At 68.0% G+C, this 57,671-nt stretch carries 52 protein-coding genes (2 of these 52 running past the window's edge); 16 read left to right on the top strand and 36 right to left on the bottom strand.

What is annotated here, in order from left to right; all coding sequences use genetic code 11:
* From RS83_RS09820 to RS83_RS09810, 3 genes are all read right to left on the bottom strand, one after another.
* A protein-coding gene (locus RS83_RS09820; protein ID WP_045279311.1) for an ExeM/NucH family extracellular endonuclease crosses the window boundary here: on the bottom strand, positions 1-4,105 show its 5' portion. The gene continues 521 nt to the left of window position 1, outside the view; 4,105 of the gene's 4,626 nt are visible here — the first part of the coding sequence; its start codon is at positions 4,103-4,105; its stop codon lies beyond the left edge, outside the window.
* 196 nt (positions 4,106-4,301) lie between these two features.
* On the bottom strand, positions 4,302-5,057 hold the full coding sequence (locus tag RS83_RS09815; protein ID WP_197072107.1) for an SURF1 family protein: 756 nt from the start codon (positions 5,055-5,057) through the stop codon (positions 4,302-4,304).
* A 59-nt stretch (positions 5,058-5,116) separates the two neighbouring features.
* Positions 5,117-6,232, bottom strand: a complete 1,116-nt coding sequence (locus tag RS83_RS09810) for a GuaB3 family IMP dehydrogenase-related protein (protein WP_045279309.1) — start codon at positions 6,230-6,232, stop codon at positions 5,117-5,119.
* A gap of 73 nt (positions 6,233-6,305) precedes the next feature.
* On the opposite strand from RS83_RS09810, the gene RS83_RS09805 reads away from it, so the two are divergent.
* Complete coding sequence (locus RS83_RS09805; RefSeq protein WP_045279308.1) at positions 6,306-7,394, top strand: FAD-dependent oxidoreductase; 1,089 nt, start codon at positions 6,306-6,308, stop codon at positions 7,392-7,394.
* Positions 7,395-7,460: 66 nt separating this feature from the next.
* On the opposite strand, the gene RS83_RS09800 is transcribed toward RS83_RS09805, so the two are convergent.
* From RS83_RS09800 to guaB, 10 genes are all read right to left on the bottom strand, one after another.
* Entirely contained in the window at positions 7,461-9,149 is a 1,689-nt protein-coding gene (locus tag RS83_RS09800; protein ID WP_045279307.1) for an ABC-F family ATP-binding cassette domain-containing protein, read from the bottom strand.
* Positions 9,150-9,228: 79 nt separating this feature from the next.
* The gene (locus RS83_RS09795) at positions 9,229-11,022 is read right to left on the bottom strand and encodes an ATP-binding protein (RefSeq protein ID WP_045279306.1); all 1,794 of its coding nucleotides are present in this window, start codon (positions 11,020-11,022) and stop codon (positions 9,229-9,231) included.
* Positions 11,019-11,363: a response regulator transcription factor gene (locus tag RS83_RS09790; protein ID WP_045279305.1), complete on the bottom strand. Its 345-nt coding sequence runs from the start codon at positions 11,361-11,363 to the stop codon at positions 11,019-11,021. The genes RS83_RS09795 and RS83_RS09790 overlap by 4 nt, the downstream gene beginning before the upstream one ends.
* The gene (locus RS83_RS18980) at positions 11,360-11,506 is read right to left on the bottom strand and encodes a hypothetical protein (RefSeq protein ID WP_197072100.1); all 147 of its coding nucleotides are present in this window, start codon (positions 11,504-11,506) and stop codon (positions 11,360-11,362) included. The genes RS83_RS09790 and RS83_RS18980 overlap by 4 nt, the downstream gene beginning before the upstream one ends.
* Positions 11,503-12,990 carry a glycosyltransferase family 2 protein gene (locus RS83_RS09785; RefSeq protein WP_045279304.1) on the bottom strand — a complete coding sequence of 496 codons (1,488 nt, stop codon included), beginning with the start codon at positions 12,988-12,990 and terminating at the stop codon, positions 11,503-11,505. The genes RS83_RS18980 and RS83_RS09785 overlap by 4 nt, the downstream gene beginning before the upstream one ends.
* Positions 12,990-13,703, bottom strand: coding sequence for a PHP domain-containing protein (locus RS83_RS09780; protein WP_045279303.1), 714 nt, complete (start codon positions 13,701-13,703; stop codon positions 12,990-12,992). Before RS83_RS09780 ends, RS83_RS09785 begins: the two co-directional genes overlap by 1 nt.
* Positions 13,700-14,689, bottom strand: coding sequence for an ATP-grasp domain-containing protein (locus RS83_RS09775; RefSeq protein ID WP_045279302.1), 990 nt, complete (start codon positions 14,687-14,689; stop codon positions 13,700-13,702). The genes RS83_RS09780 and RS83_RS09775 overlap by 4 nt, the downstream gene beginning before the upstream one ends.
* Positions 14,689-15,732: a response regulator gene (locus RS83_RS09770; protein WP_045279301.1), complete on the bottom strand. Its 1,044-nt coding sequence runs from the start codon at positions 15,730-15,732 to the stop codon at positions 14,689-14,691. Before RS83_RS09770 ends, RS83_RS09775 begins: the two co-directional genes overlap by 1 nt.
* A 216-nt stretch (positions 15,733-15,948) precedes the next feature.
* Positions 15,949-16,263: a DUF2277 domain-containing protein gene (locus tag RS83_RS09765; protein WP_045279300.1), complete on the bottom strand. Its 315-nt coding sequence runs from the start codon at positions 16,261-16,263 to the stop codon at positions 15,949-15,951.
* A 55-nt stretch (positions 16,264-16,318) separates the two neighbouring features.
* The gene (guaB, locus tag RS83_RS09760; RefSeq protein WP_045279299.1) at positions 16,319-17,821 is read right to left on the bottom strand and encodes an IMP dehydrogenase; all 1,503 of its coding nucleotides are present in this window, start codon (positions 17,819-17,821) and stop codon (positions 16,319-16,321) included.
* A 298-nt stretch (positions 17,822-18,119) separates the two neighbouring features.
* Between guaB and RS83_RS09755 the strand changes: the two genes are divergently transcribed.
* From RS83_RS09755 to RS83_RS09740, 4 genes are read left to right on the top strand one after another with little or no spacing between them, the layout of a single operon-like run.
* Complete coding sequence (locus tag RS83_RS09755) at positions 18,120-19,427, top strand: branched-chain amino acid ABC transporter permease (RefSeq protein WP_045279298.1); 1,308 nt, start codon at positions 18,120-18,122, stop codon at positions 19,425-19,427.
* Positions 19,428-19,432: 5 nt separating this feature from the next.
* Positions 19,433-20,410, top strand: a complete 978-nt coding sequence (locus RS83_RS09750) for a branched-chain amino acid ABC transporter permease (RefSeq protein ID WP_045279297.1) — start codon at positions 19,433-19,435, stop codon at positions 20,408-20,410.
* Between the two features lie 40 nt (positions 20,411-20,450).
* Positions 20,451-21,416, top strand: a complete 966-nt coding sequence (locus tag RS83_RS09745; protein WP_045279443.1) for an ABC transporter ATP-binding protein — start codon at positions 20,451-20,453, stop codon at positions 21,414-21,416.
* The gene (locus RS83_RS09740; protein ID WP_045279296.1) at positions 21,413-22,192 is read left to right on the top strand and encodes an ABC transporter ATP-binding protein; all 780 of its coding nucleotides are present in this window, start codon (positions 21,413-21,415) and stop codon (positions 22,190-22,192) included. Before RS83_RS09745 ends, RS83_RS09740 begins: the two co-directional genes overlap by 4 nt.
* A gap of 180 nt (positions 22,193-22,372) precedes the next feature.
* Here the strand turns inward: RS83_RS09740 and RS83_RS09735 are convergent, their stop codons facing one another.
* The 3 genes from RS83_RS09735 to groES form a co-directional block, all read right to left on the bottom strand.
* Positions 22,373-23,647 (bottom strand): ABC transporter substrate-binding protein, encoded by a 1,275-nt coding sequence (locus RS83_RS09735; protein ID WP_045279295.1) that lies wholly within the window; start codon positions 23,645-23,647, stop codon positions 22,373-22,375.
* Between the two features lie 145 nt (positions 23,648-23,792).
* The gene (rarD, locus tag RS83_RS09730; RefSeq protein WP_045279294.1) at positions 23,793-24,725 is read right to left on the bottom strand and encodes an EamA family transporter RarD; all 933 of its coding nucleotides are present in this window, start codon (positions 24,723-24,725) and stop codon (positions 23,793-23,795) included.
* 191 nt (positions 24,726-24,916) lie between these two features.
* Positions 24,917-25,213, bottom strand: a complete 297-nt coding sequence (gene groES, locus RS83_RS09725; RefSeq protein ID WP_045279293.1) for a co-chaperone GroES — start codon at positions 25,211-25,213, stop codon at positions 24,917-24,919.
* Between the two features lie 142 nt (positions 25,214-25,355).
* Between groES and RS83_RS09720 the strand changes: the two genes are divergently transcribed.
* Positions 25,356-26,573 carry a class I SAM-dependent methyltransferase gene (locus RS83_RS09720; RefSeq protein WP_045279292.1) on the top strand — a complete coding sequence of 406 codons (1,218 nt, stop codon included), beginning with the start codon at positions 25,356-25,358 and terminating at the stop codon, positions 26,571-26,573.
* A 9-nt stretch (positions 26,574-26,582) separates the two neighbouring features.
* Here the strand turns inward: RS83_RS09720 and RS83_RS18320 are convergent, their stop codons facing one another.
* The 11 genes from RS83_RS18320 to coaA all read right to left on the bottom strand — a co-directional run bounded on the left by RS83_RS18320 (position 26,583) and on the right by coaA (position 36,520).
* Positions 26,583-27,740, bottom strand: a complete 1,158-nt coding sequence (locus tag RS83_RS18320; protein ID WP_052679052.1) for a hypothetical protein — start codon at positions 27,738-27,740, stop codon at positions 26,583-26,585.
* Positions 27,724-28,773: a hypothetical protein gene (locus tag RS83_RS09710; RefSeq protein WP_045279291.1), complete on the bottom strand. Its 1,050-nt coding sequence runs from the start codon at positions 28,771-28,773 to the stop codon at positions 27,724-27,726. Before RS83_RS09710 ends, RS83_RS18320 begins: the two co-directional genes overlap by 17 nt.
* 4 nt (positions 28,774-28,777) lie before the next feature.
* A complete protein-coding gene (locus RS83_RS09705; RefSeq protein ID WP_230115037.1) occupies positions 28,778-29,299 on the bottom strand; it encodes a hypothetical protein in 522 nt (173 codons plus the stop codon).
* Entirely contained in the window at positions 29,296-30,363 is a 1,068-nt protein-coding gene (gene tsaD / locus RS83_RS09700) for a tRNA (adenosine(37)-N6)-threonylcarbamoyltransferase complex transferase subunit TsaD (protein WP_045279290.1), read from the bottom strand. The genes RS83_RS09705 and tsaD overlap by 4 nt, the downstream gene beginning before the upstream one ends.
* A complete protein-coding gene (gene rimI, locus RS83_RS09695) occupies positions 30,360-30,866 on the bottom strand; it encodes a ribosomal protein S18-alanine N-acetyltransferase (RefSeq protein WP_045279289.1) in 507 nt (168 codons plus the stop codon). Before rimI ends, tsaD begins: the two co-directional genes overlap by 4 nt.
* Positions 30,863-31,486: a tRNA (adenosine(37)-N6)-threonylcarbamoyltransferase complex dimerization subunit type 1 TsaB gene (tsaB, locus tag RS83_RS09690; protein ID WP_045279440.1), complete on the bottom strand. Its 624-nt coding sequence runs from the start codon at positions 31,484-31,486 to the stop codon at positions 30,863-30,865. The genes rimI and tsaB overlap by 4 nt, the downstream gene beginning before the upstream one ends.
* A 40-nt stretch (positions 31,487-31,526) precedes the next feature.
* Positions 31,527-32,012: a tRNA (adenosine(37)-N6)-threonylcarbamoyltransferase complex ATPase subunit type 1 TsaE gene (gene tsaE, locus RS83_RS09685; RefSeq protein WP_045279288.1), complete on the bottom strand. Its 486-nt coding sequence runs from the start codon at positions 32,010-32,012 to the stop codon at positions 31,527-31,529.
* Complete coding sequence (gene alr, locus RS83_RS09680) at positions 32,009-33,115, bottom strand: alanine racemase (RefSeq protein ID WP_045279287.1); 1,107 nt, start codon at positions 33,113-33,115, stop codon at positions 32,009-32,011. Before alr ends, tsaE begins: the two co-directional genes overlap by 4 nt.
* Entirely contained in the window at positions 33,112-33,471 is a 360-nt protein-coding gene (locus RS83_RS09675; protein ID WP_045279286.1) for a holo-ACP synthase, read from the bottom strand. The genes alr and RS83_RS09675 overlap by 4 nt, the downstream gene beginning before the upstream one ends.
* 136 nt (positions 33,472-33,607) lie before the next feature.
* Complete coding sequence (gene glmS / locus RS83_RS09670) at positions 33,608-35,455, bottom strand: glutamine--fructose-6-phosphate transaminase (isomerizing) (RefSeq protein ID WP_045279285.1); 1,848 nt, start codon at positions 35,453-35,455, stop codon at positions 33,608-33,610.
* 87 nt (positions 35,456-35,542) lie between these two features.
* Positions 35,543-36,520, bottom strand: a complete 978-nt coding sequence (coaA, locus tag RS83_RS09665; RefSeq protein ID WP_230114837.1) for a type I pantothenate kinase — start codon at positions 36,518-36,520, stop codon at positions 35,543-35,545.
* A gap of 3 nt (positions 36,521-36,523) precedes the next feature.
* On the opposite strand from coaA, the gene RS83_RS09660 reads away from it, so the two are divergent.
* The 4 genes from RS83_RS09660 (at position 36,524) to RS83_RS09645 (ending at position 40,287) form a co-directional block, all read left to right on the top strand.
* Positions 36,524-37,468 (top strand): Ppx/GppA phosphatase family protein, encoded by a 945-nt coding sequence (locus RS83_RS09660; RefSeq protein ID WP_045279283.1) that lies wholly within the window; start codon positions 36,524-36,526, stop codon positions 37,466-37,468.
* A gap of 56 nt (positions 37,469-37,524) precedes the next feature.
* Entirely contained in the window at positions 37,525-37,989 is a 465-nt protein-coding gene (locus RS83_RS09655; protein WP_052679051.1) for a VanZ family protein, read from the top strand.
* Complete coding sequence (locus RS83_RS09650) at positions 37,986-38,720, top strand: hypothetical protein (protein WP_082071617.1); 735 nt, start codon at positions 37,986-37,988, stop codon at positions 38,718-38,720. Before RS83_RS09655 ends, RS83_RS09650 begins: the two co-directional genes overlap by 4 nt.
* Positions 38,721-38,826: 106 nt before the next feature.
* Positions 38,827-40,287 carry a polysaccharide biosynthesis tyrosine autokinase gene (locus RS83_RS09645; RefSeq protein ID WP_045279282.1) on the top strand — a complete coding sequence of 487 codons (1,461 nt, stop codon included), beginning with the start codon at positions 38,827-38,829 and terminating at the stop codon, positions 40,285-40,287.
* Here the strand turns inward: RS83_RS09645 and RS83_RS18315 are convergent.
* Entirely contained in the window at positions 40,278-41,405 is a 1,128-nt protein-coding gene (locus RS83_RS18315; protein ID WP_052679049.1) for an ATP-binding protein, read from the bottom strand. The genes RS83_RS09645 and RS83_RS18315 overlap by 10 nt on opposite strands.
* 545 nt (positions 41,406-41,950) lie before the next feature.
* Here RS83_RS18315 and RS83_RS09635 point away from each other — a divergent pair.
* The 3 genes from RS83_RS09635 to RS83_RS09625 all read left to right on the top strand — a co-directional run bounded on the left by RS83_RS09635 (position 41,951) and on the right by RS83_RS09625 (position 44,626).
* Positions 41,951-42,847, top strand: coding sequence for a helix-turn-helix domain-containing protein (locus RS83_RS09635; RefSeq protein ID WP_197072099.1), 897 nt, complete (start codon positions 41,951-41,953; stop codon positions 42,845-42,847).
* Positions 42,848-43,041: 194 nt separating this feature from the next.
* Positions 43,042-43,548 (top strand): hypothetical protein, encoded by a 507-nt coding sequence (locus tag RS83_RS18975; protein ID WP_052679048.1) that lies wholly within the window; start codon positions 43,042-43,044, stop codon positions 43,546-43,548.
* Between the two features lie 88 nt (positions 43,549-43,636).
* Positions 43,637-44,626 (top strand): MauE/DoxX family redox-associated membrane protein, encoded by a 990-nt coding sequence (locus tag RS83_RS09625; protein ID WP_045279280.1) that lies wholly within the window; start codon positions 43,637-43,639, stop codon positions 44,624-44,626.
* Positions 44,627-44,636: 10 nt separating this feature from the next.
* Here the strand turns inward: RS83_RS09625 and RS83_RS09620 are convergent, their stop codons facing one another.
* On the bottom strand, positions 44,637-45,689 hold the full coding sequence (locus tag RS83_RS09620) for an acyltransferase family protein (protein WP_045279279.1): 1,053 nt from the start codon (positions 45,687-45,689) through the stop codon (positions 44,637-44,639).
* Between the two features lie 86 nt (positions 45,690-45,775).
* On the opposite strand from RS83_RS09620, the gene lepB reads away from it, so the two are divergent.
* Positions 45,776-46,477: a signal peptidase I gene (gene lepB, locus RS83_RS09615; protein ID WP_045279278.1), complete on the top strand. Its 702-nt coding sequence runs from the start codon at positions 45,776-45,778 to the stop codon at positions 46,475-46,477.
* A 3-nt stretch (positions 46,478-46,480) separates the two neighbouring features.
* Here lepB and RS83_RS09610 read toward each other — a convergent pair whose 3' ends face one another.
* The gene (locus RS83_RS09610) at positions 46,481-48,334 is read right to left on the bottom strand and encodes a DUF4012 domain-containing protein (protein WP_045279277.1); all 1,854 of its coding nucleotides are present in this window, start codon (positions 48,332-48,334) and stop codon (positions 46,481-46,483) included.
* Positions 48,335-48,438: 104 nt separating this feature from the next.
* Here RS83_RS09610 and RS83_RS18305 point away from each other — a divergent pair, with 104 nt between their 5' ends.
* Positions 48,439-49,572: a hypothetical protein gene (locus tag RS83_RS18305; RefSeq protein WP_156153170.1), complete on the top strand. Its 1,134-nt coding sequence runs from the start codon at positions 48,439-48,441 to the stop codon at positions 49,570-49,572.
* A gap of 22 nt (positions 49,573-49,594) precedes the next feature.
* On the opposite strand, the gene RS83_RS09600 is transcribed toward RS83_RS18305, so the two are convergent.
* The gene (locus tag RS83_RS09600; protein ID WP_045279276.1) at positions 49,595-50,908 is read right to left on the bottom strand and encodes a UDP-glucose dehydrogenase family protein; all 1,314 of its coding nucleotides are present in this window, start codon (positions 50,906-50,908) and stop codon (positions 49,595-49,597) included.
* A 243-nt stretch (positions 50,909-51,151) separates the two neighbouring features.
* Here RS83_RS09600 and RS83_RS09595 point away from each other — a divergent pair, with 243 nt between their 5' ends.
* Positions 51,152-52,360 (top strand): O-antigen ligase family protein, encoded by a 1,209-nt coding sequence (locus tag RS83_RS09595; protein WP_045279275.1) that lies wholly within the window; start codon positions 51,152-51,154, stop codon positions 52,358-52,360.
* 9 nt (positions 52,361-52,369) lie between these two features.
* Here the strand turns inward: RS83_RS09595 and RS83_RS09590 are convergent, their stop codons facing one another.
* The 5 genes from RS83_RS09590 to RS83_RS09570 all read right to left on the bottom strand — a co-directional run.
* Positions 52,370-53,575, bottom strand: coding sequence for a lipopolysaccharide biosynthesis protein (locus RS83_RS09590; protein WP_045279274.1), 1,206 nt, complete (start codon positions 53,573-53,575; stop codon positions 52,370-52,372).
* Between the two features lie 31 nt (positions 53,576-53,606).
* Complete coding sequence (locus RS83_RS18300) at positions 53,607-54,695, bottom strand: hypothetical protein (RefSeq protein WP_052679044.1); 1,089 nt, start codon at positions 54,693-54,695, stop codon at positions 53,607-53,609.
* Positions 54,692-55,807 carry a glycosyltransferase family 4 protein gene (locus RS83_RS09580; RefSeq protein WP_082071615.1) on the bottom strand — a complete coding sequence of 372 codons (1,116 nt, stop codon included), beginning with the start codon at positions 55,805-55,807 and terminating at the stop codon, positions 54,692-54,694. Before RS83_RS09580 ends, RS83_RS18300 begins: the two co-directional genes overlap by 4 nt.
* Positions 55,808-55,876: 69 nt before the next feature.
* Positions 55,877-57,007, bottom strand: coding sequence for a non-hydrolyzing UDP-N-acetylglucosamine 2-epimerase (gene wecB, locus RS83_RS09575; protein WP_045279272.1), 1,131 nt, complete (start codon positions 57,005-57,007; stop codon positions 55,877-55,879).
* A 2-nt stretch (positions 57,008-57,009) separates the two neighbouring features.
* Positions 57,010-57,671 carry the 3' portion of an NAD-dependent epimerase/dehydratase family protein gene (locus RS83_RS09570; protein ID WP_045279271.1) on the bottom strand. Its footprint extends 433 nt past the window's final position, so 662 of the gene's 1,095 nt are visible here — the last part of the coding sequence; its start codon lies off the right edge, out of view; its stop codon occupies positions 57,010-57,012.

Raw genomic sequence — 57,671 nt, 5'->3', positions numbered from 1 at the left:
CAAGCGAAAGCGTCACCTCACCCGGTGCCGGCTCCCCCGCGCTGAACGCGAGCGAGGAGAGCGAGACGGTGACCTGGTCGCCGGCGGTGTAGCCGTCGGCATCCGCTGCGCTGACCGAGACGCCGACCGCACGCTGCGCCTGATCGGGCGTCGCCGTCTTGTTGGCGTCGAACCAGTCGACCATCGACTGCAGGTCGATCTTGCCGGTGTCGCGCTTGCCGGTGCCCTCCTTGAAGGTGAAGAAGTTGTCTCCACCCGCTGCGAGGAACGAGTTGGCTGCGACCGTGTAGCTCGCCGCCGGATCGATCGGCGTGCCGTTCAACGTGATCGAGGTGACCCGCGAACCCTGCGCCGCGGCGGGGTCGTAGGTGTAGACCAGACCCTCCGAGACGCCGAGCTTCAGGAACGGTCGAGCCGAACCGGCCGGCTGCCACTGCTCCTCCAACACACCCTTCAGCTGCGCACCCGTGAGGGAGAGCGTGACGAGGGTGTTGGCGAACGGCTGCACCGTCGCCGCCTCGCGGTACGTGACGTTGCCGTCCGGATCCGAGGCGTTGGACGAGGCATAGGTCAGGTTGGCGCGGATGCCGCCCGGGTTCATCAGTGCGATGTCGGCATCCGTCGACCACTTCTGCACGTCGGCGACGAAGTTGCCGATCGTCGACTCGCCACCGCGGTTCTCCGAGCCGTTCGTCTGGCGAGCGCGGTTGAAGTCGGCGGTGATGTCGCCCACCTTGATCGCACCGAGCACGTCGGCCTCGGCCTTCGCCTTCGCGACGATGTCGGCGACCTCTGGCACGGCTGGGTACTGGGCGACGCCGCCGACGACGAGTGGCTTGATCTGGTTGGTGATCGAGAGCAGCTCCTTCGTCTTCGGGTCGACCTGGAGGTTCATCAGCCCCAGGTTCTCGCCGTACTGACCCGCCGAGACGACCGGTCGTCCGTCGATCACGTGGTTGTACGCCAGGTGCGTGTGCGCCGAGACGATCGCGTCGACGTCCTGGTCGACGCCGTAGACGATCTCGCCCAGCGGCGACTCGGGCGTGATGCTCGAGAGCGCAGTGCTGGACGCACCCTCGTGCACGAGCAGGATGATCACGTCGGCCTCGCCGTTGGAGGCGTCGCCATCACGCAGATCGTCGGCCACCGCGTTCACGGAGTCGACGATGCTGCGGACCTCGAGGTCTGCGATGCCTTCCGGCGACACGAGCGAGTCGAGGTCTTCCGTGACGGCTCCGATGAAGCCGACCTTCACACCGTCGAGCTCCTTGACCCAGGCAGGTGCGAGCGCAGGCTCGCCGGTCTCGGTCAGGAACACGTTCGACGAGATGTACTCCCAGTCTGCTCGGTCCTGCACGCGGTCGCGCAGATCCTCCCAGCCCTGGTCGAACTCGTGGTTGCCGGCGGCGCTCACATCGAGACCGGCCGCGTTCAACGCGTCGATCGTCGGGTTGTCGTCGTTGATGAACGACGTGAACGTCGATGCACCGATCAGGTCACCGGCTCCGGCGAAGATCGTGTTGGGGTTCGCCTCGCGGAACTGCTTGACGGCGCCGGCGACGACCGCGGCTCCGGCGGCAGCACCATCGGCTTCGATGCGTCCGTGGAAGTCGTTGATCGTCACGACGTCGATGCTCACCGGCGGGATCTCCGAGGAGACGCCGACGATGATCGGGTCGTGGTCGCTGGACCGGTACGGCGTTCCTGCCTCGGTGGCACCGAACGCGTAGCCGCGGTCGCTCCACTCCGGCGAGTTGATCGTCCAGACGCCGGCGCCCGTGATCGAGGCGCTCAGCGAGGGCGAGGCGATCACGTGGTCCAGCGAGCCGAGCTCGCCGTCGAACGAGTAGGTGTACTGCCCGTCGGTCTTGTCGGCGACCAGGTCGCTCCAGCCCTTCGAGGTGAAGACGTCGATCGGGTCTTCCTTGCCGTACGCGTTGAAGTCGCCGATCAGCAGCATGTCGCTGCTGCCGGTGGTGTCTTCGAGCGTCTGGGTGAAGGCCAGGATCGCGTTCGCCTGTCCGACGCGGTCGGCGTTGAAGAAGCCCTGGCCGTCGGCCGGCTCCGCACCTGCGCCGGTGGGCGGCGACTTGGACTTCAGGTGGTTCGCGACCACCGTGACCACGCGGCCGTCGATGTCGAACGCCTGCGCGATCGGCTCGCGGGCGTTGCCCCAGACGGTCTCGTCGGTGACCGTCGCGCTGTCGCCGACGGTCGTGACGGCATCCTTCTTGTAGATGATCGCGTTCGTGATGAAGTCGGTCGTCGCGGCGTTGTTCAGCGCGTCAGGCGTCGGCACGTAGTCCCACACCTCACTGCCGGCGTCCTCGTTCAGACCGGCGACCAGATCCTTGAGCGCCGTGTCGATCGGCTTGCCCAGCTTGACCGAGTTCTCGATCTCCATGAGCGAGACGATCTCGGCGTCGAGTCCGTTGATGGCCGCGACGATCTTCGACTTCTGGATCGCGAACTGGGCGGCGTTCGCCGCTCCGCGCGCGTCGGCGTTCTCGGACTTCAGCGTCGTGAAGTAGTTGTAGACGTTGAACGACGCGACCTGCACATCGCCGCCGACCTCAGGCGGCGTCGTGGTGCGCGCGTGCGTCGCTTCGAACCCGGCCTTGAGCGAGGCGGGCGATGCGTCGTCGATCGGTACGGTCGGCTGCAGACGCCAGTCGTCGAAGCCCCACTGCAGCACGTAGCCCGTGTCGCTGAAGTCGACGGTGTCGCCGTTGCGCACGACCGTGTCGGCCGTGAAGTACGGCTGCTCGCCGGGGTGCGTGCTGTTGCCGACCTGCACCGACCACCCGTCGTCGAGCAGGATGCGGTTCGCGCGGTTCACCGCTGCGATGGCCGCAGCCTCAGCGCCGGGACGCGTGGTCTCGGTGCTCTTGACGTTCAGCTCGCCCGCGTTCAGCCACAGCGTTCCGAAGTTGTAGAGCTGGTGGCTCGAGGCGAGGCGGTACGACCCGGTGGGCGCGACGAGCATGTTCTCGTACTGCTCACGGTCGGCGCCGCGCACGGTGTCCGGCAGCGGAGTGGCCTCCGGCACGCCTGCGCCGGGGGTGACGACCGTGATGCCGGAGAGCGCCGTCGGGTTCACCTGGGTCTGGCCGAAGTACTCGCTCACGGAACCCGTCACCGACACGAGGTCGCCGATCGCGAGGGTCGGTGCCAGTGCGTTCAGGAAGACGAAGACGCCGTCGGATGCTCCGGGGGTCGCGTCGTTCGCGCCGCCGGATCCCTGGGTCTGGATCGAGATGCCCTTGTAGCCGCCCGTGCGGTAGTCGCCGGTCACGACGCCCTCGACGGTGACCGTCTGGCCGTTCAGCGGCGAGACGTCTGTGGTGCCCTGCACCTCGGCGATCGACACCTTCTCGGGATCCGTCCCCGGATCGGTGCCGGGGTCCGTTCCGGGGTCGGTGCCGCCGGAGTTCTGCGGGGTGATCGTCGCGGAGAGCGAGAAGTCGGCACTGTTGTCGTCGGTGTCGGCGCCGTTCGTGCGGTTCAGCGACTTCACGTCCGTGTTGCCGGTCGGCGGGGTCGCTGCCGCGGTCTCGAAGGTGTTCGAGGTGCCGTAGCCGAGCAGGTCGACGACACCGTCGACGCCAGCGACCGAACCGGGGGTCAGCGCGACAGGTGCCGTGCCCTTGACGAGCGCGAGCGTGCCGTTGGTGCCGCTCGGGGTCAGGGTGCTGACCGCATCGGGAGTGGGCAGCGCTGCACCGTTGGTCCCGTTGCTGTTGCCCTGCACCAGGTAGTGCCCGCCTGCGGGGATCACACCGGTCAGCGGTGCGACGCCGTTGAAGTTCGCGGTGCCGGTCGCCGAGCGGTACTGCAGCGACATGCCGTCGAGGGTGACCGGCGCGGAGGTCGGGTTGTACAGTTCGACGAACTTGTTCGTGAACGCGGCGCCGGCGCTGCCTCCGGAGAGGTACGCCTCGTTGATCACCACCCCCGTTCCGGTGGTGTCGGCGAAGGCTGGAACGGCGGTCAGCGAGCCGAAGCTCAGTGCGGCGACGCAGGTCACGGCGAGAGCGCCGATGCGCCCCCTGGTTCTGCGCGAGACGGGAACCTGGGGGTTCTCGTCGAGTGGGGCGGACATCATCGGGGCTGTCTCCTCGCTACGGGCTGCGACATCTCTGGGGGATCAGTCACTGCGCACATGGGGATCTCCCAGCGTGCGCATATGTTGCGAGCATACGGAGCGTCTCCGACATCCTCAATGGAGTTTGCCGATTCGTCACCGATTGCTCATCGGGCGAGCGCACGCGAGATCCACCGCAGATCAGCGGCGGAAAACGTCAGACGGATGCCGCCGCGGCATCCTCGAATTCCTCGACTTCACGCTCCCACGCGTCCTTCGCCAAGCGATACCAGAGGTAGAACGCGAAGCCGGCGAAGATAGCCCATTCGACCGCGTAGAACACGTTCAGCCAGTTGACCGGCGAGATCTCGTCCGGTGCGGGGGAATCGATGTCGACCAGCCCTGCGGACGCCGTCGTCGAGGCGAGGTACGGGCGGTAGACGTCGAGCTCCTCGGTGTCATGCCAGCGACTCAGCAGCGTCGCAGGAGACATCCGGTCCATCCGATCGGGCTCGGTGCGCGGCGGCACCGACGGTCCCTCGTCGGAGATGATGCGGCCGGTGACCGCGACCGTGCTGCCGTCGGCATCCGCTTCGAGTTCGGCGGCTGCGGCATCCGCGCTCGCACGGTCGGGAGCCCAGCCGACCGCGACCGCGATCGAGGTGCGCTCGGCGACGCGGAGCTGTCCGGTGACCCAGTACCCCTCGACGCCGCCGTTGAAGCGGTTCGAGACCACGAGGAAATCGCCGGGGATCCAGACGCCCTCGGTCTCGACGCGCTGTCCGACCAGCGGTTCTGGGAGATAGACCCCCGGTTCGAGGGTCTCGTCGAGGGCCTGCACCTGCTCGGTCACACCGGCAGGAGGCGGATCGGTGTCGATCGCGCGCTCGAGCTGCCACTGGCCGAGCCACGCGAACACACCGGCGACGACCAGGCACAGCAGCAGCACCCCGATCCATCGACCGCGGAGCATGACCTCACGAAGCGTCGGCGGGAACTGCAGCGGTGCTGTCACGGTCGTGCGCGAGCCTCTCAGGCCTCGTAGGGTGCCAGGACGACCTCGACCCGCTGGAACTCCTTGAGGTCGGAGTACCCGGTGGTCGCCATCGACTTGCGCAGTGCGCCGATCAGGTTGGCGGTGCCGTCCGCGACGAGTGCCGGGCCGTAGAGGATCTCCTCGAGCGTGCCGATGCCGCCGACACTGACGCGACGGCCGCGGGGCAGCTTCGCGTGGTGCGCCTCTGGGCCCCAGTGGAATCCCTGGCCGGGAGCATCGGTCGCCCGTGCCAGCGCGACACCGAGCATGACGGCGTCGGCGCCCATCGCGAGCGCCTTGACGATGTCGCCGGAGGTGCCGACGCCTCCGTCTGCGATGACGTGCACGTAGCGCCCGCCGGACTCGTCGAGGTAGTCGCGACGAGCGGCTGCGACGTCGGAGACCGCCGTCGCCATCGGCGCGTGGATGCCGAGCGTCGCCCTCGTGGTCGAGGCTGCTCCCCCGCCGAAGCCGACGAGCACGCCGGCGGCGCCGGTGCGCATCAGATGCAGTGCCGCGGTGTAGGTCGCAGCACCGCCGACGATGACGGGAACATCGAGGTCGTAGATGAATTTCTTGAGGTTGAGGGGCTCGGCCACGCTCGAGACGTGCTCGGCCGAAACCGTGGTGCCGCGGATCACGAACAGGTCGACGCCGGCGGCGGCGACGGTGTCGTAGTACTCCTGCGTGCGCTGCGGTGTGAGGGAACCGGCGACCGTGACACCGGCGTCGCGGATCTCCGCGATGCGTGCGGTGATCAGCTCCGGCTTGATCGGCTCGGAGTACAGCTCCTGCATCCGTGCCGTCGCCCGGCTCTCGTCGAGGCCCGCGATCTCCGCAAGAAGCGGCGCAGGGTCTTCGTAGCGGGTCCAGAGTCCCTCGAGGTCGAGGACGCCGAGACCGCCGAGCTTGCCCAGCATGATCGCGGTCTGCGGGCTCACGACGGAGTCCATCGGCGCGCCGAGCACCGGGATGTCGAAGCCGAAGGCATCGATCGTCCACGCGGTGGACACGTCCTCCGGGTTGCGCGTGCGCCGGGAGGGCACCACCGCGATGTCGTCGAACGTGTACGCGCGGCGTGCGCGCTTGCCTCGGCCGAGCTCGATCTCCATGGTCACCCCTCCAGCCTACCGGGGCCGTGAGCAGGCGATGACTGGGAGACTGGAACCGACTCCAGGAGGACCAATGAAGAGCGAGACCGTGGACATCGCGATCGTCGGCGGCGGCGTGATGGGGCTGGCGACGGCATGGGAGCTGACCAGGCGAGGGCGGCGGCCGGTGGTGCTCGAGCGATTCGCCCGCGGCCATCATGAGGGCGCCTCGCACGGCGCCACCCGCAACTTCAACAACGCGTACGTCGAGGACCACTACCTCGACCTCCTGGCACGAGCGCGCGACGGCTGGGACGCCCTCGGCACGGTCGGCGGCGAGCCGCTGCTGCGACTGCACGGGCTCGTCACGCACGGCGACCTCGACGTCAACGCGGTGCGCGACGGACTCACCGCACGCGGCATCGACGCCGAACTGCTCTCGGCCGCCGAGAGCGCACGTCGCTGGCAGGGCATGCGCTTCGAGCGCGACGTGCTGTGGTCAGCTGACGCCGGAGTCGTGCGCGCAGCAGATGCACTGCGCGAGCTCGAGCGGCGCATCGTCGCCGGTGGCGGGGAGGTGCGCTGGAACACCCCGGTCGCGCACATCGGCGAGGATCCGGCCGGCGGCGTGCTCGAACTCGCGGACGGCACGCGGCTGCATGCCGAGACCACCGTCGTCACCGCAGGCGCCTGGACGAGCAGGATGCTGTCGCGCCTCGGTCTGCCGCGCCTCACGGTCACCGAGGAGGCACCCGCCCACTTCGCGCAGACGACGGATGCCGCGTGGCCGTCGTTCAACCACGTCGTCGGGCCGCCCGAGTACCCGGCGACGGTGTACGGCATGCCGACGCCGGGCGAAGGGGTCAAGGTCGGCTTCCACAGCGTCGGCGACGAGATCGATCCGGACGCCAGGCCGCACGTGCCCACGCATCAGGACGCCCTGCGCGAATACGTGCGGGAGTGGATGCCGGGGCTCGACCCCGACAGCGCGGTGCCGATCAGCTGCACCTACACCTCGACCGACGACGGCACCTTCGTGCTCGACCGCCGCGGTCGCACCGTCGTCGGCGCCGGGTTCTCCGGGCACGGCTTCAAGTTCGCGACCGGGATCGGTGCCGTGCTCGCAGACCTCGCGGTCGACCCGGCAGCTCGCGCGGCCGAGCCGTTCCGCCTGCCCCGCTGAGGGGTCACAACCCGCCGCGCCCGCCACGCGGCGAACGGCGCGCCGTGACCCCTCACGCGATCGACGTCAGCGCGCGCGAGCCACGCGGCGTTCGTCCCAGATCGGCTCGCCCGATTCGTAGACGTCGCCGTCGGAGCCGAACACCAGGAAGCGGTCGAAGGACCGGGCGAACCAGCGATCGTGCGTGACCGCGAGCACCGTGCCCTCGAAGCGCGCGAGGGCCTGTTCGAGCGCCTCGGCCGATTCCAGGTCGAGGTTGTCCGTCGGCTCGTCGAGCAGCAGCAGCGTCGCCCCCGACAGCTCGAGCAGCAGCACCTGGAAGCGGGCCTGCTGGCCTCCTGACAGCGACTCGAACGTCTGCTGCGCCTGACGGACCAGCCCGTACCGGTCGAGCGCCGAGCTCGCGGCATCCCGCGGCATCCCGCTGCGCCGATCGTCGCCCCGGTGCAGGATCTCGAGGAGCGTCCGACCGACGAACTCCGGATGCGCATGCGTCTGCGCGAACAGCCCTGGAACGACACGGGCCCCGAGCACCGCGCGCCCGGTGTGCGCGACGGCGCCGACCTGCTCCCCCGCCGCCGTCAGGTGACCGAGCGTCGGATCCGGGTCGCTGCCACCGCGTGCGAGCAGCCGGAGGAAGTGCGATTTGCCCGACCCGTTCGAGCCGAGCACCGCGACACGATCGCCGTACCAGACCTCGGCGTCGAATGGCCGCATGAGCCCGGTCAGCTCGAGACCGGTCGCCACCACGGCGCGCTTGCCGGTGCGTGAGCCGCGCAACCGCATGTCGAACTCCTGCGACGGCGGGCGCTCCTCCGGCGGCCCAGCCTCCTCGAACTTCCGCAGCCGCGTCTGGGCGGCCTGGTAGCGCGAGGCGAAGCCGTCGTTCGCCGAGGCCTTCACCTTGAGGTTCGCGACGAGGATGCGCAGCTTCTCATGCTGCTCGTCCCACCGCCGCCGCAGCTCGTCCAGGCGGTCCATCCGATCGCTGCGAGCCTGGTGGTAGGTGGCGAAACCGCCGCCGTGCACCCAGGCGGTCGATCCGGCGCCGCCTGGCTCGAGACTGATCAGCCGGTCGGCGGCGCGGGCGAGCAGCTCGCGGTCGTGCGACACGAGCAGCACCGTCTTCGCCGACTCGCGCAGCTGCGCCTCGAGCCAGCGCTTCGCCGGAACGTCGAGGTAGTTGTCCGGCTCGTCGAGCAGCAGCACCTGGTCGGGTCCGCGGAGCAGCGCTTCGAGCGCCAGCCGTTTCTGCTCGCCGCCGGACAGCGTGGTGAGCTCGCGGTAGCGCGCCCGCTCGAACGGCAGGCCGAGCGCCGAGACCGTGCACTGGTCCCAGACCGTCTCGTGCTCGTAGCCACCGGCATCCGCATACTCCGAGATCGCGGAGGCGTAGGCCATCTGCGTCTCGTGCTCGTCCCGCTCGATCAGCGCGTTCTCGGCTGCCTCGAGCGCCTCCGCCGCGGCTCGGATACGACGAGGCGCGACGCGGACCAGGAGCTCGTGCACGGTCTCACCGGGCTCGCCGTGACCGACGAACTGGTCCATGACGCCGAGGCCGCCGTCGATCGTCACGACGCCGTCGTCCACGGCCTGGTCGCCGCGGATGATCCGCAGCAGGGTCGTCTTGCCCGCCCCGTTCGGGCCGATCAGCGCGCTGGTCGACCCCTGACCGACGCGGAACGTCACGTCGTCGAGCAGCGGTCTGCCGTCGGGCAGCGTCAGCGAGACGCCGGAGACATCGATGTAGCCCACAGTGCGAGGCCGTCCTTCCGCCCGCGACTGGCGAGCCGACCAGGCTATCAGTCGCGAGCGGTGTCCGGCACGTCGCGGCTCACTTCGTCAGGCTGAGCGTGTTCAGCACCTCGGTGCGCGGTGCCGAGGGCAGCGTGAACCGGAACTCCGTCCCGACGCCCACCTCGCTCGACATGCCCATCGTCCCGCCGTGCGCGATCACGATCGCCCGCGTGATCGTGAGCCCGAGCCCGACGCCGGGGACGGCATTCTGCGTCGCGGTCGATGCACGGAAGAACCGGGTGAACAGCATCCCCTGCTCGTCGGCCGGGATGCCGACGCCGGTGTCCCGCACCGAGAGCTCGACCCCGCTGTCGACCAGGCGGATGCGGGCCACGACGCTGCCGCCGGGTGGCGTGAACTTGATCGCATTGGACAGCAGGTTGTCGACGGCCTGCCCGATGCGACCGGCGTCGATGAGCAGCCGCAGCGGGCCATCCGGCACATCCGCCGTGAGCGTGATCCCCTCGCGCACCGCGTGCGGCCCGGCCGAGGTGACGGCGGAGCGAACGATCTCGGCGATGTCGCCGTCCGCGCGGTCGAGCGGGAACCGCCCCGATTCGACCTGTGCGGTGAACAGCAGGTCGCCCACGAGATTGAGCAGACGCTGCGCGTTGCGCTCGATGATGCCGACGAACTCCTGCTGATCCTCGGTCAGGGGCTGACCGGGGTCGTTCTTGAGCAGGTCGAGGAAGCCGATGATCGCGCTCAGCGGCGTCCGCAGCTCGTGCGAGATCATGCCGACGAACTCGTCCTTCATGCGGGCGACCTCGACGGCCCTGCTCTCGTCCGTGACGACGAGCAGATATCCCTGCTGCGTGCCCTCACCGTCCTTGTACGGGTTCACCGTCACGCGAGCCGGAACCGCGGTCCCGGCTGCCGTCACGACGGCGACATCGCTCTCGACGCTCTGCTCATCGTCCGCACCGGCGAACAGCGCCCGCAGCCCAGCAGGGAGGTCGCTCGCCTCGTCGTCTCGCTGACCGACCGTGCAGTCGCTCGCCAGTTCGGTCAGCGACGATGCCGAGAAGAACCGATCGACACGGACGTGCTCAGTCGCTTCTGCGTAGGTCAGGCCGAGCAGGCGTTCCGCACCCGGGTTCCACGCCGTGATCCACCCGCTGTGATCGGTCGCGATCACAGCCTGCGCCGTGATCGACGACCAGAGTCCCTCGTACGACTCGACGAGGGCTCGGTACTGGTTCTCCTTCTCGCGCAGTTGCACGATCATCGCGACGTTGTCGGAGAGCGCCTCCGTCCGCGCCGCGACGAGTCGCTCTGCCTGCTCCGCTCGCACGCGCTGCTGCCGCGAGAGCTCGTTGACCACGGCAGCCATCGCTGAGAACACGAGCGGTCCGACCACGCCTCGCAGCCATTCGACCGGGGTGTCCGGCGGGCTCGCGAAGTACGGCATCAGCAGTGCGACCGATGTGAGCCCGCCGACGGCGAAGACATAGCGGATGCCGGGAGCCGCCGCGATCCAGACGACCGGGAGCAGGACGAGCGAGCCGAAGATCGATGTCGCTCCGCCGGTCCCTGCGCGGAACAGCCCGAGCCCGAGGATGTCGATCATCGGGATGATGAGCACGATCCAGCCGTCGTACACCCGCAGCATGCTGAGCGCCGCCGCCTGCACGGTCGCACCGAGCACGAGGGCCAGGCCGGCGAGCGCAGAGAACCCGTTGGTGAAGGGCAGTTCGGGGTTGAGCCAGGCCACGAGCGCCGCGGTGACGATCGCGATCGTGGTGGGGGCCTGCTTCAGCAGCGGACTCGGGTTGTCGAACAGGCGGTACCAGCCGTGCTCGGCGCGGTCGAGCGGTGTGGCGGCGTTCATCGCTGCACGCGTCCGAGGATCTCGTGCATGTCCGCGCCGATGATGGGCTTGGGAAGCGCGGCGTCGGCCGGCGGATACTCTGCGGCATCGAGCACGGAGCTGATCACCAGGAAGCAGTCGGGGAAGCGCTCGCGGACGAGGCGCGCGCACTCCTGTCCTGAGATGCCCGGCAGCAGGAGGTCGAGCACGGCCACCGCAGGATCGATGCCGGGGAACGCAGCGATCGCGGTCTCGGCATCCGGTGCCACGAACACGTCGAATCCCTCCCGATCGAGGTAGCGACGCAGGAGTGCCGTCTGATCGGCGCTGTCCTCGACCACGAGAGCGAGCGGACGGGTCACCGCAGGAACAGCTCTCGCACGATCACGATCACCACGACGACCCCTGCTGCGACGAGCGCCTGCGTGACGAGGAGCCGTTCGCGGCGCAGGTCGGCGGCGATCTCCTCGACCTCGGGATCCTCCTGCGAAGGTGTCTCGGTCATGAGTCGACCCGTCCGATCTTCTCGGTCTTGATCCATGAGGCGTCGGCGCGACGCCACTCCTTGATGTACGAATCGACGGTGATCGCGCACAACAGCGAACCGTACCCGCAGATGTAGAGCAGCAGTCCGGCGAAGAACCGTCCGCCGGGCAGCGGCTCCACGGCCCGCGCGAGCCAGATGCCGAGCATCGAGATCGGGCCCCAGAGGTAGAAGATCACGGCCCAGGTGAAGCGGGACTCATCGGTGAGCCCCAGACCGAGCTGGGTGAGACCGGCTTCGAAGAGCCACGGGAACAGCGCGATGGCCATCAGGATCAGCGCCCCGAGCCCGGGGAACATGAGCGCCTCGCGCCACGATTGGCGTCCGATCCGCCCGTCCAGCTGCACGGCGTACAGCATCGAGAACAGGTAGACGCAGGCTGCCGAGATCCACATGAATCGGAAGACGAACTCCGCGATGTCGCTGTGCAGCACGAGGAGGGTCAGCATCGCAGCGGCGGCGAGCAGCATGAACGCCGGCAGCAGCAGGATCGTGAACCAGGCGAGTCCGAACGCGAAGCTGCCGAGGTTGTGGGTGCGGCTCGGGCGGAACCAGAGCTTGCGGTAGATCGAGGTGAGCTGCACGTTGCCGCGAGCCCAGCGAAGGCGCTGCTTCCACAGACTGTCGATCGTGCGCGGCTCCTCGGCCATCACGACCGCGTGCGGCTCGAACACCATGCGGCGGCCCTTGAGCTGCCCTTCGAAGGTGGTCATGGTGTCCTCGGCGAGGGTGCCGGTGGGGATGCGCCCGCCGATCGCTTCGAGGTTCGCCCGCGAGTGCAGCTGCGCGCCGCCGGCGAGGCAGGCGATCGCACCTGCCACGTTCTGCGCGCGGCGCGCGGAGAGCTGTCCGATCACGTATTCGATCGCGATGAAGCGGGTCAGGTAGTTGCGGTCCCTGCTGCCCTCGGCGATGTATGCCGTGACCGCGCCGACCTTCTCGTCGGCGAGATGCCTGCTGAGCTTGCGCAGCGAGTCGCGCGCGAAGATCACATCGGCGTCCATGATGAGCACGGCTTCGGTCCACTCGTCTGCGAGCACGATGTCGAGACCGTGGTTGAGGGTGTGCGCCTTGCCCTGCCCACCGACCTCGCGCCGGAGGTGGTGCACGCGACCGGGATAGGCCGCCATCTTCGCTGCGAGGAGTTCAGGGGTGTCGTCGGTCGAGGCGTCGTCGACGACGAAGATGCGCAGCCGCTCGGCGGGATACTCGAGCTGCAGCAGTCGCTCGATCGCCGGTCCGATCACCATGCCCTCGTTCCACGAGGGGATCAGGACGGCGACGTTCGGATGATACGGCGCGGCCTTCCCGTAGTGGTTGCGGAAGGCGTGCAGCGGCAACGACAGGAACTGCAGTCCGGTGTTGATCACCGGGAGCGTGCCGACGAAGACGCAGATCAGGAGGAAGACGACGAAGGTCGTCTGCAGCCAGGTGAGGTCCGTCATCACGCTGCTCCCGCGTCGGCGAGCAGCCCCGCGACCCGGTCGTAGCGGCCCACATCGGACGCGACGTGGCTGTCGGTGGAGGCGACGAGCTCGGCGCCGGCTGCCAGGAGCGCGTGGAGCGTGCGCGGTTCGGGGCACGCCCACTTCTCGTTGACCTCGACGAGGGTGTCGGATGCCGCGGTGGCTCGCGCCCAGGCGTCGACCCGCTCAGCGCCGAGCTCGCCCTCGGAGAGGCCGATCTTCGGGAGGATCGAGAAGCAGTGCGCCAGCTGGTTGCCCGGATGACGCTGCATCGAGGCGATCAGCGCATCGACGAGCTGGTCCAGGACGTCGTCCTTCGCCCAGCCGGCAGCGATACGCTCGCGCACCGCGGTCGGCCCGAGCGGTCCGTCGACACCGGGGAACTGGTGGTCGGCGATCAGGATGCGGTCGATACCTGCCGGCAGCACCGGGATGTCGAGGTCACCCGCCGCCGTGAGGATCTTCGCCTCGACGCCCGTGAGCACGGTGAGTCCATCGGGGATCTCGAGTTCGCGCACCGCGGTCAGGTATTCGGGCACCCACGTGGTGCTCTGTCGAACGTGGTCGACCAGTCGCAGCGTGGTGAGGCCGATGGACGATGCTGCTGCGACGTTCTCAGCGAGGGTCGAGACGGCGTCGTCGGAGAAGGTCGAGTGGACGTGGTGATCGCCGTGGAGGATCGCCGGACTCACGACTCCTCCTGATGCCCCGCATGCTCGGAGACCAGGATGTCCTCGACCTCGACGATCACGTCTTCCAGGAAGCGCACCGAGGCGACTTCGCGGAACGGGATCTTGGCGGGAAGCTCGTGCCCGAGGAACAGGTCGACCACCAGCGATGGGATGTCGACGCCCGCCGCGATGGTCAGCGGGAGCGCTCCGGGGAAGCGAGGGTTGATCTCGAGCAGCACGGCACGGCCGGAGCGGTCGCGGCGCAGCTGCACGTTGGCGACGCCGACCAGACCGATCGCCTGTGCGAGGGATGCCGCGGTGCGCTCGAGCTCTGGGTCGCGCACCGTCCGTCCGGCGATCGCGACACCGGAGTCCACGCGGGCACGTGTGCGCGGCACCGCCGCGACGACGTTGCCCTGCGCGTCGGCGATCACGTCGACCGAGTACTCCTCGCCGGGCAGGAAGTCCTGCACGATGAGGCCCTCATCCGTGGGCAGCGACACGAGAGCAGCGCGATCAGGCACGAGCCTGATGCCGCGACTGCCCGCGCCCTGACGCGGCTTCGCGAAGACCGGGAACTCCCAGTCCACTGCCTCGGCGTCGGGCCCAGCGAGCACCGTGCGCGGCGCATAGCCGGTCGGCTCGCAACGTTCTGCCAGCGTGAGCTTGTCGAGCGCGGCGTGGAGCGTCTCCGCGGACGGCGCCGCGAGGACCGCCGGAGCGAGCTCGTCGCGGCGACTCGCGAGCGCGACGAGCTCGACGTCGACCGTCGAGATCACGAGATCGAGCGAATCCTCCTGCACGAGCCGAGCGAGCGCCGGCACAAAGTCCTCGTCGCGTCCGGGCGGCACGAGGCGACGCTGGTCGGCTGGCACCAGGTAGATGCCGCTCGCCCAGCCGTCCATGTCCGCTGCGAACACCGTCAGGTCGGAGCGTCGGAGCAGCGATCGGATCACGGCGACGCCGGCCGGTCCCCCGGCTCCGGTCACCAGTACGCGCTTGGTCATCAGCTCTCCCGCCTCGTCAATTCATGTGCACCGACGAACTCGGCCGTCTCACGCACCACTTCCAGCGGCTCGACCGCGAGTCCACCGCCGAAACGCGACCAGTAGCGCGCCGTCGCGCTCACGAAATCAGGTTCGAGGTAGTCGCGGCTCGCGGTCTGCGACTGGAAGCACGCCAGCAGCCGTTGCTTCTGCTCGAGGTACTGGTCGATGCGCACGAAGCGGGTGGGTCGGAAGTCGATCGTCGACGATGGGCTCTGGTAGCAGGCGACCGTGCCGACCCGTCGGGTGGCGACGATCGTCGCCTCGCTCACCGCGCGATGGTCCTGGTGCCGGTCGTTCTGCGAGTGCGTGTAGACGATGGTCGGCTGGATCTCGCGCACGACCTCCTCGATCAGGCGCACGGTGCCGCCGCCACCCGAGATCTCGGTGTCGACGAGGTCCTTCAGGAACAGGCGGGCGCCGAGGATCTCGGCCGATGCGAGCGACTCGTTCTGGCGGCTCTCGGCGTCTCCGCCGCGGGCGCCGCGCGACAGCGTGAGGATCGTCAGCTCGTCGCCGGCCTGGGCGTGCGCTGCGAGCAGTCCGCCGACGCCGATCTCGACGTCGTCGGGGTGCGCGCCGATCGCGAGCACGACGTTCTTCGGTCGGTTGGACTCGCGACGCCGACGGCCTTCCTCGACGAGACGGGTGACCGTCTCGACCAGTCGGACGTTGTCGAGGGGTTTCGTGAGGAACTCGTCGGCCTGCGCGCGGAGCGCCGAGACCGCGTAGTCGACCGAGACGTGCGCGGTCATGACGACGACCGGCACCCCAGGGATGATCCGTCGCAGCTCCTCGAGCAGCTCGAGTCCGCTGATGCCCGGCATCTCGATGTCGGTGACCACGACATCGGGCCGGACCGTGGCGACGAGGTCGATCGCGGCTCGACCGTCGGCAGCGAGGTCGACGACGCAGCCCGCGCGCCTCTCGAGCACGGTCTTCACGAGCAGGGCGACGTCCGGGTCGTCATCGACGACGAGAACGCGAGGCGCATCCTCAAGCATGTGTACAGCTCTCCTTGGGGAAATTCCCTGCCGCGTGGATAGCCGGCGTCGATCTCGCGGTGCCCTTCAACACCAGGAGCTCGGAGGGAAAGTCGAGCGGGGTTTTTTCTAAATACTGGCACACCGCCGGATGCTTCGACGGCGCGCAGCACCGCGCGCCATCCGCGCCCGGGGTGCAACGTCGTCGACGTGCGCAGGAAAAGACGGATCGGTGTCTCAGGATGCCGCGCGCGCCGCGCGCTTCTGCTCCTGGAACACCCGGATCGCCTCGTACCGCTCGGCCGAACGGGCGCGGCGCTTGTCGGCCTCCTCCTCGCGGATCTTCGGAGGCGCCGTGGTGACCAGATCGTCGATCAGGTGGCGAGTCGCGCGCGCGATCTCGGCGACGGCGCGATCGAAGACCTCCTGATTGGCTCTGGAGGGCTTCGTCGTGCCGGCGATCTTGCGCACGAACTGCAGTGCGGCGTCGGAGCATTCCTCGTCGGTCGCGGCCGGTTCGAAGTTGTTCAGCGGGACGATGTTGCGGCACATGCGAACCAGGGTAGGCCGATTCGCGCGCAACCCCAAGGGGTCGCGCGGTGCGCGGCTACTTCTTGTAGTTCGGCGCCTCGACCACGATCTGCACGTCGTGCGGGTGCGACTCCTTGAGCCCTGCCGAGGTGATGCGCACGAACTTGCCGCGCTGCTTGAGCTCCTCGATCGTGCGGGCTCCGACGTAGAACATCGACTGGCGGAGGCCGCCGACCAGCTGGTACGCGACGGCGGCGAGCGGACCGCGGTACGGGACCTGGCCTTCGATGCCCTCGGGGATCAGCTTGTCGTCGCTGGGGACGTCAGCCTGGAAGTAGCGGTCCTTCGAGTACGAGGTCTGCTTGCCACGGGTCTGCATCGCACCGAGCGAGCCCATGCCGCGGTACTGCTTGAACTGCTTCCCGGACTGGAACACGATCTCACCCGGCGACTCGTCGGTGCCGGCGAGCAGCGAGCCGAGCATCACTGCGTCAGCGCCTGCGACGAGCGCCTTCGCGATGTCACCCGAGTACTGCAGGCCGCCGTCTGCGATCACCGGCACACCGGCCGGACGAGCTGCGAGCGAGGCCTCGTAGACCGCGGTGACCTGCGGCACGCCGACGCCGGCGACGACGCGGGTGGTGCAGATCGATCCGGGACCGACGCCCACCTTGACGGCGTCGACACCTGCGTCGATCAGCGCCTGCGCGCCCTCGCGGGTCGCGACGTTGCCGCCGATGATGTCGATGTGGGCGAACGACTCGTCGGCCTTGAGACGGCGGACCAGGTCGATCACGCCCTGCGACTGGCCGTTCGCGGTGTCGACCACGAGCACGTCGACGCCGGCGTCGCGCAGCGCCTCAGCGCGCTCCCAGGCATCGCCGAAGAAGCCGATCGCCGCGCCGACGCGCAGACGACCCTGGTCGTCCTTGGTCGCGAGGGGGTACTTCTCACTCTTGTCGAAGTCCTTGATGGTGATGAGGCCGGCGAGCTTGCCGTCGTCGTCGATCAGCGGGAGCTTCTCGACGCGGTGCTTCGCGAACAGCGCGATGACCTCGCCTGCGGCGACACCGACTCGGGCGGTGACGAGGTTCTCACTCGTCATGACGTCCTTCACGAAGGTGGTCTGGCGCTCGAAGCCGGAGACGAAGCGCATGTCGCGGTTGGTGATGATGCCGACGAGCTTGCCGTCATCGTCGACGACGGGGAGACCGGAGATCCGGTACTTCGCGCACAGGTTGTCGACCTCTTCGACGGTCGCGTCCTGCGTCGTCGTGATGGGGTCGGTGATCATGCCGGACTCGCTGCGCTTGACGCGGTCGACGTGCGCGGCTTGGTCGGCGATCGAGAGGTTGCGGTGCAGGATGCCGATGCCGCCCTCGCGTGCCATGGCGATCGCCATGCGCGACTCGGTCACGGTGTCCATCGCGCTGGACAGCAGCGGGGTGGCGACGGAGATACGACGCGTGATCCGCGAGGACGTGTCCGCCTCACTGGGGATCACATCGGTGTGCCCGGGAAGCAGCAGCACGTCGTCGTACGTCAGTCCGACGAAACCGAAGGGATCGTGCTGTTCCATGTGGGGGCTCCTCCCGCGCGGTTCGCGCGATTCCGAATTCGAATAAGTCGGTCGTCGTCGTCCGATACGGGCCAGCACCCGTATGAAGATTCTAAGCGAGACGCGCCCGAGAACATTCCCAGCTGGGTGCATCGATCGCTCCGGATACAGGCACGACCTGTAGGAGAATCGCGGTCGGCACACTACGCTCAAATGCACTTGTCCATCACCGCAATCGACCCGACACTGCGGCGACAGCACTCACAGTGGAGGTTGCGTGGGACCCACGACACTCACCGTGCAGAGGAAGCGACCCTGGGTGGTCGCCTTCATCGGCATCCTGATCGCACTTTCCGCATTCCTCCTGCAACCGGCGGCACCCGCGTCAGCCGATACGACCGACGACGGTCAAGAGATCACCGACTTCTACTTCGCCGGGGTCATCACGTTCGACGACAAGCCCGTCGAGGGCGTCGTGATGTCGATCGAGGGCAAGGGCTTCAAGGGCGAGACCGAGACGGACGCCGAGGGCAAGTGGCGTCTGTACGTCCCCGAGAAGGAGAAGTACACGCTCACCGTCGATGAGGAGACCCTGCCGAAGGGTGTCATCGTCGACGCATCCCTGCTGCCGCCGGGCACGCAGCCGATCTCGGGAACGACGGCCTCATTCGAGGTCGAGTTCGGCCTCACCGGCACCAAGATCATGAATCTGTTCCTCGGTGAGGGCGAGCGGATCACGGTGTCGTTCATCGATCAGCTGCTCTCGCGGCTCGTCGGCGGACTGAACTTCGGGCTCCTCCTCGCGCTCGCCTCGATGGGTGCCGCACTCATCTACGGCACCACTCGCCTGTCGAACTTCGCACACGCCGAGATGGTGACGTGGGGCGGTCTCGTCGCTCTCGTCACGACGAGCTTCTGGCATCTGCCCCTCTGGCTGGGCATCGCGGCGGCGGTGATCGGCGGCGGGCTGTTCGGCTGGGCGTTGGATGCCGGCATCTGGCGCCCGCTCCGGCGGCGGGGCCTCGGGGTCGTGCAGCTGATGATCGTCAGCATCGGCTTGTCGCTCGCCCTCCGCTACGCCTTCCAGTACCTGATCGGCGGCGGTACCCGGCAGCTGCCGGGAGCGAGCCCCGCCCCCATCCAGTTCGGTCCGATCTCGCTGTCGTACATCGACATGATCGCGATGGGCGTGAGCATCGTCGTGATCCTCGGCGTCGCCTTCTTCCTCACCCGGACCCGCATCGGCAAGGCCACCCGCGCGATCTCCGACAACCCCCAGCTCGCGGCCGCCTCCGGCATCGACGTCGACAAGGTGGTCCGGTACGTCTGGATCCTCTCCGGCACGCTCGCCGCCATCTCCGGCATCCTCTGGGCGTACTTCCGCCCTGGTGTGAAGTGGGACATGGGCATGCAGATGCTGCTGCTGATCTTCGCGGCCATCACGCTCGGTGGCCTCGGCACCGCCTTCGGCGCACTCGTCGGATCGCTCATCGTCGGCATCGCCGTCGAGATCTCGACGCTGTGGATCCCGTCCGACCTCAAGTATGCGAGCGCGCTCGTCGTGCTCATCGTGATCCTTCTCGTCAGACCCCAGGGACTGCTCGGACGCAGGGAAAGGTTGGGCTGATCGCCATGGACTTCGGAAGCATCTTCTCCAACACCGCCGTCTACCTGTTCAGCCCGGTCACCCTCGCCTACGCGCTGGCCGCGACCGGCCTGGCGATGCACTTCGGCTACGCAGGACTCCTGAACTTCGGTATGGCCGCGTTCATGGCCATCGGCGGATACGGCTACGCCATCTCCGTGCTGACCTTCGGCCTGCCCTGGTGGATCGGCATGCTCATCGGTCTGCTCGGCGGCGCGCTGTTCGCGGTGCTCCTCGGCATCCCGACCCTGCGACTCCGAGCGGACTACCTCGCCATCGCGACGATCGCCGCCGGTGAGATCGTGCGTCTCCTCTTCACCACCCAGGTGTTCGACGAGTACACGAACTCCGCCGACGGACTCGCGCAGTTCAACGGCGGTTTCCGCGACGCCAATCCCTTCCCCGACGGCACGTACGGCTTCGGCCCGTGGACGTACAGCGCGAACGACCTGTGGAACCGGGTGTTCGGCCTGATCGTCCTCGCGGTCGCCGTGCTCCTGGTCTGGGCCCTGATGCGAAGCCCGTGGGGCCGCGTGCTCAAGGGCATCCGTGAGGACGAGGATGCCGTGCGCTCGCTCGGGAAGAACGTCTTCGCATACAAGATGCAGGCCCTCGTGGTCGGCGGCGTGATCGGCGCCGCCGGTGGGATCGTGTTCGTCCTGCCGTCGGCCGTCGTGCCGGGCAGCTACTCGACCTCGCTCACGTTCTTCCTGTGGACGGTCCTGCTGCTCGGTGGCGCCGCCACGGTGTTCGGTCCGACGCTCGGTGCGATCCTGTTCTGGCTCGTGTTCGCGTTCATGGCGAACCTGCTGCCGTCGATGGCGAAGGCGGGAATCCTGCCGATGTCGGACAGCCAGGCGTCCACCCTGGTGTTCATCTTCGTCGGTGTGGCTCTCATGCTGCTCGTGATCTTCCGCCCGCAGGGCATCCTCGGAGACAAGAGGGAGATGACCTTTGTCAAATGAACTGACCCCGGAACCGGCCGCAGCGCCGACGACCGGCAGTATCCGTCGACCGAAGACCACCGGCCTGACCAAGGGAGAGGTGAAGCCCGGCGTCGCCAAGGTCGATCCGATCCTCGTCGTCGATGCGGTGCAGCGTCGGTTCGGAGGCTTGACCGCCGTCGACGTCGATCACCTCGAGATCCCGCGCGGTGCCATCACGGCCCTGATCGGCCCGAACGGCGCCGGCAAGACGACCCTGTTCAACCTGCTCTGCGGGTTCGACAAGCCCAACAGCGGCACCTGGTCGTTCGACGGCAAGAACCTCTCGGGCGTCCCATCGTTCAAGGTCGCCCGGATGGGTCAGGTGCGCACGTTCCAGCTGACCAAGTCGCTGTCGCTGCTGACCGTGCTCGAGAACATGAAGCTCGGCGCCCCGCATCAGCGCGGCGAGGGGTTCTGGTCGAGCCTGTTCCCCTTCCTCTGGCGAACGCAGGACACGGAGATCGAGGGCAAGGCGCGCGATCTCCTCGCCCGGTTCAAGCTCGACGCCAAGGAGAAGGACTTCGCCGCGTCGCTCTCGGGCGGCCAGCGCAAGCTGCTCGAGATGGCCAGGGCGCTGATGAGCGACCCGACGCTGGTGATGCTCGACGAGCCGATGGCCGGCGTGAACCCGGCTCTGACGCAGTCGCTCCTCGACCACATCCTCGACCTCAAGGGCCTGGGCATGACGGTGCTGTTCGTCGAGCACGACATGCACATGGTCCGCCACATCGCCGACTGGGTCGTCGTGATGGCCGAAGGACGCGTCGTGGCCGAGGGGCCGCCCGACGAGGTCATGGAGGATCCCGCAGTGGTCGACGCCTACCTCGGCGCGCATCAGGACGTCGACCTCGGCGCGGTCACCGGCCGCATCCCCGTCGTCGAGGATGCCACGGCACGCAGGCTCCGAGAGCAGATCGAAGCGGAGGCTGAGGCGGAGTTGGAAGCCACGAGCACCGCCGACACCGACCAGAAGGGCAACGCATGAGCGCGGACAGCACCGCACCCGCAGCGCAGGCGTCGTCGTCATCGACCGACGACATCGTCGTCGAGATGAAGGACGTCCACGCGGGCTACCTTCCCGGCGTGAACATCCTCAACGGGGCGAACCTCGTGGCCCGCAAGGGCGAACTGATCGGCATCATCGGACCGAACGGCGCCGGCAAGTCGACACTGCTGAAGGCGATGTTCGGCATGGTGAACGTGCGCAGCGGCGAGATCACGTTGAACGGCGAGAGCATCGTCGGCCTCAAAGCGGACAAGCTGGTCAAGCGCGGGGTGGCGTTCGTTCCGCAGACGAACAACGTCTTCCCCTCTCTCTCCATCGAGGAGAACCTGCAGATGGGGCTCTACCAGAACCCCAAGATCTACGCCGAGCGTCTCGAGTTCGTCTCGAGCATCTTCGCCGAGCTGGGCTCGCGGTTGAAGCAGCGCGCCGGTTCACTCTCCGGCGGCGAGCGGCAGATGGTCGCGATGTCTCGCGCGCTCATGATGGACCCGTCGGTGCTGCTGCTCGACGAGCCCTCTGCAGGCCTCTCCCCCGTGCGGCAGGACGACGCCTTCATCCGTGTCTCCGACATCAACAAGGCCGGCGTCACGACGATCATGGTGGAGCAGAACGCACGGCGCTGCCTGCAGATCTGCGACCGCGGGTACGTGCTCGATCAGGGCAAGGATGCGTACGAGGGCACAGGACGCGACCTGCTGAACGACCCGAAGGTCATCGGCCTCTACCTCGGAACGCTCGGTACCGACGCCGCCTGAACGAGGTCGACCCACCCCCATACGTACGACCCGGCCCCTTGTGTTCACGCACAAGGGGCCGGGTCGTGTGTATAGGGGCCGCTCGGCACACGCGACAGCTGCCCAAGCAGGGTGCGGCACTGAGATACGACGAAGGCCCCGGATGCTGCATCCGGGGCCTTCGTGTGTGTGTGTGTGTGATCAGTTGGTGCGGGTGATCAGGTTGTCCGCGCCGTACTTGTAGGTACCGATCGAGGCGCCCTGCGGGTCACCGTTCTCGTCGAACGTGATCTCGCCGGAGTAGCCGTCGTAGTCGGCCGTTCCGCCATCGTTGATGATCTTGGCGCAGTCAGCGAAGGTGGTGCACTTCTCGCCGTCGCCGGAGCCGCCCGAGACCTCTTCCATCTTGGCTGCGATGTCCTTGCCCTCGGTGGAGCCTGCCGCCAGCGATGCAAGAGCCACGAGCACGACGGCGTCGTACGCCTCGGCTGCGTAGGTGAAGTCGTTGACCTCGGGGTTGCCCTCACCCGTCCAGTACGTCTGCAGACGGTCGGTGAAGTCATCCTGGAGCGCCGGACCCGGCTTCGTGCCCTGCGCGCCCTCGAGCGAGAACGAGAAGTTCGTGTCGGGCGAGGAGCCGTAGTCGGACAGGTTGCCGTCGACCAGGTACCACTTGTCCGGCGAGATGCCGGCGTTCTGCAGCAGCGGGGCGATGGTCTTGAACTGGTCGAACGACACGATCGCGACAGCGTCGGGGTTCGCGGCCTTGATGGTCTCGACCTGCGCGTCGAACTGACCGTCACCGACGTTGTACGACGCATCAGCGACGACCTCGCCGCCGGCGCCTTCGAACGTCGACTTGATGTTGTCGAAGAGACCCGTTCCGTAGGCGTCGTTCTGGTAGATCACGCCGAGGGTCTTGTGGCCGTCCTCGGCGATCAGGTTGCCGAGGACCTCGCCCTGCAGCAGGTCGCTGGGCGCGGTGCGGAAGTAGAGACCGTTGTCGTCCCAGTCGGTGAAGTCGGGACCGGTGTTCGACGCCGAGATCTGCAGGATGCCCGCGCTGACGTTGCCGTCGAGGATGAGGCGGGAGACACCGGATGCCGCTGCACCGACCATGGCGGTGACGCCGGCACCCTGGAGCTTGGTGATCGAGGTCTCGTACGCCTTGGTGTCGGTGTCGCCCTCGTCTTCAGCGGTGAGGTCGATCGTGACTCCGGCAGCGGCTTCGTTGACCTCCTTGACCGCGAGTCCGACGCCCGATTCCATGGGCGGTCCGAGGAAGGACAGCGAGCCGGTCTGGGGCAGGAGCGAACCCAGCTTCAGCGTCAGGTCGGCGGCGGGCTTGTCTCCACCGCCCTCGGAGGCGTTGTCACTCGGCGTGCCGCTACAGCCGGCGACGACCAGTGCGGACGCGCTGAGCAGCGCAATCCCGGCGAAGATCTTCGCGCTGCGCGAACCCTTCAGTGCATTCATTGGTGCTCCCTTGCGTAACTGAGCGTGGATCGTGACCACGGTCGGGTGCTCTAACCATAGGGCGTGGAGCCCGCGCGCAGGGGTCGCAAGTATTTCGGTGCGTTAACGATCCGATACCGAGCCGCACGGCGCCGGAACGGCTGATTCAGGCCGGTTCTGCGACTGCGGTTCCGCGCCCTCGGCGGGCCGCGAGGAGCAGGTCGACGACGAAGACCGCGATCGCGATCCAGACGATGATGAAGCCGATCCAGCGCTCGGTCGGCATCGGCTCATGGAGCACCGCGACACCGATGATGAACTGCATGACGGGCGTCACGAACTGGATCATGCCGATGACCGTCAGGTTGATCCGACGAGCCCCCGCGGCGAAGAGCAGCAATGGCACGGCGGTGGCCACACCCGCGAAGGCGAGCAGCACCGCATGCCAGGTGCCGTTCATGCCCATGGTCAGCCCGGCCGGAGTGGTGGCGACCACCACGAGCTGCACGACCGCGATCGGGATCAGCCAGAACGACTCGAGCGTGAGACCGCTGACGGCATCGACCGCGGGTCCGATCTTCTTCTTGATGAGGCCGTAGAGACCGAACGAGGCCGTGAGCGAGAGCGCGATCCACGGGAAGGCGCGGTAGGCGACGACGATCACGATCACCGCGACCGCCGCGATGCCGATGGCCGCCCACTGCAGGGAGCGGATTCGCTCCTTCAGCACGAAGACGCCGAGCAGCACGGTCGTGATCGGGTTGATGAAGTAGCCGAGGCTGGTCTCCACGACGTGACCGGTGAGCGTGCCGATCAGGAAGACCTGCCAGTTCACGTAGATCAGCAGACCGGCGAGTGCCGTCCACCCCAGCAGCTTGGGGTCGCGGATGATCGTGCGCAGCGCTGCCCACCCGCGCATGATCGTGAGCAACACGAGGCAGAAGACGAAGGAGAGCAGCACGCGCCAGGCGACCACCTCCCAGGGGCCCGTCGGCACCAGCAGCAGGAAGTAGAGGGGAAGCACTCCCCACAGCAGATACGCTCCCCCGGCATATGCGACTCCGGCGGTCTGCGCTGCGCGGGTCGTCTCGGGGGTCACCGCACAACCCTATGCCCGGCTCATGCTCACAGACGTCGGGTGCGGCTGGGGCGACGCCACTTTGGCAGGAATCGGTGGCCGGCTGTCCGTGCGGGTCGGTGCGCTCCGGCGGGTATGCGGAAGGGCCCGGATGCATGATGCATCCGGGCCCTTCCGAGAACCTGTCGTTCGACAGGCTCGAGAACCTGAGATCAGCGAACCACGACCGCCAGGACGTCGCGAGCCGACAGGACGAGGTACTCGTCTGCGCCGAACTTCACTTCGGTGCCGCCGTACTTGCTGTACAGGACACGGTCGCCGACGGCGACGTCGATCGGAACGCGGTTGCCGTTGTCGTCGATGCGGCCGGGGCCGACAGCCACGACCTGGCCCTCCTGGGGCTTCTCCTTGGCAGTGTCGGGGATGACCAGGCCACTCGCGGTGGTCTGCTCGGCCTCGACCTGCTGGATGACGATGCGGTCTTCGAGCGGCTTGATGGAAACCGACACGGTCTACCTCTTCTTTCTTGACGCTGACACGAAAGACTTGTTCGCACTCTCAACCCGAGAGTGCTAATCCAGTCTATGCCGTCCATTGGCACTCATGCAATGCGAGTGCCAGCCCGCGCGACACGCGCCGTAGTCTGGACGGGTGGAGATGTCCGAGCTGCGAGCCCTGCTGACCCCCGACGGCCTGGCGCTGCTCGACGGGACCGATCCGATCGTGTCGACCGCCGAGGTCGCCCGCGCCGTCTCCCGGCTGCGCGCCGCAGGGCACGCCCCCGAACTCGTCACCGCGGTCGTCGGGCAGTCCACTCTGCGGGCCAGAGCCGCCGCGAAGTTCGGCGGGTTCGCCGGACGGATGCTGTTCACCAAGGCCGGTCTCGAACAGGCGACCCGCCTCGGCGTCGCAGCTCGGCACGCTCAGCGCATCCGTCAGGCGGGGATGACGAGCGTGGCCGACCTCGGCTGCGGGATCGGCGGAGACGCCCTCGCGTTCGCCGGCGCAGGACTCGACGTGCTCGCCGTCGACGCCGACGAGGTCACCGCCGCGATCGCCGCGTACAACCTCGCGCCGTTCCTGCACACCGAGAACGGCGAATCCGGCGTCGTCGTGCAGCACGGCACCGCTGAGGCGACCGACATCAGCGACTACGACGCTGTCTGGATGGACCCGGCTCGACGCACCTCTGGCCACAGCGAGACCCGCCGCGTCTCGGCCGACGACTACTCCCCCTCACTGGATTGGGCGTTCGAGCTCGCCTCACGTGTGCCGACCGGGATCAAGCTCGGCCCGGCGCACGATCGCGATGCCCTCCCCGACGAGGCGGAGGCGCAGTGGGTGAGCGCCGATGGCAGTGTCGTCGAACTCGTGGTCTGGACCGGAGCGCTCGCTCGCCCAGGTGTGCGACGCGCGGCGCTGATCATCCGCGGCGAGCGCTCGCATGAACTCACGGCCGGGGCGGATGCCGAGGATGCTCCGGTGCGCGAGCTCGGCGCGTTCCTGCACGAGCCCGACGGTGCCGTGATCCGTGCGCGGCTGATCGGCGACGTCGCCCGCAGTCTCGACGCCGGCATGCTCGACCCGAAGATCGCCTACCTGACCTCGGATGCTGCGCTGACGAGCCCGTTCGTGCAGTCCTTCCGGGTGCGCGAGACGATGTCGGCGAACCCGAAGGCGATCAACGCCGCGCTGAAGGCGGCGGACATCGGCACGCTCGAGATCAAGAAGCGCGGCGTCGACATCGACCCTGCCGCCTTCCGCAAGACGCTCACGCTGCGGGGCACGCAATCGGCGACGCTGATCCTCGCCAGGGTGGGTTCGCAGCGCCTGGCGATCCTCGCCGATCGAGTGCCGGTCGCGGCCTGAGGCAGCACTTCAGCCGGTCGGAGCACGGCCTGGCGCAGAGTCATCGTCGTTCTCGGAGAACTCGCTGAACGTCACACTCGCCGGCGTCGGATCCCGGGTGATGACGAGGTAGGGCGTCTGGCTGACCGTATAGGCGACCTGGATCGTCCATGCCTCGGATCCGTCGGCACCGTCGTCGACGAAGACGACGGTGCTGATCCCGTCCTTGATCGCGACCTCGGTCGGAACGCACTGTCGATCGCCACTGGCTGCATCGACCACGAGACAGGTCTGCATGCCGTTGTCGGCCCGGTCATCGAGCAACCACACGGGTTCGTCGCGGAAGGAGCCGATGATCGAGAGGCTCCGCACGATGCCCTCGGACATCAGTTCCTCGACCCGGGCCCGTTCCGCGCCCGGGTACTGCTCGACCAGGCTGCCATTCGTCTGCTCCCAGCGCTGGATGGACACCATCGGCTCACGCGTCGTCGAGAGCAGCAGATACGCGTTGACACCGATGTCGTTCACGAACTCAGAGGCCGGATCGGCGACACCGGGAATCGTCACGCTCGCCATGAGCGAGAACGAGTTCGAGTCGTCGCGCGGCGCGCACTGCTGACCGGACTCCTCGCCGACGTCGAGCACCAGGCATTGCAATTCGCTGTCTTTCTTGGTGCCGTACCAGACCAGGGCTCCCTCGTCGTCCTGACCGACCGCTCGCAGGCTGCCCTCGTCGTAGTCGCCAAAGTCGTAGAGCTCGAGACGCCGCTGCTGCTGCTCGGCGGTCAATGAGATCGCCTCCCGGTCCTGACCGAACAGCGCCCATCCCGCCCCGACTCCGATTGCGAGCAGGAGGACGGATGCCACGGTGGCGAAGCGCCAGTGCCGTCGCAACTCGCGCAGCCGCGGTCTGACACGGCTCGTCGTCGGTGCGTCGTCCACCGAGGGGTCTTCAGTGGCCTCCTCGACGGCCGGTACGACCTCTGGGGTGTGCGTCGGGACCCGCGACACCTCGGCCGCATCCGGCAGCGACACCTCGGCCGCATGCGCGATGGACGCAGCCGGTGCTTCCCGGCGTTCGAGGTCTCGCAGCCGCGCGGCTTCGGCATCCGTCAGCCCGCCATCGCGACCGTACGCCTTGCGCTGGAGCATCCGGAGCTCGTCGTCGTCGTCACTCCTCTGCGGCATCACCGGTGTCCCCGCTCCTGATGATGACGAGGTTCGCGCCGACGCTCGATGCCCGATTCCACTCGGCTCGCGTCGGCTCGCCCGACTTCGGATCGACGTACTCGATCCAGAGATCCTCGTTCACGCCGTTCTCTCCGCAGTGCATCACGGACCTATCCGCCGATGCGGCATAGATCAGGCACTGTGCGCCGTTCTCGGGGTGGAATCCGGTCCAGATCGCGTTGTCGCCGTCGTATCCGACGACGAACACCGTGTTCGCTTTGAACCCCTGATCCACCAGTCCCGCGGCGAAACGCTCCTCCTCAGGGTTCGCGAACATGGGTTCGACCTCTCCGCTGATGACGGATGCGCTCACCATCACGGCGGGCTGGCCTCCGGGAGAGAGCAACAGGTGTCCGCTGATCTCGGTCTGCTGCTCGCCCTCGACCACCAGCCTCGTCGAGACGCCGGACACCCGGACCGATGCGGTGTCCTGACAGGCGACTTCGGTCTGGTCACCGTCGCCGATCACGAGGCACGTCTTCTCGCCGGCCATCTTGGTCGCGTACCAGAGCACGACGCCGTCATACCCTGCGACCGGACGCACCGAACCCGGATCGTATCCGCCGTCGGCGAGCGCCGTCTGCCATTCCTGCTGCTGCGGCGTGAGCTCGATCGACTCAACACCCGAGCGTCCGAACAGCAGCCATCCGGCACCGATCCCGATGATCATGGCCCCGACGACGGCGATGAGCGCAGGACGCCAGTGGGCCACGATGGCGGAGCGGAGGGAACGCGGAGCCGCGTCTGTCTGCACGTCGTCGGTCGACATGCCAGGCGTGGATGCAGCATGTTCGTCGGCGTGGGACGTGCCGACCAGCGCCTCCGGCACACCGGAGATCAGCCCCGGAGTCGGAGTGACCGGCGTCGGCCCGGCCCGGCGGCGGGAGAGCTCGCGGAGCCTGCCGGCCTCCGGCTCGCTCAGCTCGCCGCCACGTCCGTACGCGCGTGCCTGCAGTGCACGCAGTTCGTCCCGTTCGTCGGCGCCGAGCATCGATCTACCCCAGGACTTCGAACTGCATGGCCGCCCAGATCAGCCAGCCGGCGCTGTACAGGGTCGCGACGAGGCCGAGCACGAGGGCCCAGCGGGCGATCGCTCGGCTCTCCACCGGACGACGCAGCGACATGACCGCCGCGATCACCGCGACGATCGCGACCGGGATGCCCCAGCCGACGAAGAACGATGCGCCGAGCGCCACGATCGCGGCGAGCAGCGCCCACGGGGCGAGACGCGTGTCATCGACGGGCGCTGCGCCGGTCGACGGCACCCACTCCGGCTCGTCTGCCGCGTCGATGTCGGGGCCGGTGGCGACGACGGGCTCGATGCCGACGGGGCCGGTCGGCAGCTTCGAATACCCCTCCCGCCTGGCACCGGGAAGCCGTGCGGCGCCCGCCGGATGCTCGACCTCGCCGCTGGGCTGATCGATGCTCGTCGGGGTCGCCGCGCCGGCTCGAGCGGCGGCATCCGACTGCGGCCTCTGACCGTCTGCAGCGTGCGGGTCGCGCGTCGCGTCGCTCACGTCGCCACCGCCTCGGCGATCTGGATCTCGGTGACGGGAAGCGTCGAGTCAGCGCCGAACGCCAGCGTCGACGGGCGACGCCCGGAGGAGATGAGCTCAGCGGCGAGCGCGGCGATCATCGCGCCGTTGTCGGTGCACAACGACAGCGGCGGGATCCGCACGGTCACCCCGGCGGCCTCTGCACGCGTCAGAGCCACCTCGCGCAGTCGACGGTTCGCGATCACGCCACCACCGAGCAGCAGTCGAGGCACGCCCAGATCGGCGCACGCGGCGAGCGCCTTCGTCACGAGCACATCGACCACCGCTTCGCGGAAGCTGGCCGCGACATCGGCGACAGGCACCTCGACACCGTCTGCCTCGCAGCGCTCGACCCACCGCGCGACTGCGGTCTTCAGACCGGAGAACGAGAAATCGTACCGGTGCTTCGCCAGATCGGATGCCCGGGACAGCCCCCGAGGGAAGCGGATCGCGGTCGGGTCGCCGTCGAGTGCCGCCCGATCGATCTCGGGGCCGCCAGGGTACGGCAGCGACAGGAGCCTGGCGACCTTGTCGAAGGCCTCGCCCGCAGCGTCGTCCATTGTCTCGCCGAGCAGCTCGACGTCGGTCGTGAGATCGCGCACGTGCAGGAGCGACGTGTGCCCACCGGAGACCAGCAGCGCGATCGTGGGGTACTCCAGGGGTGCGGAGTCCGCCGTGAGGATGTCGGCGGCGATGTGGCCCACCAGGTGGTTCACGGCGTACAGCGGCTTGTCGAGCGACACGGCGAGTCCCTTGGCGGCGCCGACGCCGACCATGAGTGCCCCGGCGAGACCGGGGCCACTGGTCACGGCGACGGCATCGAGTTCATCGAGTCGCACGCCTGCCTCGGCCAGCGCGGCATCGATGGAGGGTTGCAGCGCCTCCAGATGTGCGCGCGCGGCGACCTCCGGCACGACACCGCCGTAGCGGGCGTGCTCGTCCATGCTGGAGGCGATCGTGTTCGACAGCAGGGTGCGCCCGCGGACGATCCCGATGCCGGTCTCGTCGCAGCTCGTCTCGATGCCGAGCACCAGCGGCTCACTCATGCGGTCGCCTCCTTGGCGGGGTCTGCGGTTGCTGCATCCGGCGCCGTCGCTGCACGTTTGCGCAGATCGACGCGCATCACGATCGCGTCCACGTCATCCGGCTGATAGTAGTGCGGACGCCGGCCGATCTCCTCGAAGCCCTCGGAGATGTAGAGGCCCTCCGCAGCGGGGTTGTCGGCCCTGACCTCGAGGAACACCTCGCGAGCGCCCCGCTCGGAAGCCGCGTCGAGCAGTGCACGCAGCAACGCACGACCACGACCCCCGCCGCGGTGCTCTGCTGCGAAGGCGATCGTCTGGATGTCTGCATCCGCGCTGCCCAGGAGCGCACGCACACCGCCGTAGCCGATGATGACGCCGTCGTGCTCGTCGACGAGGTAGCGTCCGTGCGGGCTGGCCAGTTCGGAGCGCATCGCGTCGGCGCTCCAGGCGTCGGTCGGGAACGAGCGCGTCTCGATCAGCATGATGGCGTCGAGGTCGTCAGCGGCCGCGGGTCGCAGCGTCATAGCCCCACCTTCTTGGGGGCACCGGGCACCGACACGTCGGGGTGCCGCAGGTACAGCGGCTCCTCACCGGTGAGCGTGCGACCGGCGGCGACCGCTCGCGCGCCGACGCGTGCGAGGTCGACGCCCGACAGCGTGGCGACGTCGACGCGATGGATCCCCTGGAGGTGCGCATCGGCATCCGCGTGCCGCACGAGCACGGTGTCGGCGACGATGTTCGGGATGCCGTCGGCATCCGTCCCGTCGAACACCGTGATGGCGAACTCCCGACGGCGCGCGTCGGTCACGATCGCGAACGGTCCTGGGCGGCTCTCCGTCTCGATCACGGTCAGCGCGGCGCCGAGATGGCTCGGCACGGAGATGACCGGGATACCGCGGCCGAGCGCGAAGGCGCGCGCCGCGGCGATGCCGATGCGCAGACCGGTGAAGGGTCCTGGTCCCATGCCCGCGACGACGTGCGTGATCTCAGCCGACCCTGCGTCGGTGAGCACCTGCACCAGCAGATCGCCGATGACCTCGGCGTGTCCGAGCGGATCAGCGGTGCCGGCTTCCGCCCTCGGCGAGCCATCGGAGTCGATGGCAGCGATGGCTGTTCCGAGGGAGGTGTCGACGGCGAGGATCACCCTCCCAGGGTAGTCGGCGTTCGTCCGTCGCGAGCTGGCCTCAGACGCCGGCACGGGCGATCGTGACGATGCGCGGGGCATCGGCATCGAGCTCGGACGCATCGATGTCGTCGCCGACGCTGCCCACCGGGCGTTCCAGCTCGATGTCCCACCAGGCGTCCGCGAGCTCTTCGGCCATGCCCCGTCCCCACTCGACCACCACCACCGAGCGCGCGAGGTCGAGATCGAGGTCATCGAGCTCAGCGCCCGATCCGAGCCGGTAGGCGTCGACGTGCACGAGCGGCGCGCGGCCCACGAGCGACGGATGGGTGCGCGCGATCACGAACGTCGGGCTCTGCACGGGGCCGCGGACGCCGAGGCCGTCGGCGAGCCCGCGGGTGAACGTCGTCTTGCCGGCGCCGAGCGGTCCGGTGAGCACGAGCAGATCACCTGCGTCGAGCTGCTCGCCGATGCGGAAGCCGAGCTGCTCCATCGCCTCGGCCGTCGCGATCTCCGAGCGGCCGAGGAAGGCGGGATCGATGCTCATGAGGCCCGCCGTGGCACGCGTGCGCCGATGCGCGTGACGATCTCGTAGTTGATGGTGCCGGCGGCATCCGCCCAGTCCGCCGCCGAGGGCAGACCGAGCGTCGGGTCGCCGAACAGCACGACCTCGTCGCCGATCGAGACCGGGGTGTCGCCGACGTCGACGACGAACTGATCCATCGCGATGCGTCCGACATTGGTGAAGCGGCGACCGCCGATCGACACCGGCAGCTTGCCCGATGCCTGCCGCGGCACGCCGTCGGCGTATCCCAACGGCACGAGCACGAGCGTCGTGTCGCGCTCGGTGCGGTGGTCGTACCCATAGGAGACCCCGGTTCCGGCCGGAACCCGTCGCACGGCGGCGACCGCGCTGCGCAGGGTCATCGCAGGGCGCAGTCCGAGCTGCGCCGAACTGCGGTCGTCGAAGGGCGAGAGGCCGTAGATGCCGACGCCGACCCGGACAGCGTCGAGGCGCATCTCGGCGTGCTCGATCGCAGCGGCCGTCGCGGCGATGTGCCGGATCTCGGGGCGGATCCCGGAGGATGCTGCGGCCGCGACCCCCTCCTCGAACTTCGAGAGCGCTGCGCGATCGTCATCGAGCGACGTGTTCGAGAGGTGGCTGAAGAGTCCGACGACCCGAAGGCGTCCGATCCGCTCGAGACGCGCCGCTTCGGCGAGCACGCGCCCCCAGTCGGCGGGGGCGATCCCGTTGCGCGAGAGGCCGGTCTCGAACTTGAGGTGCACGGCCACCGGGCGGTCGACGCTCGCGACGACGGATGCCGCCTCGAGCTGGTCGAACGACGAGATCCCGAGCTCGATGTTCTCGGCGGCAGCCTGTTCGAAGCGTTCACCCGGCGCGTGCAGCCACGCCATGATCGGCGCGTGCACGCCCTGCCTGCGCAGCTCGAGCGCCTCGGGGATCTCGGCGACGCCGAGCCTCGTGGCGCCCCCGGCGAGCGCGGCGACGGCCGATGCCGCTGCACCGTGGCCGTAGGCGTTGGCCTTGACGACGGCGATGACCTCGACGCCCGTGAGCCGGCGGAAGTGCCGCACGTTGTCGGCGATCGCATCCAGGTCGATCGTTGCTTCGCGGAACGGGACCGTCACAGTGGTGCTCCTTCGGCGACGACGAACGCGGTCGCGAGACCGGCGTCATGGGACATGGACAGGTGCAGCGAGGTGATGCCGCGCTCGGCGACCACCGCTGCCGTCGAGCCGGACAACACGAAGACCGGTCGGCCGGATGGTTCGGAGGCGATCTCGATCTCGGTCCAGTGCACCCCGTCGGAGCCGCCGAGCGCCTTGATCAGTGCTTCTTTGGCGGCGTAGCGTGCGGCGAGCGATGCCAGCCGCAGGGTGCGTTCTGACGGGGCGAAGAGTCGCTGCAGCAGGCGTGGTGTCCGCTCGAGGGTCCGCTCGAATCGCGGGATGTCCACGAGGTCGATGCCGGTCCCGATGATCACCGGACAAGCCTACTCGGCACCCCTCCCCCTGTGCCGAGCCACCCCCTTGTACGCGAGCGGCCCCCGTCTGTGCAGCACCCAAGGGGGTGGCTCGCGCAGAAGGGGGCCGGTCGGCGGGGTGGGCGGGGTGGGGCGACTACTCGACCGTGACCGACTTCGCGAGGTTGCGCGGCTGGTCGACGTCGAGACCCTTGGCCGTGGCCAGCGCCATCGCGAAGATCTGCAGCGGCACGACCGCCAGCAGCGGCTCGAACATCGCGCCAGCGAGCGGGATGCGGATGACCTCATCGGCGAACGGCAGCACCGCGGCGTCGCCCTCTTCGGCGATCACGATCACACGGGCACCGCGGGCGCGGATCTCCTGGATGTTCGAGACGACCTTCGAGTGCACGAGTGCGGAGTGACGGGGCGAGGGCACCAGCACGAAGACGGGCTGGCCCGGCTCGATCAGCGCGATCGGACCGTGCTTGAGCTCGCCGGCGGCGAAGCCCTCAGCGTGGATGTAGGAGATCTCCTTGAGCTTCAGCGCACCCTCGAGGGCGATCGGGTATCCGACGTGGCGACCGAGGAACAGCACCGAGCGGGTGTCAGCCATCCATCCGGCGAGCTGGGTGACGTGCTCCTGCTCGCTCTCCAGCACCTTCGCGATCTTCTCGGGCAGTGCCGACAGCTCCTCGACGTCGGTCGTGGCATCGGCGATGGAGCCGCGGACGCGGCCCATGTGCAGGCCGAGCAGCAGCAGGGCGGTGATCTGGGCGGAGAACGCCTTCGTCGAGGCGACGGCGACCTCGGGGCCGGCGTGCGTGTAGACGACGGCATCCGACTCACGAGGGATCGTCGCGCCCTGCGTGTTGCAGATCGAGAGCGTGCGTGCGCCGCGCTCGCGGGCGTACTTGACGGCCATCAGTGTGTCCATGGTCTCGCCGGACTGGCTGATCGAGACGACGAGCGTGTCTTCGCCGATCACCGGGTCGCGGTAGCGGAACTCGTGCGCGAGCTCGACGTCGACCGCGACGCGTGCCCACTGCTCGATCGCGTACTTGCCGACGAGTGCTGCATAGGATGCCGTGCCGCACGCCGTGATGATGACGCGGTTGATCCCGACGAAGAGCTCGTCGAGTCCGTCGAGCTCGGGGATGACGACCTGGCCGCCCTGGATGCGTCCGCGGATCGTGTTCGCGACGGCCTCGGGCTGCTCGGCGACCTCCTTGGCCATGAAGCTCGACCATCCGCCCTTCTCGGCGGCGGCGGAGTCCCACGACACCTCGAACGACTCGGGCTCGACGGAATTGCCGTCGAAGTCGGTGACGGTGACGTCATCCGGTGTGATGGAGACGATCTGGTCCTGCCCGATCGCGAGCGCCTTGCGCGTGTGCTCGACGAACGCCGCGACGTCGGAGCCGAGGAAGTTCTCTCCCTCGCCGAGACCGATCACGAGCGGGGAGTTGCGGCGGGCGCCGACCACGAGGCCGGGGTGGTCCTGGTGCATCGCGAGCAGCGTGAACGCACCCTCGAGGCGGTTGACGATGCTGCGGAACGCGAGCTGCAGGTCGCCGCCGTTGCCGGCGTACTCGCGGCCGAGCAGTGCTGCCGCCACCTCGGTGTCGGTCTCGCTGCGGAACTGCACGCCGTCGGCCAGCAGCTCCTCACGCAGGGCGGAGAAGTTCTCGATGATGCCGTTGTGGATCACGGCGAGCTTGTCGTCATCGGCGAGATGCGGGTGGGCGTTGACGTCGGTCGGACCGCCGTGCGTCGCCCAGCGCGTGTGACCGATGCCGGTCGTACCGTCGGGCAGCGGCGCGTCGGCCAGCGAGTCGCGGAGCATCGCGAGCTTGCCGGCCTTCTTCCGCATGCCGAGCACTCCGTCGCCATCGATCACGGCGACGCCCGCGGAGTCGTATCCGCGGTACTCGAGCCGGGCGAGACCGGCGAGAAGGACATCCTGGCTGGGGCGAGGGCCCACGTATCCGACGATTCCACACATGGGATCAAAGATACGGTCGTTTTTTTGCGAGTCGTCCGAACAATAGGGGGGATCCTGCACACGCCTCGGCGCGGAGTCGTCGACGCGTCAGAGCTTGCGCAGCAGCACGGTCTCCACGGTGTGGTCCGCTCCCTTGCGCAGCACGAGCCGAGCACGGTGCTTCGTCGGCATCACGTTCTCGACGAGGTTCGGCATGTTGATCTCGTTCCAGTACCCGAGCGCGGTGGCGACGGCCTCTTCGTCCGTGAGATGCGCGAAGACGTTGAAGTAGGAGGACGGATTGCTGAAGGCGCCCTGCCGCAGGGCGAGGAAGCGGTCGACGTACCACTTCTCGATGTGCGCGCTGTCGGCGTCGACGAAGATCGAGAAGTCGAAGAGATCGCTCACCGCGACATCGTTCGGCGCGGCTGGTGGCTGCAGCACGTTCAATCCCTCGACGATCACCACGTCGGGGCGACGCACCACGACGTGCGCATCCGGAACGATGTCGTAACGCATGTGCGAATAGAAGGGGGCGCGCACCTCCGGCGCACCGCTCTTGACCTCGGTGAGGAACTCGATCAGCGAGCGACGGTCGTAGGACTCGGGGAAGCCCTTTCGGTCCATGAGCCCGCGGCGCTCCAGCTCGGCGTTGGGATACAGGAAACCGTCGGTCGTGACCAGCTCGACGCGGGGCGTCCCCGGCCAGCGACTCATGAGTTCGCGCAGGAGTCGGGCGATCGTCGACTTGCCGACGGCGACCGACCCGGCCACACCCACCACGAAGGGCGTGGTGGTGTCGTCCTCCTGGAGGAACGAACTGGTCGCGGCTCCCAGACGCTTCGTCGAGGTCGCGTACAGGCTGAGCAGCCGGCTCAGCGGCAGGTAGACCTCGCGCACCTCGGTCATGCTCAGGCGGTCACCGATGCCCCGAACCTCGACGACCTCGGTCTCGCTCAGCGGCTGGTCGAGGCCGGCCGCGAGCCGCGCCCATTCCGCACGACCGATCTCCCGGTACGGAGACAGCGGCAGCGTGGGGTCGGCGGTGGTCACGCCTCCATCGTAATGGGGGACGAGTAGTGTCATTCCGTGCGCCTCGGAGTCCTCGATATCGGATCGAACACCGTCCATATGCTCGCCGCCGACGTCCGCCCAGGCGGCAGGCCGCTGGCGACGACGAGCGACCGGACGGTGCTGCGCCTGATGCGCTACCTCACACCCGACGGGTCGATCGCCGAAGAGGGCGTGGTCGCTCTCGAGGCCGCGGTCGCTCAAGCGCGCCGCGTCGCCGAGACCGAGCGGGTCGATGCGCTGCTCGCGACCGCGACCAGTGCAGTGCGCGACGCCCGCAACGGCGCAGAGGTGATCGCCAGGATCGAGGCTGCGCTCGGACAACCGCTGCAGGTGCTCGACGGCGAGACCGAGGCTGAGCTCACCTTCCTCGCCGTGCGACGCTGGTTCGGGTGGTCGGCAGGGCAGATCCTGCTGCTCGACATCGGCGGCGGCTCGCTCGAGATCGCGGCCGGCGCAGAGGAACTGCCGGATGCAGCGGCATCCGTCCCGCTCGGCGCAGGACGGATGACGGTGCAGTTCCTGCCGAACGATCCCCCTGGCGAGGATGATGTCGAGCGGTTGCGTGCGCACGCCACCACGACGTTGAACGGCGTGCTGCCGCAGTTCGCCGCGCTCCCCCGCCCCGATCACGTGGTCGGATCGTCGAAGGCCATTCGCTCCCTTGCGCGCCTGGTGGGCTATCCGGTGCCCGGTTGGTCGGGAAGCGAGCGGATGCTGCTGCCCCGTGCCGCGCTCGGATCCTGGATCCCGCGACTCGCCCGCCTCCCGGCATCCGCTCGGCAGGAGCTTCCCGGCATCACCCCCGACCGCACGTTCCAGATCGTCGCGGCCGCCGTCTCGCTGCACACCGCGATGACGCTGCTGCGCGTCGACGAGCTCGAGGTCTCGCCGTGGGCGCTGCGAGAGGGAGTGCTGCTGCGCTACATCGAGCAGCTGAGCTGGAGCGACGGACGCTCCTGAGAGCGAGCGGTCACCGACCGGATCGAACACCCAGACTGGCCCCATAGGCTCGCTCCATGCCCGTATCCCGCATCCCGACTCTCGCCGTGATCGCCCGCGTGCTGCTGGTCCCGTACGTGATCGGACTGGCGCTGATCGTCTGGCTGCCGGCTTCGATCGCCGGGCGCGTGACGGGCATCGCGTTCCGCCTCGCCCGGTATGTCTCCGAGCACTTCGGCGTCGCACTGTCGACGAGCTACACGGTGTTCGAATTCCTCGCGAACATCGCGCTCTTCGTGCCGTTCGGGCTGCTGCTCGCGGCTGCCTGGCCTCGGCGCAGCCCGTGGCTGATCATCCTGATCGGGTACGCCGTGAGCGCCACGATCGAGCTCGGGCAGACACTGCTGCCGAGTCGCTTCCCCACGATCTCCGACGTGATCGCGAACACCCTGGGCACGATCATCGGGTGCGTCGTGGCACGCATGCTGCTCAGCCTCTCGCCGACTCATCGCCGCTTTCGAGCCTCTACGGTGGAGGCATGAGCTTCCCCTTCGACGACGGGCCTCCCCCCGGCGTGAGCCGCCGAGAATGGCGCGAACGCAACCTCGACGCTGCAGCGCCCGAGGCGGAATCACCGCTCGCCGGTCTCCTGGGCGGCCCGAGCCCGACGGCGAAGCCGAGCGCACCGCCGACGATCCTCACGGTCTGCACCGGCAACATCTGCCGTTCCCCCATGGCCGAGGTGCTGCTCCGCGCCCGCCTCGAGCCGCTCGGCGTTCGCGTGCACAGTGCCGGCACGCATGCGATGGTCGGCCATGGCATGACGGAGCAGGCGCAGGATCTCGCGGTGCGAGCCGGCGCATCGCCCGAGGCGGCCTCCGCCCACGTGGCGCGCTATCTCGTCGAACCGCTGCTCGCCGAGTCCGACCTGGTGCTCGCGATGTCGCGCGAGCACCGCTCGCACATCGTGCAGATGATGCCGAGCCGACTGCGACAGACCTTCACCGCGCGCGAGTTCGCCCGTCTCGCGTCGACGCTCACCGACGATGCGGTGCGTGCGGTGGCCGATGCCGCAGGCGCCGAGCCGCGGGCACGACTCTCAGCCGCGCTCCGGCTGCTCGGCGACCAGCGGGGTCTCACGCTCGCCGCGGCGGAGGATGACGACGTGATCGACCCCTACCGCCGATCGCAGGCCACGTACGAGGCGTCAGCGGCCCAGCTGATCCCGGCCATCGACGAAGTGGAACGCATCGTCAGGGCGGCGCTCCGCTGACGACGCACCGTCATATCGGTCACTCGGGGGCGCGCGCGGCCCCGTATGCTCGTTCTCAATGCCTTCCCGTGCGTGAGTCCTCGGGATATGTGAGGGGAAATCACAGGTGGAACTGAGCGACTACTTCCGTATTCTGCGCGCGCACTGGATCGTGATCCTCGTGGCGACCGTTCTCGGCGCCGGAGCCGCGTTCGGGTGGAGTGCCCTGCAGCCGCGGGTGTACGCGGCCGACACGACCGGGATCGTCACGGCCGTCGGCGGCGACGGGAGCTCGGGCGCTGCGCTCGTCGGCAACCAGTTGGCGCAGAGCCGCGTGAAGTCGTATCTGAACCTCGGCTCGTGGCGGGCGGTGGCGGAGCACGCCATCGATGACCTCGGACTCGAGGCGACGCCGGAGTCGCTCGTCTCACGGGTGTCGGTCACGAACCCGACCGACACGACCGCGCTCAAGGTGACCGCGACCGGGGCGACGCCGGAGACCGCGCAGGAACTCGCCGAAGCCTGGATGCGCGGCATGGCGGTCGAGATCGAGAAGCTCGAGGGCGGCACCGAGTCCTCTCCTGCGGCCGTGAGCCTCATCGTGGGCGACTCCGCACGCCTCCCCACCGCTCCGTCCTCGCCGAACACTCGCCTGAACCTCATCATCGGCGCGCTCGCCGGACTCGCGATCGGGCTCGTCTACGCCTTCGTCCGCCACACGGTCGACCGTCGCATCCGTCATCCGCGCGACATCGAGCGTGAGACCGGCGTCTCGGTCATCGGCACACTGCCGCTGGAGAAGACGATGGACGGCGAGCGCCAGGTCATCGACTTCTCGCTGGACACGCAGCACGGGGTCTCGCACCACACGATCGAGTCGATGCGCGAGCTGCGCACGAACCTGCAGTTCATCGACGTCGACAACCCGCCGCGCGTGATCGTCGTGACCAGTTCAGTGCCGGGCGACGGAAAGTCGACCGTGGCCGTCAACCTCGCCTCGAGCCTCGCCGCTGCGGGCCAGTGGGCGATCCTCATCGACTGCGACCTGCGTCGCCCCGTGATCGCCGACATCTTCGGCATCTCCCGCGACGTCGGTCTGACCGACATCCTCGCCGGCCGCGCCGAGCTGCAGGACGTCGCGCATCGACCCAACCGCGACGTGCCGCTCGCCGTGCTCGGCGCCGGCCGCATCCCGCCGAACCCGAGCGAGCTGCTCGGCTCGCACCGCATGCAGGACTTCCTCGCGGAGATCAGCAAGACCGCGATCGTCATCCTCGACTCGCCTCCGGTGCTGCCGGTGACGGATGCCGCGGTGCTCGCTGCGAACGCTGACGGAGTCATCGTCGTCGTCTCGTCCGGCAAGACGACCTTCGACATGCTGCAGCGCGCGATCGCCAGCATCCAGCGCACCACCGGCCGTGTGCTCGGCGTCGTGCTGAACAAGGTGCCCCGCAAGGGTGCCGAGTCTGCGTACTACGGACGCGAGTACTACGGCGCCTACGAGCGCTACGGTCGGGAGACCGAGGCGGACGATGCCGCGAAGGCCGACGCCGAGCCCGGCGTGCGCCGCCGCGGCCGTCAGGCCTGAGCGACCGCCGGGGTCAGGAGCCCGTCGCCGACGAGGCGCTGCACTGCGGCATCCACCGTGGCGTCGGCATCGAGTCCTTCTGGAGCGCCGTGCTCGGCGATCACGGCGGCGACGATCCCGTCGAGCGTGCAGCCGGAAGCCGTGGCCGCCCAGATGGCCGGCCCGATGCCGTCGAGCACGCGCAGCGTGGTCCCCTCGACGGAACGCTGCAGCACCGCCACCCGCCCGTCTGCGATCTCGAGCTCATCGACGATCTCGGCCCGGCTGAACATCCCTGCCGTCGGGTCGGCGGATGCGGTGGCCGTCGACCCGTCACGGCTCGCTGCGTCGATCGCCGGGGCCCCGATCGCTGGGACCTCGATCGTTGAGACCTCGGTGCGGAGCAGCTCCGCGATCGCGTCGTCGATCGTCGAGACCTCGCGGTAGTGCACTCGCACCGCTCCCCCGGTCGCCGCAAGGATCGCGTCGATCGTGCGCAGCGGGGCGTCGGCATGGCCGAGGTAGCTGGTCTGCGGAGCGAGCAGCTCAAGCGCCGAGACGAGGTCGAGCCGTTCGACCTCCGGCACGTCAGGTCCGTCCGCGGAGCGGTCGAGGACCACGATCTTCGCGACGCGGAGCGCAACGGGCACCGGACGCCCGCCGTCGAGCGAGGAGAGCGCGATCTGCTCCTTGTGCATGCGATCGGGTTGGATCACCGAGAGCGGCTTCCGATACGGGACCACGCTCCCGTGCTCGTCGATCGCGATCGTCTCGTCGCTGATGTACGCGTAGCGACGGGAGAGGTGCCGAGCGGCGGTGGTCTTGCCGGTACCTGACGGGGCGCTCAGCACCACGACGTTGCCGCTCTCGTCGGCGAGCCCTGCGGCGTGCAGCATCCAGAGTCCGTCGTCCTTGCGGTGGGCGAGCGCCAGCAGCGTCACGTCGGTCGACAGCATCGCAAGGGCTGCATCATCGTCGAGCTCCGGACGGTCCGTCGCCGTGGCATCCATGGATCGGTCGCCCTCATAGAGGGCATCCGCCCACGCCGCGTGCGCCCGACTCCGGAACGACGGGTCACGGCGCGAGACGTCGATCTCGATCACAGCACCGACCGCGCTGACGAGGAAACGATCAGGCATGTACGTAGCCTAGCCAGCATCCAGATCGTGCCGAGGGCCGACCGTTTCGACACAATTCGCGCAGAACGCTCAGCACGCGCAGACATAGTGCACAGTGCGCGCTTTTTCTCCATTCGATGAAGAAGAGGTTTTTCTGGGCTCTAGCGTGTCTCCCACGGTGAGGCTCCTGGGGGATGCCGACGACGTTCGCGTCGCCTCTTCGCAGACCTGAGACACGTCCGCAGCGGTGAGGAAGTACCCGTCATGACCGAAGAATGCCAGACCAGTAGCGGATTTCCTTTAGCCGGTCCGATCACTCGATCCCGCGATCGTGGTCGCGCTCCCATCCCAGTGCTCCCGCCGAACACTGATCGAAACCTGTCTCAGATTCTGCACTCTCGAAAACGGCGAATGATGCCAACCGATATACACATGCGCAGGCTCACATTGCGCAACGACGTGACGGTAGCCTTGCGATCAGCGGCAGTCGCACCGCGAGTCGAGGGGGGCCTCGGTATCGGTCGACTGCTTCGATGTGCGCTGGCATTCCCGGGGAGGAGGATCTCGTGAACCATGCAAAAGCTCGAGTGATCGACGACCGTGATCTCTCCGAGCACGGCATCAGCCGTGTCGGCGATCGCGCCGCGCTCCGCTCTCGCGAGCGCGCCTCAGGTGCCGTCCTGATGCTGTCGGTCAGCGGTTTCTCGACGGAGCTCACGATCGACACGACCATGGCCTACCCCGACCACTCGGTGTTCGCGTTCGTCGAGACCGAAGCCATGTGGGCGAAGCTCGACGGCGAGCCCTGGGTGCAGACCGAGGGCGGTCTGGTCATCGCGCCGAACGGCATCACCCGCCGACTGCGTTGGGCCGGAGCGTGGCGCCTCACCGCTGCGCTCGTGCCCAGAACCGCGATCGCGTCGTTCGTGCCGGCCCTGCCGCCGGATGCGACCGTGTACCCGGACCGCCGGCTCCTCGACACCTCGATGCAGCAGTTCATCGGCAATCTGCTCGAGGCCGAGGGCAGAGCATCCGCGATCGAGCAGTACGCGATCGAACAGCTCGTGATGGAGATGAGCGGCGCCCTGCTGCTCGACCGCATCGGTGCGGTCACCGCTCAGGGGTCGCCGCACGAGGTGCTTCGCGACCGCGCCATCGCCGTGATCGCCCAGCAGTGCGGTGATCCCTCGCTGAATCCTGTCCGCGTGGCGCGCGAGGTGCAGTCGTCACTGCGGCAGCTGCAGCTGGTCTTCTCCGAGGCAGGCAACACCGTCGCCGGTGAGATCCGACGCCAGCGGGCCCGCCTCGCGCATTCGTTGCTCGTGGACAGCAGGTACGACGTGCTGAGCATCGAGCAGGTCTCGCAGCGGGCCGGATTCCACTCCCCGATGAGCCTTCGTCGCGCCCTCGACGAGGCGTACCAGACGACGCCGCGCGGGCTCCGCGCCGGCCGTCAGAGCTGACCTCAGCACCGTTCAACGCACGCTGCGCGCAGGATCAGCGCACAGTGCGCGGACTTCATCCATTCGCCTGAAAACCCCTTCGTCGCGCCCATAACTTGGCTCTCGAACGAGGCTCCTGGGGGATGCAGACAACGTGTCGCCTCTTCATGACACTGCGGATTTTCCGCATCTGCATCACGAGGGAGAACATTCGAATGACCGAAGAAGTCAAGAAGAACACGGGCATTTCCCGCCGCGCCGTCGTCAAGGGCGCAGCCTGGTCCGTCCCCGTCATCGCAGCCGCGGTCGCAACGCCGCTCGCCGCTGCATCCGGCGTCGTCGATGTGGGCGCTTTCTCGCTCGCCGGCAGCTGCGGCGTCCTCGGCGTCCTCGGCCCGGGGTTCACGATCACCGCTGGCGCGACCCAGCCGCTGCCGACCGGCACGACCATCACCATCACGGGCAGTGGCGTGGCGAACATCGGCGTCTTCAGCATCACCGGCGGCACGGCGAACGTCAACGTGCTCTCGGCCACCAGCCGCCAGATCACGCTCACGGCGCCGCTCGCAGCCGGCGCGACGCTCGCAGCGCGCACGACGCTGTCGATCTCGGTCGCGTTCACGCTCAACGCAGCGGCCGCACTGCCGACCGGGTACTCCGGCACCGGCGCGAAGACGGCCGGTTCGGTCAGCTCGACGCTGGTCCTCTGCTCGGCCAGCTGATCGCACGACACGCACAGATCCGCCAGAACTGTGGAGCGGCCGGACCCTTCGAGGTCCGGCCGCTCTCGTGGCTCAGAATGAGGACACCATGACCGCGTTCTCCGTTCCGCTCGCGCTGTTCCTCGCGGCGGTCTTCGCTGTGAGCGCGGTCGGCAAGCTGCGATCCTCCGATCGCGGCCGCGCCGGCTTCGATGCGCTGCAGATCAGGGTGGCGAATCCGAACGCGGCCGCAGCTGCGCTGATCATCGTCGAATCCATCGTGGCGATCTCGCTCATCGTCACCACCGGCTGGCTCTTCATCGTCGCGGCAGGCGTCGCATTCGCCCTCACGGTCGCCCTCCTGGCGGTCGTGGTCCGCGCGCACCGCCTCGGCGTGAGCGACGACTGCGGATGCTTCGGTGAGTGGTTGCCGGCGGCGATCGGACCTCGGCTCATCACCCGCAACGTCGTGCTCGTTGTGATCGCGGCCGCGTTGCTCCTTGCAGCCTTCTTCAGCCAGTCGTTGACGGGCGTCCCTCCCGGCGTGCCGCACGCATTCGCAGCCGGTCCAGGATCGGTCAGCATCCTCGGTGCACTCATCGCGCTGCTGCTCATCGCACTCGCGACCTGGTCGACGGCACGCGCATCGGCTGGAGTCTCGATCGACGCGGGGATCACGCACGGCGCCGGTGCCGTGGTCATCCCCTCGACCGCGCAGATCGTCGACGTGCTGGCCCCCAGCGCCCGCGCGAGACTGCTCCTGTTCGTCTCCCCCGGCTGCCACGCGTGCGCGACCATGCTCACGCACCTGCATCAGGTCGAGGCACAGGTCGCGCCGTTCACCGACGTCTACGTGGTGCAGAAGGTCATCCACGGGGGGCTGTCCGTCACGCCCGACCACGCGCTCCCCGAACGGGTGCGGTTCGCGCTCGACGTCGGCGGCTCCCTCGGCGCCGTGCTCGACGTGGGCATCGCACGTCCCGTCGCAGCCCTGATCGGCTCGGACGGCACGCAGGCGGGTCCACTCGCCCTCGGCAGCGACGAGGCGATCCTGCTCATCGACAGCATCGTGGCACTCGCCGAGACACCGTCCGCCTGATTCAGGCCGGTCAGCCCCGCGTGGTGCGCCAGCGCTTGCGCCGTCCGGTGGCGAGCCCCATCAGCCACTCGACCGGCCCGGTGCCGATGAATCGCCACCACAGCCAACCGACCAGGATCATGCCGGGAACGATGATGACCCACCCCAGATACACGTTGTCGACCGGGCGTCCGTTCTCCAGGTTCCACCAGGCGATCACGGCGACATGCAGCAGATAGAGACTGAGCGCGAGCTGCCCACAGGCACGGATCGGCACGAACACCGCATCCCAGAACCGACGGATGCCGTCGCGCCGTGTCGTCACGGCGAGGACGACCACGACGTAGACGGCGAAGACCAGGCCGATGTCGTGCAGGGTGTCGAGGTAGTCGCCGGAAACGGAGGCACTCGGTGCCAGACGCTCCCCGACCCACGACGCCGCGTAGGCGGCGACGGCGAGCCCCGCGAGGCCCCAGAGGAGGCGGTCACGACGGAAACCGTGCCGAAGCAGCACGGCCCCGACGAGGAAGAAGGGAACGAGGTTGATGAGACGGTACGACGGGCCGGTCAATATCCAGGCCCCGACCTCGCGCACCTCGGGAGGCTGCGTCATCAGCCAGACCGAGGAGCGGGCTGCGGCGACGACCGGTTGGCTGACGATCAGGAAGACGGCCGCGATGATCAGCACCGTCCGCGTGCGGAGCAGCAGCAATGGAACGCCCACGATGAGCAGGACCCCGAGGTACGCCAGGATCACCGCCACCCAGGAGCCCCACGTCGCCATCCATACGCCGAACACGATGAGAATGACAGCGCGAACGGCCTGCTGCAACAGCGTGGTTCCGATGCTCGTGCTCCGGTTCCAGACGATCTGCGCCGAGATGCCCATGACGAGGGCGAACAGGGGCGAGGCCACAGCGTTCAGTTGCGTCGTCGGGAACTGCACCACCCAGGGAACGTTCGGCAGGAAGGGCGCGGCGTGGGCCACCAGCATCGCGATGATCGCGATGCCTCGAAGCACATCCGGTACAGGCAGACGCTGAGTCGTGGAGCTGCGAGCGCGCGTCGCTGTGGTCGTCGTCACGTGCGGTTCTCCTCCGTGGTCGCCCCAGCGCCTGAAGGTAGTCTGGCAGTTCACGAGGGATTCACACCGCATCTGGAGCCGAGTCGATGAGCGAAGCCACGCCCCGCCCGACCTGGCGTCGAGTCACCGGGAGCATCTGGTTCCAGCTCGTGCTCGCGTTCACCGTCGTCGGGCTGCTCCTGACCTTCGTCGCGAAGCCCTACGTGGTGCCCAGCGAGTCGATGCAGGGCACGCTCGAGCCGGGCGACCGGGTGCTCGTGAATCGGCTCGCCTATGTCGGCTCAGAACCCGCGACGGGCGACATCGTCGTGTTCGACGCCGACGAGTCCTGGGGCGAGCACACCGCCGGTGACGGCAACTGGCTGAAGAGCGCGGCCCGCTGGGTCGGCGAGGTCACCGGGTTCGGCCCCTCCGGCGCCCACACGCTCGTGAAACGTGTGATCGCCGGTCCTGGGCAGACCGTGGAATGCTGCAGCGCCGAGGGCGAAGTCATGATCCACGGCGAGCCGCTGGACGAGCCGTACATCTTCAACGACCCCGCATTCGTACCCGGCGAGCTCGACTGCTCGACCACACCGATGTCCGACCGCTGCTTCGCCGCTGTGACCGTCCCCGAGGACTCCTACCTCGTGCTGGGCGACAACCGCGGCAACTCGTCGGATTCGGCGATCGGCTGCCGGAGGCTCGAGACGGGAGACGACGGATGCTGGCGCTGGATGAAGCGCGACGACGTCGTCGGCAAGGTCGGACTCATCCTCTGGCCTCTCGGGCGCTGGGCCGTGCCGTAGCGGTCAGCCGCAGCCTGGAGTCTCGACGGTCACCGGCGTCTCCCGCACCATCGGAGTGGTCCAGACGTCGTAGGCGCCGTAGTCTGCGCCGACGCTGCCCTCAGCACCCTTCATCGTGACGTTGATCGTGGCTGCCGACTGCGGAGGCGTGTAGAGGCTGAGCCGGATCACTGATCGACCGAGGTGCGTACCCTGCGAGACCAGGGTCGCGGGTGCGCCGTCGACCGACCATGACTCGATCGTCGCGCCGACCGGTGTGTACACGACGACGTCGGTGGCGAGGTCACCCGGCTTGTAGAAGGGCCCCGTGATGAAATATGGCAGCCCGGAGGCCTGCTCAGGCGTGATGTTGTTCGCGAACGTGATCGTCTGCTGGAACGTCGGCGCACCGGTTGCCGTGCACTGGTCGCTCGACGAGACGACGTTCGCGTCGGCGTAATAGTCAGTCTTGGCACCGGTGGTGTCGTTGAAGTAGACGCCGGCGATCGTCTGCGGATCGTTGCTCGATGGAAGGGTTCCGGCGAGTTTGGTACCGGACAGCATGGATTCGATCTGCTCGTTCGACGACCAGATCTTCATCCGCCCCTCATCGGAAGCCTGACGCAGTCCATCGAGGAGAGCCATCGGGTTGCTGACGCCCTTCGTGAGGGTCGTGAAGATCTGCGCGGCGGCCGCGGCGAAGAACATGTCCTGCGCCGACCCGTCAGCTCGCACGCCGGGCGTGTGCTCGCCGTACTTGAAATACACCTCGTTCAGAAGAAGCGGCACCGCATTCTCGCTGGTCAGGGTCTCCCCGGTCGCAAGGGGGATCGGCCCCGTCGCGTTCAGCAGATAGCTGAGGGCGACCGGATCGGTCGAGATGACGTCATCGAACGGCGGAAGCCCTTCATCGGCCCACCAGGCGCGGATGATGTCGACGGAGGTGGGGAAGTCCGGCGTCGCGGTCAGGTTGGGGATCCAGCGGCCGATGATGTCAGAGTAGATGTTCTCCGTCTCGGCGTCGAGCGGGGAGATGCTCTCAGCCCGCGCGTTGGCGAACTGCACGCTCGTCGCCTGCGTGGTGAGTTCGATGCGCCCATCTGTCGCCGTGACCAGCGCGAGGGCCGCCGGATTACCTCCGGATGCTCGCAGTTCCGAGTTGCCCTGGAACATCAGGAGATAGGTCCGAGTTCCCCCTTCGCCGAGCGCCGCAGGGAGCACGTCGAGAATCGGCGCGAGCGTCCCGAGCGTCTCATCGACGCCGCTCACGGCATCATCGAGCGTGCCGAGCGCATTGTCGACCTGCGGGATGAGCGCACCTCGGTCGGTCCCGTCGATGCGCTCGTCGATGGCAGCGAACGTCGCGGCGCCGTCCGAGACGATCCCCTCGAGCCGGTGGACGGCGGCGAGATCCACTGCGCCGTCGACGGGGCGGAACGCCGCGAGGTCGAGGTTCGGCAAGGAGTCCACCGCGAAATCCGCGACCTCGTCGATGCTCTCGGCGGCGACGCGAATCGCCGCGAGGTTCGGCCCCAGGAAAGGGATCCACTCCGCGAGACGCCAATCCGCACCGCTCGTCTGGCCCACAGCCTTCTCGGACAGCTTCTTGAGCGAAGCGGCGTCTGCCGCTGCACCAGCCGCATCACCGGAGACGACCTTCGACGGCAGACCACTGGCGACCGGGACGGCCGGCGTCAGCGAGTCGCGGACGGTGAGTGCCTTCGACACGGCGATGCCGCCGATGACGAGCACGGCGGCCAGCAACGCGATCACGACGCTGACAACGATCCAGATGATGCTGCGACGACGGGATCGTCGCCGATCACGTCGGTCTGCGTCATCGCGCAGGCTGGCTCTGGTCTGGTTCGAAGTCGACATCAGAGCTATTCAACCGCAGTTCCCTGATCATCGCGTCCTCGCGGCCTCTGTCCGACACGCCTCGTCCTCGGAGCGGGATGCGAGGGTCTGACAGAATGACGCATGTGTCTTCTTGGGTTGCGATCTGCTTCGGTGCGCTTGACGTCCGATCGCACGAGCTCGCAGCCGGCACCTTCGAGATCATCGTCACGCCGACCACTCCAGGCGACCCGCTCATGTTGCACGACGAGGGCGCCCGCCTCTGGCGGAGGCTCGTCGACGCTCCGCTCGCAGATGCCGATCTGACGGCCGATGAGCGTGACATCGTCACGGATATGGAACAGATGGGCATCGCCTCGCGCGACGTCGACCACCACGCTCGCATCCGTCATCTCGCGGCTCCGTGGCTCGCGGCTCCGTTGCATGAGCTCGTCTATGCCCTGCTTGCGCGAGTCGCAGACGACGTGGGCGCACGAATCCTGTTCATCAAGGGACCGACGCTCCACGCGCAGGGCCTTCGTGACCGCGTGCATTCCGGGGATGTCGACTGCTGGGTCGAACCCGGCGCCGAGACGCGGTTCGCGCGAGCGATGGAAGACTGGGGCTGGACGCCGGCGTTCTCCGCATTCACCGGCACACGCGTGCTGCATTCCTTGACGCTCCGCGCGAGCGAATGGGGGTGCGCGGTCGACGTGCATTCGTGGTTCCCCGGAATCACGATGGCGCCTGCCGCTGCATTCGAAAGGGCGTTCGCAGCGACGGAGCCGCGAGAGTTCGCCGGCCTGAAGGTACGAACCCCGACGACTGATCTGCACGCGGTGATCAGCGCGTTGAACGAGGTCAGGCCCCTGCGCGGCGAACTGCCCGCACAGGTGAAGATCGAGGCAGCAGCGAAGATACTCAGCACAGCCGGCGAGCCGGCGATCGAGACCGCCGAGCGCTTCGGCGCCGAATACGCGCTCGCGGGCGCGCTCCCCCTGGCATTTCCTGATCGGAAGCTCGATTACTCGAACGCTCAGGTGCCCCTCGATTGGCGTTGGAGGCTGCAGCGCTCTCCCCTCCGGGTCTACTGGGCCGCCCTCAGCATCGTGCCGCTCAGACGACGCCCCCGAGTCATCTTCAGGATTCTGTGGCCGACGGCGGAAAGTCTCCGATCGGGGCCCGTGTCCGAGCGCGGGCGCGGTGCCGGTCTTCGAGCGCTCCGGCTGCAACGGATACGGATCGGTCTCCGCCAGATCCGCTCGAGAGCCATCCGATGACAGCGCGCAGAGGCGACGACCGCTACGGACGTCCCATCCCTCGGTAGGTCCAGCCGCTTGCACGCCAGCGCTGAGGGTCCAGTGCATTCCGGCCGTCGATGATGTGCGGCCGAGCGACGAGCGAAGCCACGTCGCTCGGATCGAGATCGCGGTACTCCTGCCACTCTGTGACCAGGACGACGAGCTCCGCTCCGCGCAACGCCTCTCGCGATGACGAGACATAGGAGAGTTGCGGATGGCGGCGGCGGGCGTTCTCGATGCCCTCGGGATCGGTCGCGACGACGTCGGCCCCCAATCCCTTCAGCGCCACGGCGACGTCGAGCGCGGGAGAGTCACGGACGTCGTCGGAGTTCGGCTTGAAGGAGACACCGAGGATCACGATCCGACGCTCATTGACAGAACCTCCGAGAGCCTCGACGGCAAGATCGACGACGCGCTGGCGCTGGCGGAGGTTGATCGCGTCCACCTCGTTCAGGAAAGCGAGCGAGCTTCCCTTCCCCAGCTCCTCCGCGCGCGCCGCGAACGCCCTGATGTCCTTCGGAAGACACCCACCGCCGAATCCGACTCCCGCGTTGAGGAATCGTCGGCCGATCCGCGCATCCTGACCGATGGCATCGGCGAGTGCCGTGATGTCGGCGCCAGCCACGTCGGCGATCTCGCTGATGGCGTTGATGAAGCTGATCTTCGTCGCGAGGAAGGCGTTGGCTGAGACCTTCACGAGCTCCGACGTGGCGTAGTCGGTGATGATGCGCGGTGTCCCCGCAGTGATCGCGGTTCGATAGACCGCATCCAGGCGCTCCGCGTCGTCACGACCCTGATCCCCCGAAACGACGCCGTAGACGAGACGGTCAGGCTCGAGCGTGTCCTTGATCGCAAAGCCCTCACGAAGGAACTCGGGATTCCATGCGAGCGACACGGACCCGCCGTGCTCCGGCAGCCTCGTTGCGAGGCGCTGCGCGGTCCCCACCGGCACGGTGCTCTTCCCGACGATCAAGGAGCCGGGCTTCGCGACGCCGAGGATCGTCTCGAACGCGGCATCCACATACGTCAGGTCTGCGGCATGCGAACCCTGTTTTTGAGGAGTGCCCACCGCAAGGAAGTGCACGTCAGCATCGGCGACCTCCGCCGGCGAAGTGGTGAACCGCAGCCGCCCGGAAGCCAGCCCGCGGTCGAGCAGCTGGTCCAGCTCCGGTTCGAAGAAAGGCGCCGTACCAGCGGCGAGGAGCGCGATCCGCTCGGCATCGACATCGACACCGACGACGTCGTGGCCGAGTTCCGCCATCGACACAGCATGCACAGCTCCGAGGTACCCGCACCCGACAACCGAGATCTTCATGAACGTGTCCTCTTCATCTGGGCCTCTGACAGGGGCGAGTCTGAGCGACCCGTGAACGTCACTCCAAGCGCCCGGAGGCCGTCGCCCCTCCCGCATCCGCACACCGCCTGAAAGCCTATCGGTCGGCTGCGCCGGCGGCTGGCGTGTGCCCTCTGTCTGCGCGGGATGAGCAGTCGCGTCGCGATCCGTCGGCAGCAGGCGGATCGAATGCGGATCCGTGGAGCCGACGGCTAAGCTCGACGCGTGAAGTTCTCCCCGATCGTTCAGCTGTCTGCGTTCGGGCGTATCTCGCGATCCATCTTGATCGTGGCGCTTCTGCTCGGAAGCCTGTTCCCGGCGATCCCGGGATTTCCGGTCGCCTTGGTCGCCGCTGTGCTCACGGCGGGTGTGGTCATCTACGAATTCCTTCGCTGGCTCCCACGGTTCCATCCTGTCGTCTTGGTGCTGCTGCTCTTCGGCGCCGTCGCGATGACGGCCCTGTCGATCGCGCCTTCCTCCGAGTACGGGGAGGACAAGCTGCAGAAATGGCTCACGATCACGCTCATCAGTGCGCTCGCGGCCTCACTCCTTCGCGATCGTCGTTCTTTCCAGACATTCGGCGCGGTGTGGATCGTCGCCGCGTCCGGTCTCGCCGTCGTGACCCTTCTCGGCTTCGATGGTGGCCGAGCAGACGCGTTCGGGGCCAACCCGATCTGGCTTGCTCGCGCGCTGGCGACGGGCATCCTGATCGCGATCTGGCTGTGGTGGAAGAAGTACGCGTCGGCCTGGATGATGTTCGGCGTCATCGCGCTCCTCGCCGCCGGTCTCGTCGCGTCCGGCTCCCGTGGCCCCGTGCTCGGCGTGATCGCAGGCGTCGTGGTGCTCGCTCTCTTCGCCGGGAGCGGTCGGGTATGGCGAATCGCATTGATCCTGGTGGGCGGCGTGGGCGCGGTCTGGGCTGTCCAGGTGCTCCCGTTCTTCGCCGGCAGCCGGTTCGAGACACTCCTCTCAGGTGGAACCGCTGATGATGCTGTCAGGACGTACTACTGGGGTCTTTCGCGCGAGATCATCGCGAACAACCCGGAGGGGGTCGGATTCGGGAACTGGAACGCTGCCGCCGGCTACCCGCGGCACCTCTGGCCGCACAACCTGTTCCTCGAGATCTTCGCCGAGATGGGCACGCTGGTCGGAGCCATCACGGTGTTCGTGGTGCTGATCGTCGTCATCCGTCTCCTCATCCGCGCGCCGAAGGATCCGATCGCACTGCTGGTCTTCGCCCTGCTCGCCGCCGAGCTGGTCAGTGTGAATCTCTCCGGCGACTTGAACGCGCGTACGTTCTGGTTCCTCCTCACGGCAGGGTTCCTCGTGACGACGACATTCGTCATCGACAGCCCGATGAAGATCAAGCGGTCACTGCGCAAGAAGCAGCAGAGGCTGGAGAGCGTCCGCGAGCCTGCCCTGACCTCGAAGTGAGCGAGTCGCTCAGGACTCTCGGATGAGCCGCCACACCGCGATCAGGGTGAACGCGTATCCGAAGGCGGTCCCGATCGCGAACCCGAGCACGCTGAGCAGCACATCACCGGTCACGAGCTGAGCGATGAACGCGCCGGCCAGTGAGATCGCCAGCCGGACGACCTGCACGACGAGCAACAGGCGTTCGCGTCCGAGCATCACGAACACCGACATCACCGGCGACAACAGGAGTTGCAGGCCGATCGGGAGCGCGAGCAGCGCGATCACCGGCCCGACATCTCCCCATCCGGGACCGAACACGAACGGCGCCAGCAACGGGCCGAGAACCGCGAGCCCGACCGTCGCCAGAAGAGCGATCGGCAGGGTGCCGCGGATCTGGTGGAGGATCTCGCGCCGCGCCTCGCCCTCGCCTGAACGCAGCACCGCTGCGATCTTCGCCTGCGAGTACTGCGACAGGCCCTGGCTGAGGAAGGCGACGGGAGCGCTGGCGCTGCGTTGAGCCACGCCGACCGCACCGGCAGCAGCTGCTCCGAACCCGGCAGTCACGTACACCGTGAGACCCTGCAGGGATGCAGACGACACCAGCCCGGAGAGCACGGAGTAGATCGCTCGACTCCCCGTCCACGGCACGTCCTCCGCCTGGTCGGCTGCAGAAGCGATGTCGAGTTCCGTGCGGCGTCGAGTCAGGAGGATCGCCGCCGCGCGACCGATCAGGATCGAGAGCGCGAGGAGGAAGATGTTCGGAACCGTCAGGGCGACGAGAATCTGCAGTCCCGCCGTGAGCAGCCCCGCCAGCAGGTTGCGCACCGCCAGTCGATGCATCGCTCCCTGCCTGACCAGCAACGCGTTGTCGACGACCGTCCAGGCATACGCCACCATGACGAGGCCGGACATGAGCGCGATCTGCCCAGCGTCGTGCTCCCCGACCAGAGCGAGGATCGCGAAGAGCGCGACGGCGAGCACCCCGCAGATCACCTGCGACCAGGTCGAGAACCGGACAAGCCGTCGAAGCTCACCGTCTCCGCGCACTGCGGGGAGGAGGAACTCCAGCCGCAGTGAAGCGACCGGCTGGAGGATCACCCCGATCGCGAAGGCCGCCTGATAGAGGCCCATGGGCGCGGGATCGAGAATCCGGGTCAGCAGCGGCAGCGTGGCGACAGTCGCGAGCTGCCCTGCGGCCTGCCCACCGACCACCAGCCATCGCTCACGACTCATCTCGCCTCACCGTCACCCTGTCTCCGCTGCATCAGCGCAGTTCCGCCGCCGCAAGCTCCTCGCGGACGGCATCGACGCGCGCTCGGGCGTCGATGATGCGCGCGGTGGACTCCACCGAAAGTTCAACGATGCGGGCCTCGTCGAGTGCGTCGATCAGGTCGACCACCGGGGAACCCCCTGGTCCGACGTGATCCGCCCCGATGACCTCGAAGTGGTTCGTCACTTTCACGGTCGTCGCTTCGCACCAACCGAGCGGGATCGCGCCCTCGGTCGCCGCGATGACCAAGCCATGGAGCCGATCAGACAGTGCGAGAACGGATTGCGAGTACGCCTCCCGGACGCGCTGCTCCTGGGCCCAGTGATCGCCGTCTCCCCAGCCGACGAGCTCCGCACCCAACCGATCGGCGACCCGCCGCATCAGTGCGTCGTCGTCCTGCACCTGCACCACGCACACGATCTCACGGTCGAGCCGGTGCGCGAGGCGATCGACCGCGTCGAGCCACTCCTCGGACGGTTCCGTGCGATCGCCGCGCAGCGAGAGGGCGATCTTGTGACGGGACGTCGGTTCCGCGACGTCGAGCGCAGGCGCGGACTGGCCGCCCGGGCCGATACCGAAGCCCCAGTCCGGCATCGTCCGGCCCCGTCCCATCAGCGACGTCGACGTGACATCGCGCCATCGCAGATCTCCCGCGGCCCTGGCCAGCGCGTCGAACGGCCACATGAAGTACTTCCGTCGGTTCTTCACGCCGGCACCGGCCCAGACGATACGTGAGCCCTTCGCGCGGGCCAGGATGAGAGCCGGCGCCAGCGCCAGCAGTCCGAAGAAGTACGCCTTCGTGACGCCGAACTCGCCGGCGTTGAAGACGAAGGTCGGCCGACCCCGCATCGCCGCGATCGTGAACTCCCATGCCCAGTTCCGGAACGTCGGCGAACTCTCCTCGGCGGCGATCCGCAGCCCCGCAGCGTAGCCGGAAGCCGGGGCACCGGACCAGACCCTGATCGGCCCGACGCTGCGATACAGATCAGCGAGAGGCCGACGCAGCATCGAATCGCCGACGTTGCGCACGTGCCCCGTCAACCACAGGAATGTCGGCGTCTGACTGCTCGTTCCTGCGCTCATGTCCGCTCCGCCGTCGCACGCTTGATGGCCGCCGCGACTCCCGCGGGGTCCCATGTCTCCAGGGCCGTCGTCCTCGCCTGCCGATACAGATCGATCTCGAGGTCACCGACGACGGAGAACCATCGGCCGACCGCGGCGACGATGCCGTCCTCGTCACCGGGCGGGAACCGCACAGCGTTCACCATCGGAGTGAGCGCTTCGACTTCCGAACCGTTCATCGGATTGTCCGGGACCAGTACCGGTGTCCCGGCTCGGAGTGCATCGATGGCGAGCAGACCCATGTGGAACGGTGAGCAGACGAACGTCGCGGCCCGGAAATACTCGTTCAGTTCATCGGTGTCGTAGACCCACCCGTGGAATCGGACCCAGTCATGGTCGAACTCGTCGCGGAGATCCGTGCGTGCGTCGCCGTCGCCGATGAGGTCGATGACGAGTCCCGGATACTGCGCCTTCAGCTTCGCGGCCGCGCGCAGCAGCACGTCGAGCTGCTTGTCCTGGTTGAGTCGCCCCACGAAGAGCAACCGCAGCTGGCCCTCGCGTTCCGCGCTCGCGGCGGCTGCTTTCGCACGAGCGAGCTGGTCGGCGTGGTCCTGTGCATCCAGAACATCACGGTTGGAGTGGGTCGCGTTGTTGATGACCGTGACCCGCCGCGGAGACAGACCCAGCTGCGTCGCGGCAACGGCCTCGTTCTCTCCGTACACGAGCAGCCCAGTGGCCAATCGGTTCATCGTCTCCTGCACTCGGCGCTTCAACGAGCGATCACCGAAGCGCCCGCACTGGCCCCAGAGGAACGTCCGGCGCCCACGCAGACGACGCGCGACGAGGATCGCCCAGGTGCTCAGCGACAACGTCGCGGGCCCCAGAACCACTGTCCGGTATCTGCGCGAACTCGCCCGACGAACGACGCCACGGTCCCAGCTCACCGGTCCGAGACGGAAGCTCCGCACGATCTCGAGTCCGTCGATGTCTTCGGCCCCGAGCGCCTTGATGTTCGCGCGCGAGCTGCTGCCCGCCGCGAGATCGAACGTCGGCTCGGGCTGCGAGCGGAGTCCGTCGAGGATCCCCTTGCGGTAGTGGGGGAACGCGAAGTAATACACAAGCGCTTCAGACATGCGCCGACTCAGCCTCCTGTGAGGTCGATGTGGTTGATGGGCCGGCCGGCAACAGTCGCCACTCGACCATCACTCGCCGCTCGAAAGCAGGCCCAGCCGCCGGCGATGTGAAGGCACGGTTCCGTGCACGAAGTTCACGACGCGCTGCGAGGTGTCATCGATCTGATAATCCGCCGGCGTGTACGGAGGACGCTTCTGCGCCAGCACGACACGGACGGCCGCGAGCACACGCGCCGGCTCGATGCCGGCCGTGATGATCGCCCCGGTGTCGACGGATTCAGGGCGCTCGATGAAGTCGCGCAGTGTGACTGCGGGGAATCCGAGCAGGCTCGACTCCTCACTGATCGTGCCGCTGTCCGAGAGCACGAGCTTCGACTGCAGCTGCAGCTTGCAGTAGTCGTGGAATCCGAATGGAGCGTGGAAGCGGATGTTCTCGCTCTCCGCGATGCCGAGGCTCTCCAGACGCTTGCGAGTGCGCGGATGCGTGGAGACCAGCACCGGAAGGGCGTACTCCTCGCTCAGCGCCTGCAGCGCGTCCACTGCCGACCGCAGCCGCGCCGGGTTGTCGACGTTCTCCTCGCGGTGCAGGCTGACGAGGAAGTACTCCCCCGGCCTGAGTCCGGCGCGCTCGACGGCGTCGCTGGCCTCGATCTGCTCGCGGTTCTGCTCCAGCACCTCTCGCATCGGCGAGCCGGTGAGCAGGATCTTCGACGGGTGCAGCCCTTCGGCGAGCAGGTTGCGACGCGCGTGCTCGGTGTACACGAGGTTGTAGTCGGCCACGTGGTCGACCAGCCGACGGTTGGTCTCTTCCGGCACGTTCTCATCGAAGGAGCGGTTGCCGGCTTCCATGTGGAAGACGGGGATCTTCATGCGCTTCGCGATGACCGCGGAGATGCAGCTGTTGGTGTCACCCAGCACGAGGAACGCGTCGGGCTGCTCGGCGCGCAGCACCTCTTCGGTCTTCGTGAGGATCGACCCCAGCGCAGCGCCGAGCGATGAGACATCGGCGTTGAGGAAGTGGTCGGGACGGCGGAGCCCGAGGTCCTCGAAGAACACCTCGTTGAGTTCGTAGTCGTAGTTCTGCCCCGTGTGCACCAGCACCTGTTCGGTGTGCTCGTCGAGGAGCTTGATCGTCGCGGACAGGCGGATGATCTCCGGCCTGGTTCCGACGACCGTCATCACCTTGAGTTTGTCGGCCATGGTCACACTGCCTCGGCAATCGTGTCGGGGTTTGCGGGGTCGAAGATGTCGTTGGTCCAGAACGAGGTGTACAGCAGGTCGTCACCGATGTTGGTGATGTTGTGCGACCACATCGTCGGCATGTCGACGGCACCGGGTGCATCGCCCGAGACCTCGAAGGAGACGACCTCATCAGAGTACAGGCGGCGCAGCGAGATCCGGGCGCGGCCCTGCAGCACCGTGAAGCGCTCGATCTTGCGTCGGTGGTAGTGATCGCCGCGGGTCACGCCTGGCACGGTCGTCGAGAACGACGACTGCCCCGGACCACCGTGCGACCGGATGATCTCGAAGAACGATCCGCGTGCGTCCGCGTGCCTGGTGAGGTCGATCGGCGACTGCGCAGGGAAGGTGTACGAGCGGTACGTGTTGAACAGGTCGCGATCGAAGTCATCGGCGACGCTGGGGATCTCGCCCCGACCATAGAGTTCGGCGTAGCCCTGCAGCCGCGCGAGCAGGCCGGTCACGGACTCATACCGCTCGAGTTCGCCGAGCCGCTGCAACGGCACCGTTCCGGTGAGCAGATCGACGGCGTTCTGCGCGTGCAGGAGCGTGAGCTCCTTGTCGTGCTCGACGACCGGGCTCTCGCCTGCCGCGATCAGGTGACTGAACGTCGCGGTGACCGCGT

It is taken from the genome of Microbacterium oxydans, assembly GCF_000956525.1.
Lineage (GTDB): Bacteria > Actinomycetota > Actinomycetes > Actinomycetales > Microbacteriaceae > Microbacterium > Microbacterium oxydans_A.
Note: the sequence above shows the minus strand (reverse complement) of the source record. Positions and strands in the feature narration are given on the sequence as shown.

Coding starts and splice junctions, on each gene's coding strand:
- RS83_RS09805 (WP_045279308.1), top strand. CDS start 6,306: ATGAAGAGCGAGACCGTGGACATCGCGATCGTCGGCGGCGGCGTGATG.
- RS83_RS18980 (WP_197072100.1), bottom strand. CDS start 11,506: ATGACCGAGACACCTTCGCAGGAGGATCCCGAGGTCGAGGAGATCGCC.
- tsaE (WP_045279288.1), bottom strand. CDS start 32,012: ATGAGCATCGATCCCGCCTTCCTCGGCCGCTCGGAGATCGCGACGGCC.
- RS83_RS18320 (WP_052679052.1), bottom strand. CDS start 27,740: ATGCCGCAGAGGAGTGACGACGACGACGAGCTCCGGATGCTCCAGCGC.
- RS83_RS09600 (WP_045279276.1), bottom strand. CDS start 50,908: ATGAAGATCTCGGTTGTCGGGTGCGGGTACCTCGGAGCTGTGCATGCT.
- RS83_RS09625 (WP_045279280.1), top strand. CDS start 43,637: ATGACCGCGTTCTCCGTTCCGCTCGCGCTGTTCCTCGCGGCGGTCTTC.
- RS83_RS09775 (WP_045279302.1), bottom strand. CDS start 14,689: ATGACCAAGCGCGTACTGGTGACCGGAGCCGGGGGACCGGCCGGCGTC.
- glmS (WP_045279285.1), bottom strand. CDS start 35,455: ATGTGTGGAATCGTCGGATACGTGGGCCCTCGCCCCAGCCAGGATGTC.
- RS83_RS09710 (WP_045279291.1), bottom strand. CDS start 28,773: ATGCTCGGCGCCGACGAACGGGACGAACTGCGTGCACTGCAGGCACGC.
- tsaD (WP_045279290.1), bottom strand. CDS start 30,363: ATGAGTGAGCCGCTGGTGCTCGGCATCGAGACGAGCTGCGACGAGACC.
- RS83_RS09735 (WP_045279295.1), bottom strand. CDS start 23,647: ATGAATGCACTGAAGGGTTCGCGCAGCGCGAAGATCTTCGCCGGGATT.
- RS83_RS09655 (WP_052679051.1), top strand. CDS start 37,525: ATGCCCGTATCCCGCATCCCGACTCTCGCCGTGATCGCCCGCGTGCTG.
- coaA (WP_230114837.1), bottom strand. CDS start 36,520: ATGACACTACTCGTCCCCCATTACGATGGAGGCGTGACCACCGCCGAC.
- RS83_RS18975 (WP_052679048.1), top strand. CDS start 43,042: ATGACCGAAGAAGTCAAGAAGAACACGGGCATTTCCCGCCGCGCCGTC.
- RS83_RS09765 (WP_045279300.1), bottom strand. CDS start 16,263: ATGTGCCGCAACATCGTCCCGCTGAACAACTTCGAACCGGCCGCGACC.
- RS83_RS09750 (WP_045279297.1), top strand. CDS start 19,433: ATGGACTTCGGAAGCATCTTCTCCAACACCGCCGTCTACCTGTTCAGC.
- RS83_RS18315 (WP_052679049.1), bottom strand. CDS start 41,405: ATGCCTGATCGTTTCCTCGTCAGCGCGGTCGGTGCTGTGATCGAGATC.
- wecB (WP_045279272.1), bottom strand. CDS start 57,007: ATGGCCGACAAACTCAAGGTGATGACGGTCGTCGGAACCAGGCCGGAG.
- RS83_RS09740 (WP_045279296.1), top strand. CDS start 21,413: ATGAGCGCGGACAGCACCGCACCCGCAGCGCAGGCGTCGTCGTCATCG.
- RS83_RS09785 (WP_045279304.1), bottom strand. CDS start 12,990: ATGACGGACCTCACCTGGCTGCAGACGACCTTCGTCGTCTTCCTCCTG.
- guaB (WP_045279299.1), bottom strand. CDS start 17,821: ATGGAACAGCACGATCCCTTCGGTTTCGTCGGACTGACGTACGACGAC.
- RS83_RS09770 (WP_045279301.1), bottom strand. CDS start 15,732: ATGCTTGAGGATGCGCCTCGCGTTCTCGTCGTCGATGACGACCCGGAC.
- RS83_RS09650 (WP_082071617.1), top strand. CDS start 37,986: ATGAGCTTCCCCTTCGACGACGGGCCTCCCCCCGGCGTGAGCCGCCGA.
- lepB (WP_045279278.1), top strand. CDS start 45,776: ATGAGCGAAGCCACGCCCCGCCCGACCTGGCGTCGAGTCACCGGGAGC.
- RS83_RS18300 (WP_052679044.1), bottom strand. CDS start 54,695: ATGAGCGCAGGAACGAGCAGTCAGACGCCGACATTCCTGTGGTTGACG.
- RS83_RS09590 (WP_045279274.1), bottom strand. CDS start 53,575: ATGAGTCGTGAGCGATGGCTGGTGGTCGGTGGGCAGGCCGCAGGGCAG.
- RS83_RS09580 (WP_082071615.1), bottom strand. CDS start 55,807: ATGTCTGAAGCGCTTGTGTATTACTTCGCGTTCCCCCACTACCGCAAG.
- RS83_RS09815 (WP_197072107.1), bottom strand. CDS start 5,057: ATGCTCCGCGGTCGATGGATCGGGGTGCTGCTGCTGTGCCTGGTCGTC.
- RS83_RS09810 (WP_045279309.1), bottom strand. CDS start 6,232: ATGGAGATCGAGCTCGGCCGAGGCAAGCGCGCACGCCGCGCGTACACG.
- RS83_RS09610 (WP_045279277.1), bottom strand. CDS start 48,334: ATGTCGACTTCGAACCAGACCAGAGCCAGCCTGCGCGATGACGCAGAC.
- RS83_RS09795 (WP_045279306.1), bottom strand. CDS start 11,022: ATGAACGCCGCCACACCGCTCGACCGCGCCGAGCACGGCTGGTACCGC.
- rimI (WP_045279289.1), bottom strand. CDS start 30,866: ATGACGCTGCGACCCGCGGCCGCTGACGACCTCGACGCCATCATGCTG.